Origin of the sequence: Citrobacter sp. Cf132, from assembly GCF_030333885.1 — a bacterium.
In the GTDB taxonomy this organism is placed as follows: Bacteria; Pseudomonadota; Gammaproteobacteria; order Enterobacterales; family Enterobacteriaceae; genus Citrobacter; species Citrobacter freundii.
Map to the genome: position 1 here is coordinate 115344 of NZ_JAOWFA010000049.1, position 57671 is coordinate 173014.

At 53.1% G+C, this 57671-nt stretch carries 50 protein-coding genes and 1 pseudogene (2 of these 51 cut by a window edge); 31 read left to right on the forward strand and 20 right to left on the reverse strand.

What is annotated here, in order from left to right:
* A protein-coding gene (gene lpdA / locus OGV85_RS08110) for a dihydrolipoyl dehydrogenase (RefSeq protein WP_003018686.1) crosses the window boundary here: on the forward strand, positions 1-558 show its 3' end. 867 nt of this gene lie to the left of the window's left edge; 558 of the gene's 1425 nt are visible here — the last part of the coding sequence; its start codon lies beyond the left edge, outside the window; its stop codon occupies positions 556-558.
* A gap of 193 nt (positions 559-751) precedes the next feature.
* On the forward strand, positions 752-1483 hold the full coding sequence (gene traT, locus OGV85_RS08115) for a complement resistance protein TraT (RefSeq protein ID WP_003837465.1): 732 nt from the start codon (positions 752-754) through the stop codon (positions 1481-1483).
* Positions 1484-1546: 63 nt separating this feature from the next.
* Here traT and OGV85_RS08120 read toward each other — a convergent pair whose 3' ends face one another.
* Together OGV85_RS08120 and OGV85_RS08125 are read right to left on the reverse strand one after the other, a co-directional pair.
* Positions 1547-2341, reverse strand: coding sequence for a DUF2950 family protein (locus OGV85_RS08120; protein WP_016149562.1), 795 nt, complete (start codon positions 2339-2341; stop codon positions 1547-1549).
* A gap of 10 nt (positions 2342-2351) precedes the next feature.
* Positions 2352-3956 (reverse strand): DUF3300 domain-containing protein, encoded by a 1605-nt coding sequence (locus OGV85_RS08125; protein ID WP_061547751.1) that lies wholly within the window; start codon positions 3954-3956, stop codon positions 2352-2354.
* Between the two features lie 448 nt (positions 3957-4404).
* Here OGV85_RS08125 and acnB point away from each other — a divergent pair, with 448 nt between their 5' ends.
* From acnB to OGV85_RS08155, 6 genes are all read left to right on the forward strand, one after another.
* Positions 4405-7002, forward strand: a complete 2598-nt coding sequence (gene acnB, locus OGV85_RS08130; protein WP_003845763.1) for a bifunctional aconitate hydratase 2/2-methylisocitrate dehydratase — start codon at positions 4405-4407, stop codon at positions 7000-7002.
* A 174-nt stretch (positions 7003-7176) separates the two neighbouring features.
* A complete protein-coding gene (gene yacL / locus OGV85_RS08135) occupies positions 7177-7539 on the forward strand; it encodes a protein YacL (protein ID WP_020996227.1) in 363 nt (120 codons plus the stop codon).
* Positions 7540-7720: 181 nt separating this feature from the next.
* Positions 7721-8674: a 2-keto-3-deoxygluconate permease 1 gene (locus OGV85_RS08140; protein ID WP_032937563.1), complete on the forward strand. Its 954-nt coding sequence runs from the start codon at positions 7721-7723 to the stop codon at positions 8672-8674.
* Entirely contained in the window at positions 8671-9942 is a 1272-nt protein-coding gene (gene dtnK / locus OGV85_RS08145; RefSeq protein WP_061547752.1) for a D-threonate kinase, read from the forward strand. Before OGV85_RS08140 ends, dtnK begins: the two co-directional genes overlap by 4 nt.
* Positions 9932-10915 carry a D-threonate 4-phosphate dehydrogenase gene (locus OGV85_RS08150; protein WP_032937567.1) on the forward strand — a complete coding sequence of 328 codons (984 nt, stop codon included), beginning with the start codon at positions 9932-9934 and terminating at the stop codon, positions 10913-10915. The genes dtnK and OGV85_RS08150 overlap by 11 nt, the downstream gene beginning before the upstream one ends.
* A gap of 9 nt (positions 10916-10924) precedes the next feature.
* Complete coding sequence (locus tag OGV85_RS08155) at positions 10925-11692, forward strand: DeoR/GlpR family DNA-binding transcription regulator (protein ID WP_008786221.1); 768 nt, start codon at positions 10925-10927, stop codon at positions 11690-11692.
* Between the two features lie 30 nt (positions 11693-11722).
* Here OGV85_RS08155 and OGV85_RS08160 read toward each other — a convergent pair whose 3' ends face one another.
* Positions 11723-12070 (reverse strand): YacC family pilotin-like protein, encoded by a 348-nt coding sequence (locus tag OGV85_RS08160; RefSeq protein WP_003018667.1) that lies wholly within the window; start codon positions 12068-12070, stop codon positions 11723-11725.
* A gap of 153 nt (positions 12071-12223) precedes the next feature.
* Between OGV85_RS08160 and cueO the strand changes: the two genes are divergently transcribed.
* From cueO to hpt, 3 genes are all read left to right on the forward strand, one after another.
* Positions 12224-13843, forward strand: a complete 1620-nt coding sequence (gene cueO, locus OGV85_RS08165; protein ID WP_061547753.1) for a multicopper oxidase CueO — start codon at positions 12224-12226, stop codon at positions 13841-13843.
* 184 nt (positions 13844-14027) lie between these two features.
* Positions 14028-15683: a methyl-accepting chemotaxis citrate transducer gene (tcp, locus tag OGV85_RS08170; RefSeq protein WP_061547754.1), complete on the forward strand. Its 1656-nt coding sequence runs from the start codon at positions 14028-14030 to the stop codon at positions 15681-15683.
* Between the two features lie 251 nt (positions 15684-15934).
* The gene (hpt, locus tag OGV85_RS08175) at positions 15935-16471 is read left to right on the forward strand and encodes a hypoxanthine phosphoribosyltransferase (RefSeq protein WP_003018658.1); all 537 of its coding nucleotides are present in this window, start codon (positions 15935-15937) and stop codon (positions 16469-16471) included.
* Positions 16472-16540: 69 nt separating this feature from the next.
* Here the strand turns inward: hpt and can are convergent, their stop codons facing one another.
* The gene (gene can / locus OGV85_RS08180; protein ID WP_032948539.1) at positions 16541-17230 is read right to left on the reverse strand and encodes a carbonate dehydratase; all 690 of its coding nucleotides are present in this window, start codon (positions 17228-17230) and stop codon (positions 16541-16543) included.
* 107 nt (positions 17231-17337) lie between these two features.
* Here can and OGV85_RS08185 point away from each other — a divergent pair, with 107 nt between their 5' ends.
* The 4 genes from OGV85_RS08185 (at position 17338) to OGV85_RS08200 (ending at position 20866) form a co-directional block, all read left to right on the forward strand.
* On the forward strand, positions 17338-18264 hold the full coding sequence (locus tag OGV85_RS08185) for an ABC transporter ATP-binding protein (RefSeq protein WP_061547755.1): 927 nt from the start codon (positions 17338-17340) through the stop codon (positions 18262-18264).
* A complete protein-coding gene (locus tag OGV85_RS08190; protein WP_003829467.1) occupies positions 18261-19031 on the forward strand; it encodes an ABC transporter permease in 771 nt (256 codons plus the stop codon). Before OGV85_RS08185 ends, OGV85_RS08190 begins: the two co-directional genes overlap by 4 nt.
* Positions 19032-19134: 103 nt before the next feature.
* A complete protein-coding gene (locus tag OGV85_RS08195; RefSeq protein ID WP_003018644.1) occupies positions 19135-19575 on the forward strand; it encodes a PTS sugar transporter subunit IIA in 441 nt (146 codons plus the stop codon).
* A 61-nt stretch (positions 19576-19636) separates the two neighbouring features.
* Positions 19637-20866: a polysaccharide deacetylase family protein gene (locus tag OGV85_RS08200; protein WP_032937603.1), complete on the forward strand. Its 1230-nt coding sequence runs from the start codon at positions 19637-19639 to the stop codon at positions 20864-20866.
* Positions 20867-20872: 6 nt separating this feature from the next.
* On the opposite strand, the gene panD is transcribed toward OGV85_RS08200, so the two are convergent.
* From panD to thpR, 9 genes are all read right to left on the reverse strand, one after another.
* A complete protein-coding gene (gene panD / locus OGV85_RS08205) occupies positions 20873-21253 on the reverse strand; it encodes an aspartate 1-decarboxylase (RefSeq protein WP_003018640.1) in 381 nt (126 codons plus the stop codon).
* 95 nt (positions 21254-21348) lie between these two features.
* Positions 21349-22203 (reverse strand): pantoate--beta-alanine ligase, encoded by an 855-nt coding sequence (gene panC / locus OGV85_RS08210; protein ID WP_286553407.1) that lies wholly within the window; start codon positions 22201-22203, stop codon positions 21349-21351.
* A 121-nt stretch (positions 22204-22324) separates the two neighbouring features.
* On the reverse strand, positions 22325-23116 hold the full coding sequence (panB, locus tag OGV85_RS08215) for a 3-methyl-2-oxobutanoate hydroxymethyltransferase (RefSeq protein ID WP_003018636.1): 792 nt from the start codon (positions 23114-23116) through the stop codon (positions 22325-22327).
* A 120-nt stretch (positions 23117-23236) separates the two neighbouring features.
* Positions 23237-23716, reverse strand: coding sequence for a 2-amino-4-hydroxy-6-hydroxymethyldihydropteridine diphosphokinase (folK, locus tag OGV85_RS08220; RefSeq protein WP_003018634.1), 480 nt, complete (start codon positions 23714-23716; stop codon positions 23237-23239).
* The gene (gene pcnB, locus OGV85_RS08225) at positions 23713-25110 is read right to left on the reverse strand and encodes a polynucleotide adenylyltransferase PcnB (RefSeq protein ID WP_203237415.1); all 1398 of its coding nucleotides are present in this window, start codon (positions 25108-25110) and stop codon (positions 23713-23715) included. Before pcnB ends, folK begins: the two co-directional genes overlap by 4 nt.
* 71 nt (positions 25111-25181) lie before the next feature.
* Positions 25182-26078 carry a tRNA glutamyl-Q(34) synthetase GluQRS gene (gene gluQRS, locus OGV85_RS08230; protein WP_016149569.1) on the reverse strand — a complete coding sequence of 299 codons (897 nt, stop codon included), beginning with the start codon at positions 26076-26078 and terminating at the stop codon, positions 25182-25184.
* A gap of 70 nt (positions 26079-26148) precedes the next feature.
* Positions 26149-26604, reverse strand: coding sequence for an RNA polymerase-binding protein DksA (dksA, locus tag OGV85_RS08235; protein WP_003018625.1), 456 nt, complete (start codon positions 26602-26604; stop codon positions 26149-26151).
* A gap of 177 nt (positions 26605-26781) precedes the next feature.
* Complete coding sequence (gene sfsA, locus OGV85_RS08240) at positions 26782-27486, reverse strand: DNA/RNA nuclease SfsA (RefSeq protein ID WP_061547756.1); 705 nt, start codon at positions 27484-27486, stop codon at positions 26782-26784.
* Between the two features lie 15 nt (positions 27487-27501).
* Positions 27502-28032, reverse strand: a complete 531-nt coding sequence (gene thpR, locus OGV85_RS08245) for an RNA 2',3'-cyclic phosphodiesterase (RefSeq protein WP_003018620.1) — start codon at positions 28030-28032, stop codon at positions 27502-27504.
* A gap of 73 nt (positions 28033-28105) precedes the next feature.
* On the opposite strand from thpR, the gene hrpB reads away from it, so the two are divergent.
* From hrpB to fhuB, 10 genes are all read left to right on the forward strand, one after another.
* A complete protein-coding gene (gene hrpB / locus OGV85_RS08250) occupies positions 28106-30535 on the forward strand; it encodes an ATP-dependent helicase HrpB (protein ID WP_048219692.1) in 2430 nt (809 codons plus the stop codon).
* A gap of 177 nt (positions 30536-30712) precedes the next feature.
* Positions 30713-33250, forward strand: a complete 2538-nt coding sequence (mrcB, locus tag OGV85_RS08255) for a bifunctional glycosyl transferase/transpeptidase (RefSeq protein WP_061547757.1) — start codon at positions 30713-30715, stop codon at positions 33248-33250.
* A gap of 564 nt (positions 33251-33814) precedes the next feature.
* Positions 33815-34357: a fimbrial protein gene (locus tag OGV85_RS08260; protein ID WP_061547758.1), complete on the forward strand. Its 543-nt coding sequence runs from the start codon at positions 33815-33817 to the stop codon at positions 34355-34357.
* Between the two features lie 50 nt (positions 34358-34407).
* Positions 34408-35121, forward strand: coding sequence for a fimbrial biogenesis chaperone (locus tag OGV85_RS08265; protein ID WP_165488874.1), 714 nt, complete (start codon positions 34408-34410; stop codon positions 35119-35121).
* Between the two features lie 32 nt (positions 35122-35153).
* On the forward strand, positions 35154-37637 hold the full coding sequence (locus OGV85_RS08270) for a fimbria/pilus outer membrane usher protein (protein ID WP_061547759.1): 2484 nt from the start codon (positions 35154-35156) through the stop codon (positions 37635-37637).
* A 35-nt stretch (positions 37638-37672) separates the two neighbouring features.
* On the forward strand, positions 37673-38674 hold the full coding sequence (locus OGV85_RS08275) for a fimbrial protein (RefSeq protein ID WP_231877182.1): 1002 nt from the start codon (positions 37673-37675) through the stop codon (positions 38672-38674).
* A 210-nt stretch (positions 38675-38884) separates the two neighbouring features.
* Positions 38885-41134: a ferrichrome porin FhuA gene (fhuA, locus tag OGV85_RS08280; protein WP_044714923.1), complete on the forward strand. Its 2250-nt coding sequence runs from the start codon at positions 38885-38887 to the stop codon at positions 41132-41134.
* 46 nt (positions 41135-41180) lie between these two features.
* Positions 41181-41978, forward strand: a complete 798-nt coding sequence (gene fhuC / locus OGV85_RS08285; protein WP_061547761.1) for a Fe3+-hydroxamate ABC transporter ATP-binding protein FhuC — start codon at positions 41181-41183, stop codon at positions 41976-41978.
* Positions 41978-42868, forward strand: a complete 891-nt coding sequence (gene fhuD / locus OGV85_RS08290) for a Fe(3+)-hydroxamate ABC transporter substrate-binding protein FhuD (RefSeq protein ID WP_061547762.1) — start codon at positions 41978-41980, stop codon at positions 42866-42868. The genes fhuC and fhuD overlap by 1 nt, the downstream gene beginning before the upstream one ends.
* The gene (fhuB, locus tag OGV85_RS08295; RefSeq protein ID WP_061547763.1) at positions 42865-44847 is read left to right on the forward strand and encodes a Fe(3+)-hydroxamate ABC transporter permease FhuB; all 1983 of its coding nucleotides are present in this window, start codon (positions 42865-42867) and stop codon (positions 44845-44847) included. The genes fhuD and fhuB overlap by 4 nt, the downstream gene beginning before the upstream one ends.
* A gap of 73 nt (positions 44848-44920) precedes the next feature.
* Here fhuB and hemL read toward each other — a convergent pair whose 3' ends face one another.
* Complete coding sequence (hemL, locus tag OGV85_RS08300; protein ID WP_003837523.1) at positions 44921-46201, reverse strand: glutamate-1-semialdehyde 2,1-aminomutase; 1281 nt, start codon at positions 46199-46201, stop codon at positions 44921-44923.
* Positions 46202-46369: 168 nt separating this feature from the next.
* Here hemL and clcA point away from each other — a divergent pair, with 168 nt between their 5' ends.
* From clcA to erpA, 3 genes and pseudogenes are all read left to right on the forward strand, one after another.
* Complete coding sequence (gene clcA / locus OGV85_RS08305) at positions 46370-47791, forward strand: H(+)/Cl(-) exchange transporter ClcA (RefSeq protein ID WP_048219683.1); 1422 nt, start codon at positions 46370-46372, stop codon at positions 47789-47791.
* A gap of 23 nt (positions 47792-47814) precedes the next feature.
* Positions 47815-47880 (forward strand): annotated as a pseudogene (yadW, locus tag OGV85_RS08310) (small protein YadW).
* A complete protein-coding gene (gene erpA, locus OGV85_RS08315; RefSeq protein WP_003018581.1) occupies positions 47873-48217 on the forward strand; it encodes an iron-sulfur cluster insertion protein ErpA in 345 nt (114 codons plus the stop codon). The pseudogene yadW and the gene erpA overlap by 8 nt, the downstream one beginning before the upstream one ends.
* Positions 48218-48336: 119 nt before the next feature.
* Here the strand turns inward: erpA and OGV85_RS08320 are convergent, their stop codons facing one another.
* Genes OGV85_RS08320 through mtnN form a run of 3 tightly spaced genes read right to left on the reverse strand, consistent with a single transcriptional unit; the run spans position 48337 to position 50489 of the window.
* Positions 48337-48960, reverse strand: a complete 624-nt coding sequence (locus tag OGV85_RS08320) for a TRIC cation channel family protein (RefSeq protein WP_003018578.1) — start codon at positions 48958-48960, stop codon at positions 48337-48339.
* 37 nt (positions 48961-48997) lie between these two features.
* A complete protein-coding gene (gene btuF, locus OGV85_RS08325) occupies positions 48998-49798 on the reverse strand; it encodes a vitamin B12 ABC transporter substrate-binding protein BtuF (protein ID WP_032948552.1) in 801 nt (266 codons plus the stop codon).
* Complete coding sequence (mtnN, locus tag OGV85_RS08330) at positions 49791-50489, reverse strand: 5'-methylthioadenosine/S-adenosylhomocysteine nucleosidase (protein ID WP_003018572.1); 699 nt, start codon at positions 50487-50489, stop codon at positions 49791-49793. Before mtnN ends, btuF begins: the two co-directional genes overlap by 8 nt.
* Before the next feature lie 83 nt (positions 50490-50572).
* Here mtnN and dgt point away from each other — a divergent pair, with 83 nt between their 5' ends.
* The 3 genes from dgt (at position 50573) to cdaR (ending at position 54958) form a co-directional block, all read left to right on the forward strand.
* A complete protein-coding gene (gene dgt, locus OGV85_RS08335) occupies positions 50573-52090 on the forward strand; it encodes a dGTPase (RefSeq protein ID WP_003845805.1) in 1518 nt (505 codons plus the stop codon).
* Positions 52091-52219: 129 nt separating this feature from the next.
* Complete coding sequence (degP, locus tag OGV85_RS08340) at positions 52220-53653, forward strand: serine endoprotease DegP (RefSeq protein WP_003018567.1); 1434 nt, start codon at positions 52220-52222, stop codon at positions 53651-53653.
* 147 nt (positions 53654-53800) lie between these two features.
* Entirely contained in the window at positions 53801-54958 is a 1158-nt protein-coding gene (gene cdaR / locus OGV85_RS08345) for a DNA-binding transcriptional regulator CdaR (protein WP_003018564.1), read from the forward strand.
* A gap of 87 nt (positions 54959-55045) precedes the next feature.
* Here cdaR and OGV85_RS08350 read toward each other — a convergent pair whose 3' ends face one another.
* The 3 genes from OGV85_RS08350 to glnD all read right to left on the reverse strand — a co-directional run.
* Complete coding sequence (locus OGV85_RS08350; RefSeq protein WP_003018562.1) at positions 55046-55432, reverse strand: DUF3461 family protein; 387 nt, start codon at positions 55430-55432, stop codon at positions 55046-55048.
* A 109-nt stretch (positions 55433-55541) separates the two neighbouring features.
* Positions 55542-56366 carry a 2,3,4,5-tetrahydropyridine-2,6-dicarboxylate N-succinyltransferase gene (dapD, locus tag OGV85_RS08355; protein WP_003837532.1) on the reverse strand — a complete coding sequence of 275 codons (825 nt, stop codon included), beginning with the start codon at positions 56364-56366 and terminating at the stop codon, positions 55542-55544.
* Between the two features lie 31 nt (positions 56367-56397).
* Positions 56398-57671, reverse strand: the final stretch of a protein-coding gene (gene glnD / locus OGV85_RS08360; protein WP_003837534.1) for a bifunctional uridylyltransferase/uridylyl-removing protein GlnD. 1399 nt of this gene lie beyond the right edge of the window; only the last 1274 of its 2673 coding nucleotides appear in the window; the start codon falls outside the window, past its right edge; the stop codon is at positions 56398-56400.

Sequence of the window (57671 nt, forward strand, 5' to 3'; positions counted from 1 at the left end):
GATGACCGTGGCTTCATCCGCGTTGACAAACAGCTGCGCACCAACGTGCCGCACATCTTTGCTATCGGCGATATCGTCGGTCAGCCGATGCTGGCGCACAAAGGTGTTCACGAAGGTCACGTTGCCGCTGAAGTTATCGCCGGTAAGAAACACTACTTCGATCCGAAAGTTATTCCATCCATCGCGTACACTGAACCAGAAGTTGCATGGGTTGGCCTGACTGAGAAAGAAGCGAAAGAAAAAGGCATCAGCTACGAAACCGCCACCTTCCCGTGGGCTGCTTCTGGCCGTGCTATCGCTTCTGACTGCGCAGACGGTATGACCAAACTGATTTTCGACAAAGAATCTCACCGTGTGATCGGTGGTGCGATTGTCGGTACCAACGGCGGCGAGCTGCTGGGTGAAATCGGTCTGGCGATCGAAATGGGCTGTGACGCTGAAGACATCGCGCTGACCATCCACGCTCACCCGACTCTGCACGAGTCTGTTGGTCTGGCAGCTGAAGTGTTCGAAGGTAGCATCACCGACCTGCCGAACCCGAAAGCGAAGAAAAAGTAATCTTCCCGCTTTTGTGAAAACGCCTCTTCGGAGGCGTTTTTTTCCCGAAAGCTACCAGTTCTGGTAGTCATCTTATTGATATCTCCACTAAAAAAAATTGCACAACTGCCGATACTTTTTTCGCCATTGTGTGGCTACTGGCCGCGCGGTTAAGAGGCTCTGGACTCTCTATTACACGAAAAAAGGAAAATACATGTCTTTAAAAAAAATCGCGGTTGTTGGCATGATTGTCGCGACAATGACGCTGACCGGTTGTGGCGCGATGACCACCGCCGTTAAAAAACGTAACCTTGAAGTGAAAACGCAGATGAGTGAAACCATCTGGCTGGAGCCTTCCAGCGAGAAGACCGTCTACATTCAGGTAAAAAATACCTCTGACAAAGACATGAGTAACCTGCAAACCCTGCTGGCAAATGACCTGTCCGCGAAAGGTTATAAAGTGACCAGTTCACCAGACAGCGCTTATTACTGGGTACAGGCGAACGTATTGAAAGCGGACAAAATGGATCTGCGTGAAGCTCAGGGCTTCCTGAAAACGGGTTATGAAGGTGCCGCGATGGGCGCAGCGTTGGGTGCGGGGATTACCGCCTATAATAGCAACTCCTCTGGTGCGGCGCTGGGTGTTGGTATCGCGGCGGGGCTGATCGGCATGGCTGCGGATGCGATGGTGGAAGACGTAAACTACACCATGGTCACTGACCTGCAGATCTCTGAACGCAGCAAAGCGAAAGTGACAACGGATAACGTTGCGGCGTTGCGTCAAGGGACATCCGGTATCAAGTTGCAAACCAGCAGCGCGCAAGGCGATCGTGCAAAATATCAGACTCGCGTCGTGTCTAATGCTAACAAAGTGAATCTGAAGTTCGAAGAAGCGAAGCCGGTTCTGGAAGCTCAGTTGGCGAAATCTGTCGCTAACATCCTGTAATTTGCTGTGGGTTGCCGGGGGGCGGCTACGCCTTACCCGGCCAACTAATCTTTCGAATTGGTATCAGGGCGCTACGGGCTGCCAGGTTTTATCCGGATGGAATGTGGTTAACGCCTGTGCTTTTTGCTGAGAATCAACGCCGAGATCGGCCTGATAGACTTTATCATCACCGTTAATCATAAAACTCATCACGCCGGTGTGATCATAGCTAACAGGCCAGGCCACCATGGCAAAACCGCTGGTTTTGTCGGGAAGGATACGAAAATGATAGCCGTGATAGCCCGTGCCAGGTTCCTGTGGACTAAAGGCCGGGCCGAGCGGGCTTGGCGCTTCGCCGGGTGAAACAGGCCAGTACAGACCATCTTTTTTCCCTTCAGAACTGACAATCTTTTGCGCGTATTTCTGGTTCATCGCAAAATAGCTCTGCTGGGCATCTACATAAGCGTGTAACGCCTCGATAGCCGCGAGTTCGTTTCGTCCAATCTCACGGGTCAGGATCTCTTCGGCCGCTTCCTTGATATCAAATTGCCAGCCTGAAGCGTTTTTGACGACCGGGATTGGCAATTGCCAGTCGCTATCCCCGACCACCAAATGCGCGGTATTGCCGTCGACAACGGTATTATGGCGAACCTTCCAGTCGCGCAGGAAACGATCAACCGCATCAGGATCGACGCCTTCTGGCGGTAGAAAATCACGCCAGTTTTCCCCGAGCAGGTTGCTCATTGCACTTTCATTTTGCTCACTAATCGCGTTTGCCAGCGCATCGGTCGCCTGGTCTGGTGTGCTGAAGGATTGTTGTGCCATCGCGGCAGCCGAAACCATGAACAACACCATTCCACTGAGTAGTTTATTTTTCATGTCGGCTCCCTTAACGATGACGGAATTCACGGTGTTCAGCACGCCCGCCAGAAGGCTGGCGTGCTGGCTGATTACGGGCGACCTGCCGGCTCTGTGCCCCTCGCTGTTGCTGCGCCTGCCAGTTGGCGGAGCGACTGTCGTTCCCGCTCAGCGCATTGGCGCGTGGCTGGCTGGTCCGTTGTTGAAGATTGCGCTGTTGCACATTGCGTTGCTGCGCCGGTTGCGTGACCCGTTTCTCCTGTCGCTGGGTGACTGCCTGACGATTTTCACGTTGCTGTGTGCTTGTCCGTTTCGCGGTTTGCGGTTTGGTATCGTAACCACGGTAGTTATTACGTTGGGAAATTTGCTTCAGCTGTTGGCTGGATGCCTGACGCTGGGCGTCTTTCGTGCCCGTACGCGCCGTCTGCGGGAATGTTTTTCCCGTTGATTTTTCCATTTGGCTCATCGCAGCCTGGCGTTGGCTATCACGGTTGACCGGTCTTTGCTGGGTTGAACTTAAGCCTGTAGCCGTGTTAGTGGAGTGGAAGCGGTTATTGAGCTGGTTATTTGGGTATGGCACACCCTCACGATAGGCCGGGTTGTGCTGCCAGGTACGGTTGGCGTCTGTCAGTCGTTGTCCACTGATTTTATTAAAGTTATCAACGTTAATATTGATGTTGTTATCACCATTACGGTTATAGCCGCCATGGTTATCCCAGTCATCATTATGATGGTGATCGTCGTCGTCATCCCAGTCGATGTTGCTGAAGATGGCATAGGTTGTTGCAACACCGAGGCTGAAGCCTAAACCATTAACGAAGCTGTTACCAAACTGCTCGCCGGGCGTTGGCGGCAGATAGGTTGGCGGATAGGCGGTGTTCGGCCAGGTACCGTAAACCGTATTCGGGTTATAGGTAGGAACGTACACCACCTGCGGATCGGCGGATTCAATTTTGATTACCGTTGGGCTTGTTGAGGTGGTCGTGGCTGTTATGGCCGCTGAACTGGTCGTCGACTCGCTGGCGACGGTTTTAGCCGGCGCCGCTTTGGTCACGGTGGTGACTGTCTGCTGCGGTGTCGATTGCAACGCACCGGTCTGTTGCGCCAGTGCACGCAGGCGTTGAACGGAATCCATAACATCTTTTGGCTGCGCAAGGAAAGCATCGCCCAGACTTTGTACCCACGGCGGATTTTCACCCATCAGCGACATCAACTGAGGAAAGGCGACCAGCGATTTCACGCTGGGATCCCAGGGCTGGCTGGCAACGGCCTGAATGGCGGCGTCGCCCTGCATTTTGGGATTGTCTTTTGACCACTGTGCGGCCTGGATGACGTTAGCCGGATAGGTTGAGGCCATCAAAATTTGCGACAGCAGCGAGTCTGGATAGAGTGCGATAGGTGCAACCCACTGATCGATTTGTGCTGCCGAGTAGGTTGGTGCCACGACGGGCGCTGTTTGGTCGGCCGGGGCAGGGGCCGCTATGGGCGCTGGAGCCGGTGCTGACGGTTGCTGTGCAACGGGGGCCGGAACTGCAGGCTCCGTAGCACGACTTTTAACGAACATCACGCCTGAGGCGGCAAACAGCCCGACACTGCACAAAAGGACAAGCAGATGTGGCTTAAGGGGCAACTTCATAAAATGACTCCAACGAGACAAGCGCTGTGCCGTGAGGCGTTCCTGTTGCCGCGAGTATTATTCACCCGTGTTAGACAGTTTTGACTTTTATTGGGGATTCACCCGGTAGGTCCGGAAAAAGAGTGTGAGGATTTATTACACAATTATATCTGATGGCTGAAAAGTCGCTGGAAAATTCAGCATCTCGCGCTTGAAAATCAACCGTTTCAGGGTGGTTTTAGGTAGCCTGAATTGCGTTCCGTCTTGCCGCTACACCATTCTTAACGATTCAGCCAATTTTTTATGTTGCTTTTTTGTAAACGGATTAACACTTAATGAAAATCCTGTTATTGTGCCTTATGCGGTACCGGGCATTTACCCTACTAACTACTGTCTCACAGGAGCGTGAAGAGAATCGCCCATCTACAAAAGCGCCGCATTATGACAATGAGAGCGAGGAGATATCGTCGTGCTAGAAGAATACCGTAAGCACGTAGCTGAGCGTGCTGCCCAGGGGATTGTGCCAAAACCTTTAGACGCAACCCAAATGGCCGCACTTGTCGAGCTGCTGAAGACCCCGCCTGTGGGCGAAGAAGAATTCCTGTTAGACCTGTTGATCAACCGTGTTCCTCCTGGCGTAGATGAAGCCGCTTATGTTAAAGCTGGTTTTCTCGCTGCCGTCGCGAAAGGCGACACCACCTCCCCGCTGGTTACCCCAGAAAAAGCCATTGAACTGCTGGGCACCATGCAGGGTGGTTACAACATTCATCCGCTGATCGACGCGCTGGATGACGCCAAACTGGCACCGATTGCCGCCAAAGCGCTCTCTTCAACGCTGCTGATGTTCGATAACTTCTACGATGTGGAAGAAAAAGCCAAAGCGGGCAACGAATATGCGAAGCAGGTCATGCAGTCCTGGGCTGATGCCGAATGGTTCCTGAACCGTCCGGCTCTGGCTGAAAAAATCACCGTTACCGTCTTTAAAGTGACCGGTGAAACCAACACCGATGACCTCTCTCCGGCACCGGACGCATGGTCCCGCCCGGATATCCCGCTGCACGCGCTGGCGATGTTGAAAAACGCCCGTGAAGGTATCGAACCGGATCAGCCGGGGGTAGTTGGCCCGATCAAACAGATCGAAGAATTGCAGAAAAAAGGTTACCCGCTGGCTTATGTGGGTGATGTTGTCGGTACCGGTTCTTCGCGTAAATCCGCGACCAACTCCGTGCTGTGGTTCATGGGTGACGACATTCCTCATGTGCCGAACAAGCGCGGCGGCGGCCTGTGCCTCGGCGGCAAAATTGCACCTATATTCTTCAACACCATGGAAGATGCGGGCGCACTGCCGATTGAAGTGGACGTGTCGAACATGAACATGGGCGACGTGATTGACGTTTACCCGTTCAAAGGCGAAGTACGCAACCACGAAACAGGCGAACTGCTGGCCAGCTTTGAGCTGAAAACCGATGTCCTGATCGACGAAGTACGTGCCGGTGGTCGTATTCCGTTGATCATCGGTCGTGGCCTGACCACCAAAGCGCGCGAAGCACTGGGTCTGCCGCACTCAGACGTCTTCCGTCAGGCGAAAGACGTGGCGGAAAGCAGCCGTGGCTTCTCCCTGGCACAGAAAATGGTTGGCCGCGCCTGCGGCGTGAAAGGTATCCGTCCGGGCGCGTACTGCGAACCGAAGATGACCTCCGTGGGATCTCAGGATACCACCGGTCCAATGACCCGTGACGAACTGAAAGACCTGGCATGCCTGGGCTTCTCAGCTGACCTGGTGATGCAGTCCTTCTGTCACACCGCTGCCTATCCGAAGCCGGTTGACGTGACCACGCACCACACGCTGCCAGACTTCATCATGAACCGTGGTGGTGTTTCCCTGCGTCCGGGCGATGGTGTTATCCACTCCTGGCTGAACCGTATGCTGCTGCCGGATACCGTAGGTACCGGTGGTGACTCCCATACCCGTTTCCCTATTGGGATCTCCTTCCCGGCAGGTTCTGGCCTGGTGGCGTTTGCTGCAGCGACCGGCGTGATGCCGCTGGATATGCCGGAATCGGTACTGGTGCGCTTCAAGGGTAAAATGCAGCCGGGTATCACTCTGCGTGACTTGGTTCACGCCATTCCGCTGTACGCGATCAAACAGGGTCTGCTGACGGTTGAGAAGAAAGGTAAGAAGAACATCTTCTCTGGCCGCATCCTTGAAATCGAAGGTCTGCCGGATCTCAAAGTGGAGCAGGCGTTCGAACTGACCGATGCTTCCGCAGAGCGTTCTGCTGCGGGCTGTACCATCAAGCTGAACAAAGAGCCGATCGTTGAGTATCTGAACTCTAACATCGTTCTGCTGAAGTGGATGATCGCGGAAGGTTACGGCGATCGCCGTACGCTGGAACGTCGTGTGCAGGGCATGGAAAAATGGCTGGCGGATCCGCAGTTGCTGGAAGCCGACGCTGACGCAGAATACGCGGCGGTGATCGACATTGACCTGGCTGACATCAAAGAACCAATCCTGTGTGCACCGAACGATCCGGACGACGCGCGTCTGCTGTCTGACGTACAGGGTGAGAAGATCGACGAAGTGTTCATCGGCTCCTGTATGACTAACATAGGCCACTTCCGTGCCGCTGGTAAGCTGCTGGATGCGCACAAAGGCCAACTGCCGACTCGTCTGTGGGTGGCTCCGCCAACCCGTATGGATGCGGCACAGCTGACCGAAGAAGGTTATTACAGCGTGTTCGGTAAGAGCGGTGCGCGTATCGAAATTCCAGGCTGCTCTCTGTGCATGGGTAACCAGGCGCGTGTCGCCGACGGCGCAACGGTTGTCTCGACCTCTACTCGTAACTTCCCGAACCGTTTAGGTACCGGGGCAAACGTCTACCTGGCTTCTGCGGAGCTGGCGGCGGTTGCGGCGCTGATCGGCAAACTGCCGACGGCGGAAGAGTACCAGACCTATGTGGCGCAGGTGGATAAAACTGCCGTGGATACTTACCGTTATCTGAACTTCGACCAGCTGTCTCAGTATACGGAGAAAGCCGATGGTGTGATTTTCCAGACCGCGGTGTAATGCGCTAACGCGTTTTGTGTAAAAACGCATCAATGCCCGGGGAAGTCTGCTTCTCCGGGCATTTTTATTTCTATTCCTTATACCCACTACGCTTTTTTTCTACCGCGCTGCTGCGATAATTACAACAAGGCGCGATGCGGTATTGGCGCATTGCCGGGAGTAGAGGAAGACATTATGGATTACGAATTTCTGCGCGATATTACCGGGGTGGTAAAAGTGCGTATGTCCATGGGCCACGAGGTGGTGGGGCACTGGTTTAATGAAGAAGTGAAAGAAAACCTGGCCTTACTTGATGAAGTGGAACAGGCGGCGCGTGCGGTTAAGGGCAGTGAGCGCTCCTGGCAGCGAGCAGGGCATGAATACACGCTCTGGCTGGATGGCGAAGAAGTGATGGTTCGCGCTAATCAGTTGGAGTTCTCTGGAGATGAGATGGAAGAGGGGATGAGCTATTACGACGAAGAAAGTTTTTCGCTTTGTGGTGTAGAGGACTTTCTTCAGGTTGTGGCGGCATACCGCGAATTTGTGCATCAATCCTGAGATATTTCAGATATCAATGAAGCCGGGTGAGACAACCCCGGCTTTTTTTTCGCCTGGAATGATTATTTGATTTTTATTAATCATTTTAAAACTGTGATCTGGCGCGTTTGTGATCTTATTTTGATTAAATATAATCGTTATGATTTTATTTAATCACAACATAACAACAGGCGGGAAGACCATGAACATCAAGAAGGCAATAGAACGCGTACCCGGCGGCATGATGGTTGTGCCGTTGGTTATCGGTGCCATTATCAACACTTTTGCCCCGCAGGCGTTGCAGATCGGTGGATTCACCACTGCTTTATTTAAAAATGGCGCGGCTCCCTTGATTGGCGCGTTCCTGCTCTGTATGGGCGCGGGAATTAGTGTAAAGGCCGCGCCCCAAGCTTTGCTACAAGGCGGCACGATTACGCTGACCAAGTTACTGGTCGCGATTGCGATTGGTCTCGGGGTTGAACACCTGTTTGGCGCGGAAGGCATCTTTGGCTTAAGTGGTGTCGCCATTATTGCGGCAATGAGTAACTCCAATGGTGGGCTTTACGCGGCGTTGGTTGGCGAGTTTGGCAATGAACGCGATGTCGGCGCGATCTCCATTTTGTCTCTGAATGACGGACCTTTCTTTACCATGATAGCGCTGGGCGCGGCGGGTATGGCAAATATTCCTATCATGGCGCTGGTGGCGGTTCTTGTTCCGCTGGTGGTTGGCATGATCCTTGGTAACCTCGACGCCAACATGCGTGACTTCCTGACGAAAGGCGGCCCGCTGCTCATTCCTTTCTTTGCGTTTGCCCTTGGAGCCGGTATTAACCTGGAAATGCTGCTGCAAGGCGGTTTGGCGGGCATTCTGCTGGGCGTGCTGACCACCTTTGTGGGCGGCTTCTTTAACATTCGTGCCGATCGTCTGGTTGGCGGGAGTGGTATTGCTGGTGCTGCGGCATCAAGTACGGCGGGGAACGCCGTCGCAACGCCTCTGGCCATCGCACAGGCCGATCCCTCGCTGGCAGAGGTTGCCGCTGCGGCAGCGCCGCTGATCGCTGCATCAGTCATTACAACCGCCATTCTGACGCCAATTCTTACGTCGTGGGTCGCGAAAAAACAGGCGCGTCAGACCGTGCAGGAGAAGAAAGCATGAAAATGATCGTTATCGCCGATGACTTTACGGGCTCTAACGATACCGGCGTACAACTGGCGAAAAAAGGGGCGCGTACCGAAGTAATGCTGACCCCAGCGCAGAAACCGTCGCGCCGCGCCGATGTTCTGGTCATCAATACGGAAAGCCGGGCGATGCCGGCAATGCAGGCCGCTACGGCTGTACAACAAGCGTTAGCGCCATGGTGTGGGGACGTAACAACACCACTGGTATACAAAAAAATTGACTCGACATTCCGTGGCAATGTGGGAGCTGAAGTCACTGCAGCCATGCGTATAGCCGGTCGGACGCTGGCCGTGATTGCGGCAGCGATTCCTGCTGCCGGGCGCACCACGCAGGATGGCTTGTGCCTGGTCCATGGTGTACCGCTGCTGGAAACGGAATTCGCCAGCGATCCAAAAACGCCTATTCACTCTTCGCGTATTGCTGAACTGGTCGCGCTGCAAAGCGATATCCCTGTACATGAGGTGTCGCTGGTGGATGTGCGTCGGGGAAGTTTGAGTGCGCTGCTGAGCGCTTTTGCAAAAGCCGGCGAATGTATGGTGGTGGTGGATGCTGTGGAAGAGCGAGATCTCGCGCTCATTGCACAGGCAGTTTGTGAGCAAAAAAAGATGCCGCTGCTCGTAGGGGCGGCAGGGCTGGCCAATGCTTTACCGGCCGGAACGTTTATGCAAGAGAAGCAGGAATTACCGGTGTTGGTTGTGGCTGGCTCAATGAGTGAGGCAACGCGACGTCAGGTGGAAAAAGCAGTGTGTCAGGGCCGGGCAAAAGTTGTTGATATCGATGCCGCGCGATTGGTTGCATCGTCATTTGCACCGGAAATGGACTCTGTTATTGAACAGGCTTGCGCGCAGTTGAGCCAGCAGCAACACACAATCCTGCGTACCAGTCGGTGTGCAGAAGACCGGGACATGATCGACACGCTGTGTTTCAACGTGGGGATGAGTCGCCAGCAGTTGGGAGAACTGCTGAGTCAGCGTCTTGGGGAGACAACGCTGCGCATTATTGAACAAGCACGTATCGGCGGTTTGTTCCTGACCGGAGGCGATATTGCCACGGCGGTCGCCAGTGCGTTGGGTGCTGAAGGGTATCGCATCCACAGTGAGGTTGCCCCCTGTATTCCGTGCGGAACGTTTGTGAATAGCGAGATTGACGACTTGCCGGTAATTACCAAAGCGGGTGGATTCGGTTCTGATACGACCCTTTGCGATGCGCTGTATTTTATTGAGGAGATGTACCGTGGTAACTAAAACAATTGCGATTACGATGGGAGATCCGGCGGGGATTGGTCCGGAAATTATTGTTAAAGCGCTACGCGAAGATGAACTTAATGGTGCACCGCTGGTGGTGGTCGGGTGCCTGAAAACGCTGCAGCGATTGCAGGCTCAGGGGCTGGCTGACGGAGTAACATTTCGCGCAATCGAACAGGTTGCTGATGCCCGATTTACGCCAGATACGATTCATGTGATTGATGAGCCGTTGGCACAACCCGAAGAACTTGTTCCCGGAAAAGTGCAGGCCCAGGCGGGCGATCTGGCCTATCGCTGTGTGAAACGGGCGACTGAACTGGCGATGAAGGGGGATGTGCATGCCATCGCGACCGCGCCGTTGAACAAAGAGGCGCTGCATCTCGGCGGACACAATTATCCGGGACATACCGAACTGCTGGCAACGCTGACCGAAAGCCGTGACTACGCGATGGTGCTGTACACCGATAAGCTGAAAGTTATCCATGTTTCGACGCATATCGCACTGCGCAAATTCCTTGATACGCTCAATGGGCAACGTGTCGAAACGGTGATTGGTATCGCGGATACCTTCCTGAAGCGCGTAGGCTTTGCACATCCGCGTATTGCCGTTGCGGGGGTGAATCCACATGCCGGAGAGAATGGTTTGTTTGGCGATGAGGAAATTCGTATTGTCGGACCCGCGATTGAGAATATGAAAGCAAAGGGGATGGATGTTTACGGTCCGTGCCCGCCGGATACCGTGTTTTTACAGGCTTATGAAGGTCAGTATGACATGGTGGTGGCGATGTACCACGATCAGGGACATATCCCGCTGAAATTGCTTGGTTTCTATGACGGTGTAAATATCACAGCAGGTTTGCCGTTTATTCGTACCTCTGCCGATCACGGTACGGCATTTGATATCGCCTGGACGGGAAAAGCAAAATCTGAGAGCATGGCCGTATCGATCAAACTGGCAATGCAACTGGCGTAATTTACTGTTATGAAAGGGCAACATCGTCTGGATAAGATTGTGGCGTATTTGAAAAATCATACGCTGGTTACCGTGGAACAGTTGGTTGACGCGGTTGACGCCTCTCCAGCAACGATCAGGCGCGATCTCATCAAGCTGGATGAGCAGGGCGTGATCAGCCGCAGCCACGGCGGTGTTGCGTTACGGCGCTTTGAAGCGGCGCAGCCGACCACGAACGAAAAGCAACTGCGATCGCCTGCTGAGAAACGGGCGATTGCGCGTTTTGCCGCCTCAATGGTGCGTGCGGGCGATGCCGTGGTGCTTGATGCCGGTACCACAATGCTGGAGCTGGCAAAATGTCTGACGCATTTGCCGCTGCGAGTAATTACCGTTGATCTGCACATTGCCCTGTTTTTGTCAGAATTCCGTCAGATAGAGGTGACGATTGTCGGTGGGCGCATCGATGACAGCAGCCAGTCCTGTATTGGTGAGTTTGGCCGGAAAATGTTGCGTAGTGTCTATCCCGATATCGCTTTTATGAGTTGTAACACCTGGAGTATGGAAAAGGGTGTAACCACGCCAACGGAAGACAAAGCGGGATTAAAGCAGGAAATTATTGCGAATGCCCAACGGAAGGTATTACTGGCGGATAGCAGTAAGTACGGTGCACATTCGTTATTTAACGTCGCGCCGCTTAGTTGCTTTACCGATGTTGTTACCGATGTGAATCTACCGCCAAACGCGCAGACTGAATTAAAAGCGCAATCCGTTGCCCTGACGCTGGTACAGCCAGAGTAACGGCTCTCTCAATACTGATTGCGCCGGAGATTATTTAACGTAGGCCAACAGGCTCAGAGAATCACGCGCCAGTGCTTTGCATTTCTTTGCCGTGGGGATGCCGATACCGCTGAGATCGCGGTAGCTGTCTTCACCCAGCGCTTTCATATTGAAGGTATCGTAATTACTCAGGTCCCACTGGTTTTGCTGGGCAAAAAAGACCAGTGCGCGACGGATCTGCCCATTAGGCAAATTCTGGTATCCACAGTCATTTTTCAGAAAAACAAAAACTGCCGTTAAATCGGCCATATCTTCGGCTTCGGACTCGCTGAGCGCGTAGCTGTTTGCGCATACGGCCATCAGGCTGCCGAACAAAACTGTTCTGAAAAACGTCTTCATTGCTTCTACCACTGCATCACGGAATTTAAACGTTAGCATACTGCGAGCGAAGCGACGACCTTTATTATTAGCCGTTCACTTGACCTTCCCGTAAGGGGAAGGCTTATGCTTAAAAGATAGCCTGCTTAAGCTGCTGAATATAAGGAAGTGATTATGCAACGTCGTGACTTTTTAAAGTACTCCGTGGCGCTGGGCGTAGCGTCAGCGTTACCTCTGTGGAGCCGGAGCGTATTTGCCGCAGACCGCCCTGTATTGCCCATTCCTGATCTGCTAACCGCGGATGCATCTAATCGCATGCAGTTGGTGGTGCAAGCCGGACAGTCGAGTTTTGCTGGTAAAACAGCGACGACCTGGGGATATAACGGCAATTTACTCGGACCTGCGGTCAAGCTGAACAAAGGGCAATCGGTGACCGTGGATATCCATAACCAGCTTGCCGAAGAGACGACGTTGCACTGGCACGGGCTGGAAATCCCTGGTGAAGTCGACGGTGGGCCGCAAGGCATAATCCCGGCGGGCGGGAAACGTTCAGTGACCTTCACGCCGGATCAGCGCGCGGCAACCTGCTGGTTCCACCCTCATCAGCATGGAAAGACCGGTCATCAGGTAGCGATGGGGCTGGCCGGACTGGTGCTGATTGAAGACGAAGAGATTCGCAAGCTGATGCTGCCTAAGCAGTGGGGAATTGATGATGTGCCGGTAATTATTCAGGACAAACAGTTCTCTGCTGATGGGCAGGTTGATTATCAACTGGACATCATGACCGCCGCAGTCGGCTGGTTTGGCGATACGCTGCTGACCAACGGGGCGATTTATCCTCAGCATGCCGCACCGCGCGGCTGGCTGCGCCTGCGTCTGTTGAATGGTTGTAACGCGCGCTCGCTGAACATTGCGGCCAGCGACAATCGTCCTTTGTACGTCATTGCCAGCGACGGTGGACTGTTGGCGGAACCGGTAAAAGTGACCGAGCTTCCTATGCTGATGGGCGAGCGCTTTGAAGTGCTGGTGGATGTCAGTGACGGCAAAGCTTTTGATCTGGTAACTCTGCCAGTCAGCCAGATGGGGATGGCAATTGCGCCATTTGATAAGCCGCACCCGGTGATGCGTGTTCAGCCGCTGCTGATTACCGCTTCCGGCACGCTGCCGGATACGCTGACATCCATGCCATCGCTGCCGTCACTTGAAGGTCTGACGGTGCGCAAGCTGCAGCTGTCGATGGATCCGATGCTCGATATGATGGGCATGCAAATGTTGATGAAGAAATTCGGCGGTCAGGCCATGGCGGGTATGGATCATGGAAAGATGATGGGCCATATGAATAATGACAATATGGACCACGGCAATATGAATCATGGCAATATGAACCACGGTGAGATGGGGAATATGCAGCATGGCAACATGGGCAACATGAAGCATGGCGGATCGTTTGATTTCCATAATGCCAACCGGATTAATGGTCAGGCGTTTGATATGAATAAACCGATGTTTGCCGCGGCAAAAGGGCAGCATGAACGCTGGGTTATTTCCGGTCAGGGCGACATGATGCTGCATCCGTTCCACATTCACGGCACGCAGTTCCGCATTCTGTCTGAGAATGGCAAAGCGCCTGCCGCACACCGTGCGGGATGGAAGGACACGGTGCGGGTAGAAGGCGGCGTGAGCGAGGTATTGGTTAAGTTTGACCATGACGCGCCAAAGGAGCATGCCTATATGGCGCACTGCCATCTGTTAGAGCATGAAGATACCGGGATGATGCTCGGCTTCACCGTCTAAACAAATCGCGCTGTGCTTATCCGGCCTGCAGAAATCTCTCGTAAGCCGGATGAGACACAGTCTCTTTACAGTGTTTCATCGCACGACTCCCACCTCCTGCAAATTCTGCTATTGCACATAAAGTAATCGCCTTTAGAGCCGATAATCATTGGGTACCCAATGTGAGTTCAATGGATGAAATACTATGATTAAAAATGTGCGTGTTATTACCGGCATTCTTCTGGTTCTCGCCATTTTCTGTTTGCTACAGGCCGTGACAGGAAGTTTTTTTTATTCTGCAGTAAGCAATGATCGCCATAATTTCCAGAACTCAGGCACCCTGAATGCCCAACAGGAAAATCTGAGTGATAGCGTCAATACGCTGATTAAAACCCGGGTAACGGTAACCCGCGTAGCAATTCGTTTCTTAAAGAACCAACGCGATCCGGCCTCACTGGCGGCAATTGATACTTTGCTAAAAACGGCGAGTGAGTCGATGAAGAAGGCTGAGGGATACTTCGCGCATTATCAGTCATTGCCGCAGGTGTCGTGGCAGAATCCGCAAATTGCATCTGAAATGGAAAAACAGTATCGGCAGATGCACGACGTGATGGCGTTATCGATAGAGTATCTGCGCGCAAATAACTATCAGGCCTATGGCGATCTTGATGCTCAGAAGGCGCAAGATGAAATGGAAGCCAGCTATGACCAGTGGCGTAACGAAAATAACGCATTGCTTCAGCACGCGGCGGCGGAGAATCAGCACAGCTTTACCCGCATGCAATGGACATTAGGGGCGATTGTCGTCGCTGTGCTCATCGTTTTGGGCATGATCTGGAGTGGGTTGCAGCATATGCTGCTTAAACCCCTGGCGCAGATTATGGAGCATATCCGCATTATTACCCGTGGTGATTTGACCCATCAACTCGACGTCCAGGGACGTAATGAAATGGGGCGTTTGGCGACGGGGTTAGATGAAATGCGACAGTCTCTGATTTCGACAGTCACGTCGGTGCGTAACAGCTCAGAAACGATTCATAGCGGTGCAGCGGAAATCTCGTCAGGTAACAACGATCTGTCTTCGCGTACCGAGCAGCAGGCTGCTTCACTTGAAGAGACTGCCGCCAGCATGGAACAGCTTACTGCAACCGTGAAGCAAAATACGGACAATGCGAAACAGGCTACTCAACTGGCTAAGAATGCGTCTGATACTGCCGCGCGTGGTGGACGGGTTGTTGATACTGTCGTGCACACGATGAGTGAAATTGCCGGTAGTTCACAGCAAATTGCGCAGATCACCAGCGTCATCGACAGTATTGCTTTCCAGACCAATATCCTGGCGCTCAACGCGGCGGTTGAGGCAGCCAGAGCAGGAGAGCAGGGACGCGGATTTGCTGTTGTGGCGGGTGAAGTCCGTACTCTGGCAAGCCGTAGCGCTCAGGCAGCCAAAGAGATCAAAGCGTTGATTGATAACTCAACTCACAGCGTGGGGATGGGATCTCAGCAGGTGTCGGACGCGGGTAAAACGATGAAAGAGATTGTCGCTGCGGTCACCCGCGTGACGGACATCATGGGAGAAATCGCCTCAGCCTCAGAGGAACAGAGTCGGGGGATTGAGCAGGTGAGTCTCGCGGTCTCGCAGATGGACAGTGTCACACAACAAAACGCCGCGCTGGTAGAAGAGTCTGCCGCCGCCGCCGCTTCGTTGGAACAACAAGCTGAACAGTTACGCCTGGCCGTGGCTGCATTTCGCATCACACGCGATACCTCCAACAGTGAGCATCGGAAACCGCCTAAGGATGCTCCGCAAGCAACCTCTGCGGGGAGTACGACACAAGACCCGCATTGGGAAACGTTTTAGCCACATGCTGTCGTGCGAACCAGGTTTTGCTTAATAAGCATACAAAAAACGACGCAAACGGGTTCTCCTGTGAACTATCAGAGGAACCCGCTCTCTTTACTGGTATACTTCATCAACTGAATTGCTTGTATGCTGTCGCAAGTTTTGTGGTTAGAGCGGGTCGCCGCCTGTCAGTCGGTGTATCAACGTAAGCGCTTTCTTTCGATCTGCATGATGTGTCAACTGATAAAAATCAGTGAGTTATAGGGTTTATGAAACATACTGTTGAAGTGATGATCCCGGAAGCGGAGATCAAAGCGCGTATTGCTGAACTGGGACGCCAGATTAACGAACGTTACAAAGACAGCGGCAGCGATATGGTGCTGGTTGGTCTGTTACGTGGCTCATTTATGTTTATGGCGGATCTTTGCCGTGAAGTGCATGTCTCCCACGAAGTCGATTTCATGACGGCATCCAGCTATGGCAGCGGAATGTCTACTACGCGTGATGTTAAAATCCTGAAAGACCTGGATGAAGACATTCGTGGCAAAGACGTGCTGATTGTCGAAGACATCATCGACTCCGGCAATACGCTGTCCAAAGTGCGTGAAATTCTGAGCCTGCGCGAGCCGAAATCCCTGGCTATCTGCACGCTGCTGGACAAACCTTCTCGTCGTGAAGTGAATGTTCCGGTCGAGTTTATCGGATTCTCTATTCCAGATGAGTTTGTGGTCGGTTACGGCATTGACTATGCCCAGCGTTATCGCCATCTGCCGTATGTTGGCAAAGTGGTGCTGCTGGACGAGTAATTGGCGGGAGCGCCTGATGGCGCTTCGCTTATTCGGCCTGCGCGTTACTTCCGCAGGCCGAAAAGTCGTTTACGCGTCGCTGCCGCTTGTTGGTATCTGCTTGTGATTGGTATGTTTCTGGCTGAGGTTGGACAACCCCTGGCGATAGCGCTGCTCCAGCGTTTCGCGGCTGGTGGCGGTAACGTCGAGATCGCGCAACAGGCCATCATGAATACCGTAAGCCCAGCCGTGAATGGTAACTTTCTGACCGCGCTTCCAGGCTGAACGCATAATGGTTGAGTGGCCGAGGTTGTAGACCTGCTCCATGACATTCAGTTCGCACAGGGTGTCCATGCGACGTTCCTGCGGCATTTCGCCCAGCAGTGAGCTGTGTTTAAACCAGATATCGCGAATATGCAGTAACCAGTTATCAATCAGCCCCTGTTCTTTATTTTCAATCGCCGCCTGGACGCCGCCGCAACCATAGTGACCACAAATAATAATATGTTCCACTTCCAGCACATCCACCGCATACTGCACCACTGAGAGACAGTTCAGGTCGGTGTGAATAACCAGGTTGGCAACATTACGGTGGACAAATAATTCGCCCGGCTCAAGACCGGTTAATCGTTCGGCGGGAACGCGGCTATCGGAACATCCAATCCATAGAAAACGCGGATTCTGCGCATGTGTCAGCGTTTCAAAAAATCCGGGATCCTCTTCGACCAGCATCTTTGACCATAGTGCATTGTTGCTGATGAGTGTATCTATGTCTTTCATGGAGTTGTACGACCCGAAGCCAGATAAATTCGATGGGCTAATATAGGGTAACTCCAGCATTAATTAAACTATATATAAAATGTCAGAACGTAAGGTAAGTAAAAAACATGACCATTGCTCTGGAACTTCAACAACTTAAGAAAACCTATCCCGGTGGTGTTCAGGCGCTACGCGGTATAGATTTGCAAGTCGAAGCGGGCGATTTCTATGCGCTCTTAGGTCCTAACGGCGCAGGGAAGTCCACCACCATCGGGATAATCAGCTCGCTGGTGAATAAAACCTCCGGGCGGGTTAGCGTTTTCGGCTACGATCTCGATAAAGACACAGTTAACGCCAAACGCCAGCTTGGGCTGGTCCCACAGGAGTTTAACTTTAACCCGTTTGAAACCGTGCAGCAGATCGTGGTCAACCAGGCCGGTTACTACGGCGTTGAGCATAAAGAAGCGGTTAAACGCAGCGAAATTTACCTCAAACAGCTCGATCTGTGGGAAAAACGCAACGAACGCGCGCGCATGCTTTCCGGTGGGATGAAACGCCGTCTGATGATTGCCCGTGCGCTGATGCATGAGCCAAAATTACTCATCCTTGATGAACCGACGGCGGGCGTGGATATTGAGCTGCGCCGTTCAATGTGGGGCTTTTTAAAAGATTTAAACGACAAAGGCACCACCATTATTCTGACCACTCACTACCTCGAAGAAGCAGAAATGCTGTGTCGCAATATCGGCATTATTCAGCACGGCGAGCTGGTGGAAAACACCTCGATGAAGGGTCTGCTCTCCAAGCTGAAATCCGAGACCTTTATCCTCGATCTGGCGCCGAAAAGCCCGCTGCCAAAACTGGAAGGCTACCAATACCGGCTGGTGGATACCTCCACGCTGGAAGTGGAAGTTCTGCGTGAACAAGGGGTCAACAGCGTGTTCTCACAGCTGAGCGCCCAGGGCATTCAGGTATTGAGTATGCGAAACAAAGCGAACCGACTGGAAGAACTGTTTGTTTCTCTGGTGCATGAAAAACAAGGAGATCGCGCATGATGCAGCTTTATTGGGTGGCGCTGAAAAGCATCTGGGCGAAAGAGATCCACCGCTTTATGCGCATCTGGGTCCAGACACTGGTTCCCCCCGTCATCACCATGACGCTCTATTTTATTATCTTTGGTAACCTGATCGGCTCGCGGATCGGCGAAATGCATGGTTTTAGCTACATGCAGTTTATCGTGCCGGGGCTGATTATGATGGCGGTGATCACCAACTCATACGCTAACGTGGCATCGTCATTCTTCAGCGCCAAGTTTCAACGCAATATTGAAGAGCTGCTGGTCGCTCCCGTACCAACGCACGTGATTATCGCTGGGTTTGTCGGCGGCGGCGTGGCGCGTGGCCTGTGCGTAGGCATTCTGGTCACGGCGATTTCACTGTTCTTCGTGCCGTTCCAGGTGCATTCCTGGGTCTTTGTCGCGCTCACGCTGGTGTTAACGGCGGTGCTGTTTTCGCTGGCCGGTTTGTTGAACGCAGTTTTCGCCAAAACCTTTGACGATATCAGCTTGATCCCAACTTTCGTGCTGACGCCTCTGACCTATCTGGGTGGCGTGTTCTATTCGTTAACGCTGCTGCCGCCGTTCTGGCAGGGACTGTCGCATCTGAACCCGATTGTCTACATGATTAGCGGTTTCCGCTACGGCTTCCTGGGGATTCATGATGTTCCGCTAGTCACCACGTTTGGTGTGCTGGTGGTGTTTATCGCTGCGTTTTATTTGCTGTGCTGGTACCTGATTCAGCGCGGACGCGGCCTGCGCAGCTAATTCTTTCTTCCTCTCCTTGCCTGGGAGAGGAAGACTTTTGATGCTTGTCACCATTACGGATTTATCACACTGATAAACTACTTGCCTGCTAAGGAGGTAGGCAATGTTAGGTTGGGTAATTACCTGTCATGACGATAAGGCACAGGATATGCTGCATCGTCTGGAGAAAAAGTACGGCCCGTTGGCCCAATGTCAGGCGGTAAGTTTCTGGCGTGGACTCAGCTCGAATATGCTAAGCCGCATGATGTGCCACGCCCTGCATGCCACAGACTCAGGCGAGGGCGTGATATTCCTGACGGATATGGCCGGGGCCGCGCCTTACCGCGTGGCTTCGTTAATGAGCCATAAACATCCCCAGTGTGAAGTGATTTCTGGCATCAGCTATCCATTACTTGAGCGAATGATTTCGTCTCGGGAATCTATGAGCAGTTCAGCGTTTCGCGATTGCATCGTCGCACTTGGCGGCCCCGAAGTCTCCAGTCTCTGGCATCAGCAACAAAAAAATCCCCCCTTCGTGTTGAAGCATGATTTGTATGAGTATTAATCATTGGTATTGATGGCGCTTTTGCTACAATAGCCGAGGTTTCTCGCCTCGGTTATCTCATATGGTTATGCGCGTTCTGCTTGTTTTATTGCTCCTGTTTTCTGGCAGCGTCGCTGCGGCTTTGCCTGCTCGTTATATGCAAACCACCGAAGCCGCCGCCGTATGGGCGCAGATTGGCAATAAAATGGTGACGGTTGGGAATATTCGCGCCGGGCAGATCCTCGCCGTTGAGCCAATTGCCGCAGACTATTACGAATTTACCTTCGGCTTTGGCACCGGGTTTATTGATAAGGGGCATCTGGAGCCCGTTCAGGGGCGGCAGAAAGTCGATGATGGTCTGGGCGATCTCAATAAACCGCTCAGCAACCAAAGCCTGGTAACCTGGAAAGATACGCCAGTTTATAACGCTCCGGATGTCGGTAGCGCCCCGTTTGGCGTGCTGGCGGATAATCTGCGTTATCCGGTCATCAGCAAGCTTAAAGACCGACTCAACCAGACCTGGTACCAGATCCGCATTGGTGGCCGACTGGCCTATGTTAGCGCGCTGGATGCGCAGGAAGACAACGGCATCCCGGTGTTAACCTATCATCATATTTTGCGCGATGAAGAGAATACCCGCTTTCGCCATACCTCCACCACAACCTCCGTACGCGCTTTCAGCAACCAGATGGCCTGGCTTCAGGATCGCGGCTACACCACGTTGACGATGTATCAACTGGAAGGCTACGTGCAGAATAAAATGAATCTCCCGGCGCGGGCGGTGGTGCTGACTTTTGATGATGGTCTCAAGTCAGTGAGCCGTTATGCTTACCCCATTTTGAAGCAGCACGGCATGAAGGCCACGGCGTTTATCATCTCCTCACGCATCAAGCGCCACCCGCAGAAGTGGGATCCGAAATCGCTGCAGTTTATGAGTCTCTCTGAACTGAACGAGATCCGGGACGTGTTCGACTTCCAGTCGCATACCCATTTTTTGCATCGGGTTGATGCGAATCGCCGGCCGATCCTACTGAGTCGCAGCTATCATAATATTCTGTTCGATTTCGCCCGTTCGCGCCGGGCATTGTCCCAGTTTAATCCTCACGTTCTGTATCTTTCGTACCCGTTTGGCGGTTATAACGCCACGGCGGTAAAAGCAGCAGGCGACGCGGGATTCCACATGGCGGTCACCACGGTGAGAGGGAAGGTTAAGCCGGGAGATAATCGGTTCTTATTGAAAAGGCTTTATATTTTAAGGACGGATTCGCTGGAGACGATGTCGCGGCTGATAGTCAATCAGCCGCAGGGGTAAGTACTGTCAGGCAACCTGTACCGGAATAGCTTTCGCGGTGCGCTTCATCTCGTTGTCGCCTTCAAAATAGGCCACTTTCGGACGCCAGGTGCGGGCTTCTTCGTCAGACATGGTGACGAAGCTGGCGATAATTACAATATCGCCAACATCAGCGCAATGCGCCGCAGCTCCGTTCACCGAGATGATTCTGGAGCCGCGTTCAGCCGCAATTGCATAGGTTGAGAAACGTTTACCGTTGGTTACGTTCCAGATATCAATAGCTTCGTTTTCCAGAATACCTGAGGCATCGAGAAAATCCTGGTCGATGGCGCAGGAGCCTTCGTAATGCAGGTCCGCCTGCGTGACTTTTACGCGGTGGAGCTTGCCTTGCAGCATGGTGCGAATCATAACTTCTATACCCTGTCGTTTACCTTGGCTAAGCAGACGAAACTGGCCTGCTTTGAGAAATTCTCAGGCAGTATTGCCCGATTTTTAACCCCTGTCTACTGGGCTAATGTAACGCTTTGATTATCGATCAGACGCGCCTGACCCAGCCAGGCGGCAGCCAGAATCACCGCGCGTTTGCTGGTTTCCGTCAGCTCCAGCAGCGTGTCGGCATCACGAATCTGAATATCGTCGGCGCGGAAGCCTTTTTCATTCAGCTCCTGCTCGGCAATAGCAATAATCTCCTGTAACTCACGATTACCCGCAATCAGTTTTTCTGCGATGCTAGTCATCACTTTGTGCAGACCCGGCGCAATTTTACGCTGTTCTGCGGTCAGATAACCGTTACGTGAGCTAAGCGCCAGGCCGTCTTTGGCGCGAATAATCGGCACGCCAACGATCTCAATGTCATAACCCATATCCGCCACCATTTTGCGGATCAGCGCCAACTGTTGGAAATCTTTCTCGCCGAAGCAGGCGAGGTCAGGCTGGATAAGGTTGAACAGCTTGCTGACGATAGTGGAAATGCCGCGGAAATGGCCCGGACGGCTGGCGCCTTCCAGCATGGTGGAGAGACCGGGAACCTCAACGAAAGTCTGGCCTTCCAGACCCTGTGGATAGATTTCCTCAACGGCTGGTGCAAAAACATAATCGACTTTGCGCTTGTTCAGCTTTTCACAATCTTCCTGCAGTGTGCGCGGATAACGCACCAGATCGTCCGGTCGGTCAAACTGCATCGGGTTGACGAAAATGCTGGCGATTACCACATCAGCCCGGGCTTTTGCCTCATCGACCAGCTTCATATGGCCGTCGTGCAGATTTCCCATGGTGGGAACCAGTGCGATGCGTTTACCTTCCTGACGCAGACGACGAATATGCTGGCGCAGCAGCGGCAGGGTTTCAATAATTAACACAACAAGACTCCTTAAATACGATGCCTGATGGCGCTTCGCTTATCAGGCCTACGCGTGAAATTGTAGGCCGGATAAGGCGCGTAGCGTCGCCATCCGGCGTAATGGCGTGCTGGCAGATAAATTAATGGAAGCTGTGTTCTTCGCCCGGGTAAACGCCGGACTCCACTTCAGTCATATACTGCCGCACTGCGGCGCGCATGTCGCCTGCTTCATTGAGGAAATTCTTCGCAAATTTCGGGATATGACCACCGGTAATGCCAAACGCATCGTGCATGACGAGAATTTGCCCGTCGGTGACGTTACCTGCGCCAATACCGATAACCGGAATAGAAAGTGCTTCAGTGACGCGCTTAGCCAACTCAACCGGCACGCACTCCAGCACCAACAGCTGAGCGCCAGCGGCTTCTAAGGCCAGCGCGTCATCCAGCAGCACTTGTCCGGCATCGCCGCGGCCCTGAATTTTATAGCCGCCAAACACGTTCACCGACTGCGGGGTTAACCCCAGATGGCCGCAAACCGGTACGGCGCGTTCGGTGAGCATTTTCACCGTATCAACCAGCCACGCGCCGCCTTCAATTTTGACCATGTTGGCGCCCGCACGCATAACCACCGCGGCGTTTTCAAACGCCTGTTCCGGCGTGGCGTACGTCATAAATGGGAGATCGGAAAGCAGTAGACAGTTAGGGGCGCCGCGACGCACAGCGCGAGTGTGGTAGGCGATATCGTCAACGGTGACAGGCAGAGTGGAGTCATGCCCCTGGATCGTCATGCCCAGCGAGTCGCCAACCAGCATCACGTTAATGCCCTCGTCAGCAAATAGTTTGGCAAAGCTGTAGTCGTAGGCGGTAATTGTCGCGAAGCGTTTTTTCTCTTGCTTGCATTTCTGCAGCAGTGAAATGGTAGTGGGTTTCATAACATTTCCTGATGATGAAAGTCATATTTATCGGCATTCTAACAGTCACATTCAGGGGGGCAATTGTTTTAAGCAATCGTTTGGCGCTAAAGCAGTAAACGCTAAAGGGGAGGAGATACTTTACCAGTGTGCAGGTTTTGCAATACCAAGATGGGTGAGGTGCTGATGCAGTCTGATACCATCCGGAAAAATAAGCTCAGGCGCAATTTCGAATAACGGCCACAGCATAAAACCACGGTTTTTCATGTCGTAGTGCGGCACGGTCAGGCGTTCGGTGTTAATCACTTCATCGCCAAACAGCATAATATCGAGGTCCAGCGTTCGCGGTCCCCAACGTTCAGCTTTGCGCACCCGGCCCTGTTGCAGTTCAATTCGCTGGGTATGATCCAGCAACGCTTCGGGGGCGAGAGCGGTATCCAGCGCCACGGCGGCGTTCAGATAGTCGGGCTGATCCTGTGGACCCAACGGGGGGGTGCGATAAAACGAAGAAACCGCAACGATACGGCTGTCAGGGATTTCGCCGATCGCTTGCACGGCAGCATTCACCTGCTCCAGGGGAGAAGCTAAATTACTGCCGATGGCGATATAAACGACGGTCACGCGCTACCTTCGCGACGCGGCGCACGCTTACGCGGGCGGCGATGGCGACGGCGTACGTCAGGCTCTTCATCCAGTTCGTTCAGCATGCCTTTTTGTTCCGGCGGCGCGGAAACCTGGAATTCACCCCACCATTTCGCCAGTCGTTGCAGTTCAGCGTTGTGTTCTACTTCGGCACGCAGTGCTAACAGGTCGTAAGCTGCGCGGAACTTTGGATGTTCCATCAGCTTCCAGGCGCGTTTACCCTGACGACGGGACATACGTAATTGCAACTGCCAGATATCGCGGGTTAGCGAGGTCAGACGTTTCGGGATCGCCAGCGAGCGGCAGGCTTCGTCCAGCACGTCGTTCATTGCCAGCGCGAAAGCGTCGTAGTAAGCCAAACCGCTTTCTTGCGCAATTTTCTGCGCGGCTTCCAGTAACGGATACCAGAACATCGCGGCGAACAAGAACGCCGGGTTAACGCGCATATCATTGTTAATGCGGTTATCGGTATTCTTCAGCACCTGAGCGATAATGCGTTCCATCGGGCTGTCACCGTCTTCGGTGAAGTAGCGTGTAATGGTTGGGAACAGCGGCTGGAACAGGCTGTACTCACGCAGTTTTTTATAGGTTTCATACCCATAGCCCGCCTGTAACAGCTTAAGTGCTTCTTCAAACAGGCGTGCGGGAGGAATGTCGTTCAGCAGCGTTGCCAGACGCGGGATCGGCTCTGCGGTTTCCGGGCTGATACGCATGTCGAGCTTGGCGGCAAAGCGCACGGCGCGCAGCATACGCACGGGATCTTCGCGATAGCGCGTTTCCGGATTACCGATCAGGCGAATGATGCCCTCTTCGAGGTCCTGCATACCGCCGACGTAATCACGTACGGTGAAATCGGCCACGCTGTAATACAGGCTGTTTATCGTGAAATCGCGACGTTGGGCATCTTCTTCAATGGAGCCGAAGATGTTGTCGCGCAGCAACATACCGTTTTGCCCGCGTTGCGACGTGGTGCGATCGGCTTCGCTGCCTTCATGATGGCCGCGGAATGTCGCCACTTCGATAATTTCTGGGCCGAACATGACATGAGCCAGACGGAAACGGCGACCGACCAGGCGACAGTTACGAAACAGTTTGCGCACCTGATCCGGCGTTGCGTTAGTGGTGACATCAAAATCTTTCGGCTTTTTGCCCAGCAAAAGATCGCGTACACCACCGCCAACCAGCCATGCCTCGTATCCGGCCTTATTGAGCCTGTACATTACCTTCAGGGCATTTTCACTGATATCTTTGCGGGAGATAGAGTGCTGCTCACGCGGAATTACCGTCATATGTGGACGGGCGACGGCGAGCTCAGCCTCGCGCTCCTCGCGGCTTAGCACCTTGCGGCAAAAATTAGCGACTCGGGTAAAAATAGTGCACCTCGGTAGTGTCAAACTTCAATCAGAACAAGTGTTGCTGTGTAAAAATAGCGGCTAATCATAGCTCAGCGTGGCGCATTTGAGAATGCCGGATTTAAGATCACTGATTCAGGCACTGTTGTCAGACGCCAGTTCTCAACGGCAAACGCCAGGATCTGGTCCACACGCATCTCCTGCCACGGGATATCGGCACGCTGGCCGAGAAAGCGTAGCGCGGCAATAATCACCGGGCGCGGATCGCCTTGTGGTAGCGCAGGTGCATGATTTTGTTTTGAAAGTTTAGCGCCTTGTTCGTTGAGCGCCAGCGGAAGATGAATATAGTCAGGCGCTTGCCAGCCAAACTGCTGATACAAAGAGATTTGCCGCACCGTGGGTTCGATGAGATCGGCGCCGCGAACAATCTCCGTTACGCCCTGAAAGTGGTCATCAACTACCACGGCGAGGTTATAGGCAAACAGCCCGTCGCGGCGGTGGATGATAAAATCTTCACCAGCAAGTTGCGGGTCAGCCTGAATCACACCGCGTAGCCGGTCAGTAAACTGCATCACGGGATGGCGTTGTTTAATACGGACGGCCGCCTGTTCTGGCCCGAGGCGTAACTCACGGCAGTGACCGTCGTAAATACCGCCGACGCTTTGAATACGCGCTCGTGTGCAGGTGCAGTAATAGCTCAGATCCTGCTGATGCAGCCAGGTAAGCGCTTCGCGGTAGGCTTCATGGCGTTGGGATTGCCATAAAATATCGCCATCCCAGTGCAGACCGTAATGTTCCAGCTGACGCAGGATCGTATCTGCAGCACCGGGAACTTCACGAGGGGGATCAATATCTTCAATGCGTACTCGCCAGATTCCGCGCCGGGCACGAGCCTGCAGGTAACTGCCGAGGGCGGCAATCAGTGAACCGAAATGCAGTTCGCCGGAGGGGGAAGGGGCGAAGCGGCCAATATAGTGTGAATCGCTCATTTTGCGGACTGACAAATAATAAGGCGGGAGAAACTCCCGCCTGTAGTAAATGTGGTAAAAATGACCGGAATTAACCTGCCATCTGTTTTTCGCGGATTTCTGCCAGCGTTTTGCAGTCGATACACAGATCGGCTGTCGGACGCGCTTCCAGACGGCGAATACCAATTTCTACGCCGCACGATTCGCAGTAGCCGAAATCTTCGTCTTCTACTTTCTTCAGCGTCTTCTCGATCTTTTTGATCAGTTTGCGCTCACGGTCACGGTTACGCAGCTCAAGGCTGAATTCTTCTTCCTGCGCGGCGCGGTCCACCGGATCAGGGAAGTTAGCCGCTTCGTCTTGCATATGAGATACGGTGCGATCAACTTCATCCCTAAGTTGATTACGCCATGCCTCAAGAATACGCCTGAAGTGCGACAGCTGGGCTTCGTTCATATACTCTTCGCCCGGTTTCTCCTGGTACGGCTCCACCCCAGCGATGGCGAGAATACTCAGGGACGATGTTTTACGGTTTTGCCCTTCTTGCATGTTGCTTCTCCTTAACACGCACTATCGATCCCCATGTTCGGGGGAAAAATCAGGTCGCTATAAATAGCAGATGCTTTTCCGGATAGCAATTATCTAAACGTAACACTTGACAACCCTGTGAGGAAAAGCGTATTTGCCCACGCGCCCAGAATACTAATTAACCAAATGTTTACACCATTACAAGGTAATGGGCAACGGCTCTTTAAGAGTCATGCCATGGGCAGAAAGTTCCGCTTTATAAACCAGAATTTCTACCCCCTTAAGCTGTGCCTCAACTAATAATTGCGCATATTTTGCATCGATATGGTGCGCGGGTGAAAACCGTGTAATAGCTGAATGCAGCACGGCGAAAAATATCACTGCCCGCTTGCCTTCAGCCGCTACGCTCATCAATTCCCGAAGATGCTTCTGACCTCGTTCAGTGATGGCATCGGGAAAATAACCCTGCTCTTTTTCCGCCAACGTGACTGATTTCACTTCAATATAGCAGTCAGGTCGGGAATCCGCCTGCAACAAAAAGTCGATACGGCTCCCTTCTGCGCCGTATTTTACTTCACTTTTCAAGGCACTGTAGCCTGAAACTTCCGAAATAAGCTCATTCTGAATAGCCTCTTTCGTTAATCTATTGGCCCACAGCGTGTTAACACAAATAAATGCCCCGGATTGGGTTTGCGTTAATTCCCAGGTATGTGGATATTTCCGTTTAGTATTTTCTGATGTCGAATACCAGACGGTGTCACCCGGGGTGGCGCATCCGGTCATCGCGCCAGTATTTGGGCAGTGTAACGTTAACGTTGAGCCATCCGGTGTGATCACATCCGCTAAAAAACGCTTGTAGCGCTGGATGAGCGTTGCGGGTTGTAAAGGTGGAGAAAATTGCATAAACAGTCCCTTTAATTATTCAGTCAGCGTCCAGCGTTGCAGCTGCGTATAACGCGTGCGTCCTCGTGCGAATGAAGAGGAGTAAAGTGCGAACTCCGTGACCGGAAATGACCAGCCAAAGCCCGGTGGGGGGATGGGAACCGCGTGTCCGGCATCGCGCAGCAGCGTGATATGTGGGTGAAACGGCTGCGGGCTTTGATAACACCCGCTGCGCGCGGCCTGCGCCCGCAGCATATTCGCCAGTTGTAACAGTCCGCGCGGTGGCTGACGCATCCCCAGCCACACGACCCGCGAGCGCAGCCATTGCCCGGCATCATCCAGTTTGAGCGTAAAACCTGGCTGGCGAATGCGTCCGGCTAGTTGCGACAACGCCTGTTGCTTCTCTGCGCTGACATCACCTAAAAAGGCCAGCGTCAGATGCAGGTTTTCTGCCGCAACGGGACGCCCGGCTTCTGCGGGGAACTGCTCCGCACGCCAGTGAACAATTGGCTCACGGATTGCGCCAGGCAATTCAATCGCAAAGAACAGCCTTTTTGGCTCAGACATGATGGATACTCGGTTATGAATTAACGCGATGCTACAATGCAGCGCGAAGAATGTTAACCCTCTGGAGCTATTTGTGACGTCGTTGCCCGTTGCCGCCGTAGTGCCTGAACTGCTTACTGCCCTTGATGCCTCGCCGCAGGTGCTGCTGACCGCGCCGACCGGTGCCGGGAAATCGACCTGGCTGCCGTTGCGACTGCTTGAACATGGTGGCATCAAGGGGCGGATTATTTTGCTGGAGCCGCGCCGTCTGGCGGCACGCAACGTGGCGCAGCGGTTGGCGGAGTTGCTGAACGAAAAGCCCGGTGAGACCGTGGGTTATCGCATGCGCGCGCAAAGCTGCGTGGGGTCGCAGACCCGGCTGGAAGTGGTGACGGAAGGCGTCCTGACGCGCATGATCCAACGCGATCCCGAACTCACTGGCGTCGGGTTAGTGATCCTCGATGAATTTCACGAACGGAGCTTGCAGGCCGACCTGGCGCTGGCGCTGTTGCTGGATGTACAGCAAGGTCTTCGTGACGATCTGAAACTATTGATCATGTCCGCAACGCTCGATAACGGGCGCTTGCAGCAGTTATTGCCCGATGCGCCCATGATTATCTCTGAAGGCCGCACATTCCCCGTCGAGCGACGGTATCAGCCGCTGGCGGCACATCTGCGTTTTGACGAAGCGGTGGCGATAGCGACGGCGGAGCTACTGCGCCATGAAAGCGGGTCGCTGCTGCTGTTTTTACCGGGCGTTGGGGAAATCCTGCGCGTGCAGGAACAACTGGCAACGCGTGTGGGCGGCGATGTTGTGTTATGTCCATTGTACGGCGCGTTGACGCTGGCTGAGCAGCGTCAGGCGATTTTGCCCGCGCCGCAAGGTAAGCGCAAAGTGGTGCTGGCGACCAATATTGCCGAAACCAGCTTAACGATTGAAGGTATCCGGCTGGTGGTGGACTGCGCCCAGGAGCGCGTGGCGCGCTATGACGCGCGTACCGGTTTAACGCGGTTGATTACCCAGCGCATTAGCCAGGCATCGATGACCCAGCGAGCCGGGCGTGCAGGTCGTCTGGAGCCAGGTATCTGCCTACATTTGCTTGCCAAAGAGCAGGCGGAAAGAGCGGCGGCGCAGGGAGAGCCTGAGATATTACAGAGCGATCTGTCCGGACTACTGATGGAGCTGCTGCAATGGGGATGTACCGATCCTGAGCAACTGAACTGGTTAGATACGCCGCCCGCTATTAACCTGCAGGCGGCAAAACGGCTGTTGCAGATGCTGGGCGCGCTTGAGGGCGACAGGCTCAGTGCCCGTGGGCAAAAAATGGCGGCATTGGGTAACGATCCCCGTTTAGCGGCTATGCTGGTTAGCACCAAAAATGACGATGAAGCGGCATCGGCCGCAAAACTGGCCGCAATTCTGGAAGAGCCGCCGCGCGGGGGCAGCACCGATTTGGCTGTGGCGTTTTCACGAAATCAGCCCGCCTGGCAGCAGCGCAGTCAACAATTATTGAAACGGCTTAACGTACGCAGCGGGCAGCCTGACGGCGCGTTGCTCCCTTTGTTGCTGGCGCAAGCGTTTGCCGATCGGATCGCCCGTCGACGTGGACAAGAAGGGCGCTATCAACTGGCCAACGGCATGGGCGCGATGCTGGATGCCGATGACGCCCAGGGGCGCCATGAGTGGCTGATAGCGCCGCTGTTACTGCAGGGTAGCTCATCGCCAGATGCGCGTATTTTGTTAGCGTTGCCGCTGGATATTGAAGCGTTGATGCAGGCATGTCCTGAGCTGCTGCAACAGTCCGATACTATCGAATGGGATGAAACCCAGGGAACATTAAAGGCACTGCGTCGGTCGCGTATCGGCCAGTTGACGGTAAAAGTACAGCCGCTGGCCAAGCCCTCGGAAGAGGAACTACACCAGGCCATGCTGAATGGTATTCGCGATAAAGGGTTAAGTGTGCTCAACTGGACGTCGGAGGCCGAGCAGTTTCGGCTGCGTTTGCAATGTGCGGCAAACTGGTTACCGGAGTACGACTGGCCTGCGGTAGATGAGGATTCTCTGCTGAAGACGCTGGAGCGCTGGCTGTTGCCACACATGAGCGGTGTGCACTCTTTACGCGCGTTAAAAGCACTCAATGTGGGTCAGGCATTGCGCGGTTTGCTGGACTGGTCAATGCTGCAACGTCTGGATAGTGAACTGCCGGCGCATTACACTGTGCCGACGGGAAGCCGGATTGCTATTCGCTATCATGAGGATAATCCTCCGGTATTGGCCGTTCGGATGCAGGAAATGTTTGGTGAAGCAAACACCCCGACTATCGCCCAGGGACGCGTGCCGCTGGTACTTGAGCTGCTGTCTCCGGCCCAAAGACCGCTACAGGTGACGAGTGATTTGAGTGCGTTCTGGCAGGGATCGTACCGCGAGGTGCAAAAAGAGATGAAAGGGCGTTATCCCAAACATGTCTGGCCGGACGATCCGGCGAATACCGCGCCAACGCGGCGCACCAAAAAGTATTCATAGCTGTATGCGTGGTTGCCTGATGGCGCTGCGCTTATCAGGGCGAACGTAGGCCGGATAAGGCGTTTTACGCCGCCATCCGGCATAAATACAGCTGAAAATTGAGAGATTTCTTCTTCTGTCGCAGGACGGAAGAACAGAGAATCGGGCCTTTGCGCCTGAATGTTGCGGAGAAAAAGCATGGCGGGGAATGACCGCGAGCCAATTGGACGTAAAGGGAAACCCTCACGTCCAGTGAAACAAAAGGTGAGCCGTCGTCAACTCAGAGATGAAGAGTATGACGACGATTATGATGATGATGACTATGAGGATGAAGAACCGATGCCGCGTAAGGGTAAAGGCAAAGGGCGTAAGCCTCGTGGTAAACGCGGCTGGTTCTGGCTGCTGGTAAAACTGTCGATTGTTTTTTTGGTGCTGATCGCCATTTACGGCGTCTATCTGGACCAAAAAATCCGTAGCCGTATCGACGGTAAAGTCTGGCAGCTTCCGGCGGCAGTATATGGCCGCATGGTTAACCTTGAGCCAGAAATGCCCATCGGCAAGAACGAGATGGTGAAGCTGCTGGAGGCCACGCAGTATCGTCAGGTCTCGAAGATGACGCGTCCGGGCGAATTCACCGTACAGGCGAAGAGCATTGAGATGATTCGTCGTCCGTTTGACTTCCCGGACAGTAAAGAAGGGCAGGTGCGCGCACGTCTGACCTTTGATGGCGATCATCTGGACACTATCGAGAATATGGATAACAACCGCCAGTTCGGTTTCTTCCGTCTCGATCCACGCCTGATTACCATGCTCTCTTCACCTAACGGCGAGCAGCGCCTGTTTGTCCCGCGCAGTGGATTCCCGGATCTGCTGGTAGATACATTGCTGGCAACCGAAGACCGTCACTTCTATGAGCATGATGGCGTCAGTCTCTACTCGATAGGTCGTGCGGTGCTGGCCAACCTGACGGCCGGTCGCACGGTGCAGGGGGCGAGTACGCTGACTCAGCAACTGGTGAAGAACCTGTTCCTGTCCAGCGAACGTTCTTACTGGCGTAAGGCCAACGAAGCTTACATGGCGCTGCTGATGGATGCGCGTTACAGCAAAGATCGCATTCTTGAGCTGTACATGAACGAAGTCTATCTCGGTCAAAGCGGCGATAATGAAATTCGCGGCTTCCCGCTGGCGAGCCTCTATTATTTCGGTCGTCCGGTGGAAGAACTGAGTCTCGACCAGCAGGCGTTGCTGGTGGGGATGGTTAAAGGGGCGTCAATCTATAACCCATGGCGTAACCCGAAGCTGGCGCTGGAGCGTCGTAACCTCGTGCTGCGTTTGCTGCAACAGCAGCAGATCATCGATCAGGATCTGTATGACATGCTGAGCGCGCGTCCGTTAGGCGTACAGCCGCGTGGTGGAGTGATCTCGCCACAGCCAGCCTTTATGCAGATGTTGCGTCAGGAGCTTCAGGCGAAGCTGGGCGATAAAGTTAAAGATCTCTCCGGCGTGAAAATTTTCACCACCTTTGATTCCGTGGCGCAGGACGCTGCGGAAAAAGCAGCGGTGGAAGGCATTCCGGTGCTGAAGAAACAGCGTAAGCTGAGCGATCTGGAAACCGCGATTGTGGTGGTTGACCGATTCAGTGGCGAAGTTCGCGCCATGGTTGGCGGGGCAGAGCCGCAGTTCGCGGGCTATAACCGTGCGATGCAGGCGCGTCGTTCGATTGGTTCTCTGGCGAAGCCGGCGACCTATCTGACTGCGCTCAGCCAGCCGAAGCTTTACCGCCTGAATACCTGGATTGCTGATGCGCCGATTGCGCTACGTCAGCCGAACGGTCAGGTCTGGTCGCCACAGAACGATGATCGTCGCTATAGCGAAAGCGGAAAAGTGATGCTGGTGGATGCGTTAACCCGCTCCATGAACGTACCGACGGTAAATCTGGGGATGGCGCTGGGCTTGCCTGCCGTGACTGATACCTGGTTGAAGCTGGGCGCGCCGAAAGATCAGCTTAACCCGGTTCCGGCCATGCTGCTCGGGGCGTTGAACCTGACGCCAATCGAAGTAGCACAGGCGTTCCAGACTATCGCCAGCGGCGGGAACCGTGCGCCGTTGTCGGCGCTGCGTTCGGTGATTGCCGAAGATGGTACCGTGCTGTACCAGAGCTTCCCGCAGGCTGAGCGTGCCGTTCCGGCGCAGGCGGCGTATATGACGCTGTGGACCATGCAGCAGGTGGTTCAGCGTGGTACGGGTCGTCAGCTTGGCGCGAAATATCCTGGCTTGCATCTGGCAGGGAAAACCGGGACCACCAACAACAACGTGGATACCTGGTTTGCCGGGATCGACGGCAGCCAGGTGACCATCACCTGGGTGGGCCGCGATAACAACCAGCCAACCAAGCTGTACGGTGCCAGCGGCGCGATGTCGATTTACCAGCGCTATCTGGCAAACCAGACGCCAACACCTCTGGTGCTGACGCCACCGGAAGATGTGGTGGATATGGGCGTGGACTACGACGGTAACTTCGTTTGTAGCGGCGGGATGCGCACGCTTCCGGTATGGACCACCGATCCTGATTCGCTGTGTCAGCAGGGTGAAATGCTGCAGCAGTCGGGGAATCCGTTCGATCAATCTTCTCAACAGCCGCAGCAGCAGCCTCAACAGCAGCAACCGCCGCAGCAAGAGAAGAAAGACAGCGATGGCGTGGCTGGTTGGATAAAAGATATGTTTGGCGGTAACTGATTTTTTAGCTGTCCTCCCCCGCATCGGTGCCTGTTGATGTGGGGGAATTCTCCCTCTTGTTGTATTCGCATTTCGGTCTGTATAGCAAGCTCAGGATAGGGTGAACAGTGATGGTGTTTCCTGCCTATATTTTCCGTTTAATCATAAATTCAATATATTATTTTTTTGTATATATCATCGGTTGGTTGATTTTATTCTATTTTTTCTGCGTTTTTTTATTATCTGCCCGTATGCATATGTGGGCAATATTGTTTTTATGAATATATTCATGCTGGCTAAAATCACCATTAAGAAAATATTATTTTCATAAATTGTTCTGCTAAAACAAGATGTTGTGTGTTGTTTTTTTAGTTTTGGTGAATGTGTTGATTAGCTTTTATTCATCATGGTACGTAGAATAGATGACACAAGGGAATGTTTTAAACTGAATGAGTTGATAAAGATATATTATATCTATGATGTTGTTGGATTTATATTCCAGCACTTCTCCAGCCATTGTCTATTTCCCCTCTGTGTTAACTTTTCTCTTCATTGATTTTTGTGAACATATGTAAGGAATACGTTATGTGCAAAAAAATTATCATCTCGTTGCTTGTCAGTAGTGCAATGGCAACTGTAGCAACATCTGCTTTTGCCGTTGATACCGGGACGGTAACGTTTAATGGGAAAATTCTTCCCGATAGTTGCAAAGTGGATGTAAACGGTACAGCGACAAACGGTACTGTGACGTTTAACAACCTTTCTCAAACTGCGTTTGGCGAAGATAAAAAAGTCGGCGACACGCAATCTTTTGCGATTACGCTGACAGAATGTGATGCTGCGGTTGCCAACCTCAATATCAAATTTGATGGGACGCGTATTGCCGGATACGACGATGAAGTCTTGCAGGCGACAGGGACTGCGCAGAACCTCGGGGTACGTATGCTTCCAGAAGGGAGCAGCAACTACGTGAAATTTGATGGCTCAGATCCTGAAGCGGCACTGAATAAGACTAACGGCGAGAGCGTGGTTTTTAATTATAAAGCTGAGGTTATCCAGGTTGGTAGCACTTTACCAACTACCGGTGATTATACCGCACAAGCGACCTATACTCTGCTTTATCGTTAATCATCATAAACCTGGCCCAGGCAGGGCCAGTATTTCAATGGAATGGAAAGATGAAACGACTTATCACAGCATTAATACTTATATTAACCTCGGGATTAAATTCGGTTCAAGCTGGCGTAGTAGTGGGTGGCACACGAATTATATATCCGGCTAACCAATCTGAAGTACAGATTGCTTTAAAAAATAAAGATAATGATAAACGTTATCTGGTGCAGAGCTGGGTCAGTAATATTGATGACAGCAAAGCGCCATTTATTATGACACCGCCAATTTACAAATTGGACGAAAACCGCCAGACGCTGCTACACGTGGTTTATACCGGAAATAAATCGGCGCTACCTCAGGATCGTGAGTCATTATTTATGGCGAACATCAAATCTGTTGCAGCGATCCCAGAAGAATTGCATGACAAGAACACGTTACAATTTGCCATTAAAACTAAATTAAAACTGTTTTATCGACCGGCCTCATTGACAGAAGACGAGGCAAAAATGGCCTGGCAATCGTTGCAATTTAGCCGCCATCAAAATCAACTGGTGGTGAAAAACCCCACACCCTTCTATGTCACCTTCGGACAGATCTCTGTGGCGGGAAAAGCGATTAAACCGGCTACAAACCAGTCCTCTCCGACGGCATTAACGATGATGGTTGCTCCATTTGGTGAGCAGCGTTTTCCGCTGCCATCGGCAGTAAAAGGCAACGTTGTCTGGACCGCAATTAATGATTTTGGCTCAGAAACCGAACAGCGTAAACAGTCGCTGTAAATCAGCTATCGATGAGTTATGGGGTGACATTTATGCCTTCACATCGTACTGCCCGGCTTTTTGCTCTCAATACGCTGACATTCGCTATATTGACTGCGAGTGGTTCCGTTTGTGCTGATGATTATTTCAATCTCAGTGTACTTGAAACGGGAACCCCACTTGAGAATACCGGGGCGCTTGAAGCTTTTTTACAGCATAATGGTTTATCCCCCGGACGTTATTTAACGTCGATTGTTTGGGATCAGGATCGCATTGATAAACGAAATTTAAATTACTTCCTTTCAAAAGATAACAGCAAACTGATTCCGCAATTTACTAAAGCGGAGCTGCGCGAACTGGGCGTTAAAGTTGATACGGTTCCGGCATTAAATAATGTTAACGAAGATACGTTGCTGGGTGATATTAGCGAATATATCGCGGATGGACACTATGACTTCAATCCGGAAACACAGGTGCTGCAATTACGTATTCCGCAGATCTACCGCGACCGCAAAATTTCGGGCGAAAGCAATCCCACTTTCTGGGATGACGGCATTCCGGCTCTGTGGACCAGTTACTATATTTCGGGATCGCACCAACAATCCAGAGGTCAAAATAATGCTTCGAACTGGGCAAGTTTGAATTCAGGGATGAATATCGGCCCCTGGCGTTTGCGTAACACCAGCAATTGGGGGAATGATAATGGTTGGCAATCTATTAATACGACGCTTGGACGCGATGTCAAAGCATTGCGTAGCCAGCTTCAGATAGGGCAAACCTACACTAACGGCGAACTGTTCGATAGCGTGCAGATGACGGGCGTTAAGCTGGAGACCGATACCAGTATGCAGCCCAGTGGATTACAGGGCTTTGCCCCGGTCGTTCGTGGGATTGCTAATAGCGATGCCAAAGTCACCATTAAGCAAAACGGTTACACCATCTACCAGACCAACGTCTCGCCTGGCCCGTTTGAAATTCGTGATTTAACGCAGGTTACGGCAGGAGCGGATCTGGAAGTCACCGTGACGGAGGCCGACGGTACAGAGCGCAGCTTTATTCAGGCCAGCTCCTCGGTGCCGATTATGCAACGTGAAGGCGCGCTGAAGTACAGCCTGGCGGCTGGGAAATATCGCGATGTTGATAACGGCGAGGAGCCGGAATTCAGCCAGGCTACGGCAATTTATGGCTTACCTTTCGGAATTACCGCTTACGGCGGTCTGCAGGGCGCGTCGATGTATCGTGCCGGACTGGTCGGCATCGGAGCTGATTTACGCGATTTTGGTTCGCTGTCGATGGATCTGACGGCGGCGAGAACCGCGTTTGACGACGAACGCGCGGATGCGAATGGCCAGTCGTGGCGCGCGCAGTACGCAAAAGATTTTCCGTTAACCAATACCACGGTCACGCTGGCCAGCTATCGTTATTCCACCTCCGGGTTTTATACCTTTCAGGAGGCTCTCGATCAGCGTAATAACAGCTACGACGATGACAGCATCTATAGCTATCGCGATAGCTATAACCGTCGCAGCCGCCTGCAACTTAATCTTTCTCAGTCGTTACAGAGCTGGGGATCGGTATACGCCAACGCTTATCAGCAAGATTACTGGGGAATGGAAGGCCATGAACGAAGCGTGAGTCTCGGTTACAGCAGCAGTTGGCAGGGCGTTAACTGGTCGCTGAATTACAGCCTGACAAAAACGCCATCAACCACTAACGATCAGCAGTTTTCTATCTCAATGAATGTCCCTCTTTCGCGTTGGCTGGCTAATGCCTGGGGAACATATACTCTGACAAGTTCAAAAAATGGTAATAGTGCACATCAGGTTGGCGTCAGTGGAACGTTACTGGAAGATAACAATTTAAATTATAACCTTCAGCAAACCTACACCGATAACGATGTCGGTTATGGTGCCTATCTCTCTTCCCGGTATCGGACATCGGTTGGCGAGTTCAGCGCCAATTACAGTTATCAAAAAGACAGTAAACAGTGGGGCTATGGCGCCCAGGGTTCCGTTGTTGCGCATTCGCAGGGAATAACGCTTGGACAATCCATTCAGGATGCTTTTGCCATTGTGCACATTACCGATGGCGATAATGTAAAAATACAAAATTCCCGGGGGGTTTACACCGATTATTGGGGCAATGCCATTGTGCCAACTTTAACCAATTATCGCCGTAATACTATTACTGTGAATACTCAGGGACGTGATGATATTGATATTCAGGATGCTTCTCTGGATGTGGTTCCGACAAAAGGGGCCGTCCTGAAGGCTGACTTCACGGCGCGTTCAGGTAAGCGTGCATTACTTACCTTAAAACATGGTCAGAGCGTGGTTCCTTTTGGTGCTCTGTTAAGTATGGACGGTACGACATCGATCGTGGGTGACGACGGTGAAGTGTATGTCACTGGGCTAAAAGGAACACAGCGCATTGAGGTGCAATGGGGAAATACCGCACAGACGAAATGTACGGGCAGCGTAAGCGTGCCTGAGAACATGGGTACGGGAATTCTCTCAGCTACGGTTAATTGCCAATAATGGAAGATGGCTTATGAATACGGAAATTGTCAGATATGAGTAAAAGGAACATAAACATTTTCAGGGCTATGTTGATCATATTGATTTTAGCTGGATCTGCGGCACCTGTTTATGCCGCCACATGTACCGGAAATTACCCGGAAAATGGCGCAATGACCTTTCAGCTACCGGCAAGCATCACTGTGGAGCCTGACGTATCAGTTGGTACGGTTATTTATGAGGGAAGCATTGAGAGCGGCCAAATCGATATGGATTGCCAGGATACTAGCAACAAATACAAAGGTTACGCAGTGTTAACGGATGCCGATGCCCGCAATGGAGTGCTGGAAGGCGTTTATCAGACTAGCGTTCCAGGTATAGGTATCCGCATGGCTGAAGCGGAAGAACGAACACCTACCTTTACCTCTGAGGATATCGTCACACCCATGCATTTTTATAGCTATGGAGCAAGCGGATGGAACAGTATTCATACAAAGTACCATGCGTCAATGCAGTTGGTTGTGACGGGCGACGTCGAGGATGGTTATCTTGATACCTCCCGGCTGACAGCGCAAGAGAAGTGGGGTAATGATGTGATAGCTCAGATATTGGTATCTCCCACCAGCATTCATATCCAGACTAATACCTGTAACCTGGAGGATAAAAATATCTACGTGCCGCTGAAGACGATTAATGTCGATAACTTTGACAGTCAATTTTCAGAAGTACTCACCGATAACAGTTTCAAAATCGAGATTTCTGATTGTCGGGCAGGTACCCAAATCGATTATAAGTTCAACAGTGCTGGTTCGACAGGCGTTACGGATGGCAATATTTTGGCTATCGCCAGTGGAGACAGCTCTGCCAGCGGTGTCGGTATCCAGATTCTGGACACGAACAATAATGTGCTGAGTTTTGATCAAACCTATACAGCTGTGAGCAGCACCAGCGCTAACGAAGTGGCAGAAATTCCGCTGAAGGCACGCTATGCCAAAACCGGCAATGTCAAAGCCGGGAAAGTGGACGCCGTCGCGACTTTTGAGGTCTTTTACCGCTAACGCCTTGTGACCCGCTGCGGCGGGTTGTCAGCGCTCTAACATTCCAGCCTAATTTATTAACCCTTTCTTTTCATCTGGTTATTTCTTAACCCCTCAGTTTTAGTAGGGGCGCGTATTGCTTGCTATCTCGCCAGAGTTTCGAATATTATGCTGCCGTTATAATAATAATTCTCGTTTACGTTATCATTCACTTTCATCAGAGAAATACCAATGGCGCGTCTTAAAACTGCTCAGCCAAGTTCATCACTGCGTAAAATCGCAGTAGTGGTAGCCACAGCGGTTAGCGGCATGTCTGTCTATGCACAGGCGGCGGTTGACCCGAAAGAAGAAACCATCACCGTAACTGCAGCTCCTGCTCCGCAGGAAAGCGCATGGGGGCCAGCGGCAACCATCGCCGCACGACAGTCTGCTACGGCGACCAAAACCGACACTCCGATTCAAAAAGTTCCTCAGTCTATTTCAGTGGTCACCGCCGAAGAGATGGCGTTGCATCAGCCAAAATCGGTCAAAGAGGCGCTTAGCTACACCCCGGGCGTTGCCGTGGGTACGCGTGGTGCGTCCAATACCTATGATTACCTGATCATCCGTGGCTTCGCTGCCGATGGCCAAAGTCAGAATAACTATCTGAATGGCCTGAAGATGCAGGGTAACTTCTACAATGATGCGGTGATCGACCCTTATATGCTGGAACGCGCCGAAGTGATGCGTGGTCCGGTTTCCGTTCTGTACGGAAAGAGCAACCCAGGTGGGTTGTTGAATATGGTCAGCAAACGCCCGACCACAGAACCGTTGAAAGAAATTCAGTTCAAGATGGGCACTGACAGCCTGTTCCAGACCGGTTTTGATTTCAGCGATGCGCTGGATGATGACGGCGTATACTCTTACCGCTTAACTGGCCTGGCGCGTTCCGCCAATGCGCAGCAGCAGGGCGCAGAAGAACAACGCTATGCCATCGCGCCATCTTTCTCATGGCGTCCGGACGATAAGACAAACTTCACCTTCCTCTCCTACTTCCAGAACGAGCCGGAAACCGGTTATTACGGCTGGTTGCCGAAAGAAGGGACGGTGACTGAGTTGCCGAATGGCAAGCGTCTGCCTACCGATTTCAACGAAGGGGCGAACAACAATACCTATTCTCGTAACGAGAAGATGGTGGGCTACAGCTTCGATCACGAATTTAACGACACCTTTACCGTGCGTCAGAACCTGCGTTACGCGCAAAATAAAGTCTCGCAGAACAGCGTGTATGGCTACGGTATGTGCTCCGATCCGCTCTATACCAAGGATCCGGCTAACAGCCCTTGTGCCAGCGTTCCTCAGGCCGACTGGGATCATACGCTGACGCGTCAGTATGTTATCGATAATGAGAAATTGCAGAACTTCTCCGTCGATACTCAGCTGCAAAGCAAGTTCGCTACTGCCGACGTAGATCACACGCTGCTGACCGGCGTTGACTTTATGCGTATGCGGAACGATATCAACTCCTGGTTTGGCTATGCGGGCTCTGTTGCGCCGTCCGATATCTATAACCTCGACCGTAGCGACTTCGATTTTGGCTCACACCCAGGCCCTTCAGGTCCTTACAAAGTGCTGAACAAACAGAAGCAGACTGGCTTGTATGTTCAGGATCAGGCGCAATGGGATAAGGTGCTGGTTACTCTGGGCGGTCGTTACGACTGGGCTAAACAGGACTCTCTGAACCGTGTTTCTGGTGTAACGGATTCCCGCGATGATAAGCAATTCACCTGGCGTGGCGGTGTTAACTACCTGTTCGACAACGGCGTAACCCCGTATTTCAGCTACAGCGAGTCGTTTGAACCGGCTTCTCAGACGGGTGCAAGCGGTAATATCTTTGCGCCGTCCAAAGGTAAGCAGTACGAAGCTGGCGTGAAGTACGTGCCGAACGATCGTCCAATCGTGATCACCGGTGCTGTCTATCAGTTGACTAAAACCAACAATCTGATGGCCGATCCGAACGGATCGTTCTGGTCAGTTGAAGGCGGTGAAATTCGTTCTCGCGGAGTGGAAATTGAAGCGAAAGCGGCGCTGTCTGCCAGCGTCAACGTAGTGGGTTCTTATACCTACACCGACGCGGAATACACCACCGACACCAACTACAAGGGCAATACGCCTGCGCAGGTGCCAAAACATATGGCATCATTGTGGGGCGATTACACCCTTTATGACGGCGCGCTTTCCGGGCTGACGTTGGGTACTGGCGTTCGTTATACTGGTTCCAGTTATGGCGATCCGGCAAACTCCTTTAAAGTGGGGAGCTATACGCTGGTGGATGCGTTAGTACGTTACGATCTGGCGCGCGTCGGCATGGCGGGCTCCAACGTGGCGCTGCATGTGAACAACCTGTTTGACCGTGAATACGTCGCCAGCTGCTTCAATACCTATGGCTGCTTCTGGGGCGCAGAACGTCAGGTCGTTGCAACCGCAACCTTCCGTTTCTAATTTCTATTGGGCACGCTTTGCGTGCCCGTTTTACAAGTTGGCTGCTATGCAGGAAAACAGATCCCATCCCGACACTACTTTTGCGTTGCGTAATGTCTCCTTTCGTGTGCCTGGCCGCACGCTTTTGCATCCTCTCTCATTAACTTTTCCTGCGGGGAAAGTGACTGGTCTTATCGGCCACAACGGCTCCGGAAAATCGACGTTATTGAAAATGCTGGGACGTCATCAGCCGCCGTCAGAAGGTGAAATTCTGCTCGACGAACAGCCGCTGGAGAACTGGAGCAGTAAAGCGTTTGCCCGCAAGGTCGCCTATCTGCCGCAGCAGCTGCCACAGGCCGAAGGGATGACGGTGCGCGAACTGGTGGCGATTGGTCGTTATCCGTGGCACGGGGCGCTGGGACGTTTTGGCGTTGCCGACAGAGAGAAAGTAGAAGAAGCGATTTCGCTGGTTGGCTTAAAACCGCTGGCGCACCGTTTGGTTGATAGTCTGTCCGGCGGAGAACGCCAGCGCGCGTGGATTGCCATGCTGGTAGCGCAGGACAGCCGCTGTCTGCTGCTTGATGAACCGACTTCCGCGCTGGATATCGCTCATCAGGTTGACGTACTGGCGCTGGTGCATCGCTTAAGTCAGCAGCGCGGGCTGACGGTGATTGCGGTGCTGCATGATATCAACATGGCGGCCCGCTACTGTGATTACTTAGTTGCGCTGCGCGGTGGTGAAATGATTGCACAAGGGACGCCTGCTGAACTGATGCGCAGTGAAACTCTGGAACAGATTTACGGTATCCCGATGGGCATTTTGCCGCATCCGGCCGGTGCCGCACCCGTGAGTTTTGTCTATTAATGATTGAATTACATCATATTACCCGTCGGCGGCTGCTTGCGGCGATGGCGCTGTCGCCGCTGTTGTGGCGGATGAATACGGCGCACGCTGCGGCGGTTGATACGCAGCGCATTGTGGCGCTGGAATGGCTACCGGTAGAGCTACTGCTGGCGCTGGGTATTACGCCGTATGGTATCGCGGATATCCCTAACTACAAGCTGTGGGTCAGTGAGCCCCCGTTGCCGGATTCGGTGATTGACGTCGGGCTACGTACGGAGCCCAATCTCGAACTGTTGACCGAAATGAAACCCTCATTTTTGCTGTGGTCAGCAGGCTATGGTCCTTCCCCTGAAAAGCTGGCGCGGATTGCGCCTGGCCGGGGATTTAACTTCAGTGACGGTAAAAAGCCGCTGGCCGTTGCGCGACAATCGCTGCAGGAAATGGCGCAATTGTTCAATCTGCAAGCCTCTGCTGAACGCCATCTGACCGAGTACGATCGTTTTATCGCCAGCCTGAAACCGCGCTTCATTCAACGCGGCGCACGCCCTGTACTTCTCACTTCCCTGCTTGATTCACGACATATGCTGGTGTTTGGCCCAAACAGCCTGTTTCAGGACGTGCTGGATGATTATGGGACCCCCAACGCCTGGCAGGGCGAGACAAACTTTTGGGGCAGCACTGCCGTGAGTATTGACCGTCTGGCTGCTTATAAGGATGTCGATGTGCTGTGTTTTGACCACGGCAACGATAAAGAGATGACTGCACTGATGTCTACGCCATTATGGCAGGCGATGCCGTTTGTCCGCAGCGGACGTTTTCAGCGTGTGCCTGCCGTCTGGTTCTATGGCGCCACGCTCTCGGCGATGCATTTTGCCCGCATTCTGGATAATGCGCTGGGAGGCAAAGCGTGAGTAAACGAATTGCGCTGTTCCCAACGCTTCTTCTGGCGGTTCTGTTTGTCGCTGCCTGTTGGCTGACCTGGGTTAACTTCTCTGTTGCGCTACCGCGCAGTCAGTGGCAACAAGCTATCTGGTCACCGGATATCAATGCTATTGAGCAGATGGTTTTCCACTACAGTCTGCTGCCGAGGCTGGCGATTTCGCTGTTGGTCGGTGCCGGGCTGGGGCTGGTCGGTGTCTTGTTTCAGCAGGTGCTGCGTAACCCACTGGCAGAACCCACTACGTTAGGTGTTGCAACCGGGGCGCAGTTGGGCATTACGGTTACCACGCTGTGGGCTATTCCCGGTGCGCTGACCACGCAATTTGCGGCGCTGGCGGGAGCATGTGTTGTTGGGGCTCTGGTGTTTGGCGTTGCCTGGGGCAAACGTCTTTCTCCGGTGACGTTAATCCTTGCCGGGCTGGTGGTCAGCCTGTACTGCGGGGCAATTAACCAGTTGATGGTTATCTTCCATCACGATCAACTGCAAAGCATGTTTTTATGGAGCAGCGGTACGCTAACGCAGACCGACTGGAGCGGCGTACAGCGTCTGTGGCCGCAACTGCTGGGCGGTGTGATGCTGACGCTGTTGTTATTACGCCCAATGACGCTGATGGGACTGGATGACGGCGTGGCGCGTAACCTCGGTCTGGCGCTGTCGCTGGCACGTCTGGCGGCGTTATCGCTGGCCATTGTTATCAGCGCCTTACTGGTTAACGCGGTTGGGATTATCGGCTTTATTGGCCTGTTTGCACCGCTGCTGGCGAAAATGCTCGGCGCGCGTCGTCTGCTGGCGCGTCTGATGCTGGCCCCGCTGATTGGTGCGTTGATCCTCTGGCTCTCCGACCAAATTATTCTGTGGCTGACCCGCGTATGGATGGAAGTCTCCACTGGTTCGGTGACGGCGCTGATTGGCGCGCCATTGCTGCTGTGGCTGTTGCCGCGCCTTAGAAGTATGAGCGCGCCGGATATGAATGCCAGTAACCGCATCGCTGCTGAGCGCCAGAATGTACTGATGTTTGCCCTGGCGGGCGGGGCGATATTGCTGCTTACCGTTATTGTGGCGCTCGCGTTTGGCCGCGATGCGCACGGCTGGACATGGGCCAGCAGCGCGATGCTGGATGAGCTCATGCCCTGGCGCTGGCCACGTGTTCTGGCAGCGCTGATTGCCGGGGTAATGTTAGCGGTAGCTGGCTGTATTATTCAGCGTCTGACCGGAAATCCAATGGCCAGTCCGGAAGTATTAGGAATTAGCTCCGGGGCGGCATTTGGCGTGGTGCTAATGTTATTTCTGGTCCCTGGCAATGCCTTTGGCTGGCTGCTGCCGGCCGGGAGCCTCGGTGCGGCAGCCACCTTGCTTATCATTATGATTGCCGCCGGGCGCGGGGGCTTTTCACCGCACCGCATGTTGCTGGCAGGGATGGCGCTCAGCACGGCGTTTACAATGCTGCTGATGATGCTGCAGGCCAGCGGCGATCCGCGTATGGCGGGGGTGCTAACCTGGATCTCCGGCTCAACCTATAACGCGAGTGGCGAACAGGTGCTGCGCACCGGGATTGTAATGGTTATCCTGCTGGCGATGACGCCGCTGTGCCGCCGTTGGCTGACAATTTTACCGCTCGGCGGCGATACGGCACGGGCTGTCGGTATGGCTATTACGCCATCACGCGTGGGATTACTGCTGCTGGCGGCAGGGCTGACGGCGACAGCCACCATGACTATTGGACCGTTGAGCTTTGTCGGGCTGATGGCGCCGCATATTGCCCGGATGATGGGTTTTCGTCGGGCGATGCCGCATATGCTGATTTCGGCGCTGGCGGGTGGCGTGTTGCTGGTCTTTGCTGACTGGTGCGGCAGGATGGTGTTGTTTCCGTATCAGATCCCGGCGGGATTACTGTCGACGTTTATTGGCGCGCCGTACTTTATCTATCTGCTACGTAAGCAGAGCCGGTAAGTTATGCCGCCATCCGGCCTACGGCGTAGAATGTAGGCCGGGTAAGCGTAAGCGCCACCCGGCAATTCATCCTTTACAGTTTCGCAAACACCCGGCGCGCGGCGTCGATGGTGTTATTGATATCTTCTTCACTGTGCGCCACGGACATAAAGCCTGCTTCGAACGCGGACGGCGCCAGATAAATTCCTTCATCCAGCATCATGTGGAAGAAACGCTTGAAGCGTTCAACGTCGCATGCCATCACATCCTGATAGCAGGTTACGGTTTCTGCATCAGTGAAGAAAATCCCGAACATCCCGCCTACATGGTTAACTACCAGCGGAATATTCGCTTCTTCGGCAGCTTCCAGCAGACCTTCCGCCAGACGCGTCGTCAGTTCGTTCAGCGTTTCATGAATACCCGGCTGGGCGACTTCGGTCAGACAGGCATAACCTGCCGCCATCGCGATTGGGTTACCGGAAAGCGTCCCCGCCTGGTAAACCGGTCCAGTCGGCGCCAGTGCGTCCATCACATCGCGACGCCCACCGAATGCGCCAACGGGCATTCCGCCACCGATGATTTTGCCAAGACAAGTCAGATCCGGCACGACGCCGTAATAATCCTGTGCACCGGCCAGCGCCACGCGGAAACCGGTCATCACTTCATCGATGATCAATAGCGCGCCAAACTCATCGCACAGTGCACGCAGGCCCGGCAGGAATTCCGGCAGCGGCGGGATGCAGTTCATGTTGCCTGCGACCGGCTCAACGATGATGCAGGCGATCTCCTGCGGATATTGTTCAAATGCCGCACGTACTGAAGCGAGATCGTTATAGGTGCAGGTCAGAGTGTGTTTCGCGAAATCAGCCGGAACGCCCGGGGAGTTCGGCTGACCCAGCGTTAACGCGCCCGAACCCGCTTTGACCAGCAGACAGTCGGCATGACCGTGGTAGCAGCCTTCAAATTTGATGATCTTATCGCGACCGGTGAAACCGCGCGCCAGACGGATTGCGCTCATCGTCGCTTCCGTGCCGGAGTTCACCATGCGCACCATGTCCATGGTCGGCACGAGTTCAGTGACCAGCTCCGCCATTTTCACTTCCATTTCGGTCGGTGCGCCAAAGCTTAAACCGCGCTCCGCAGCTTCAATCACCGCATTACGGATTGCCGGGTGATTATGGCCCAGCACCATCGGTCCCCAGGAACCGACGTAGTCAACATAGGCTTTACCATCGACATCGTACAGATACGCGCCGTCGGCTTTTTCGATAAACAGCGGAGTACCACCCACGCCAGTAAAGGCGCGAACGGGGGAGTTAACGCCGCCTGGGATAAGTTCGCGTGCTGCGCTGTAGAGATTTTCAGACTTACTCATGGATGGGGTCCTGGTTCGTAGAAAAAGTAAATGCCCGCTATTCTAGTTATTCAGAGAAGGTTATGAAAGTTTTACGCATTTGAAACAATACGATTTGCAGGGGATTTTCGTGAAATGTGCGAGTAGAATGCCGATTCCGTATTTGTATTACCAATTAATGATCATCTGATGAAGACAGACACTCCCTCTTTTGAAGCACAACAAATTGTGCGTTTACGCCGCAGGGATCAAATCCGTCGACTCCTGGAACGAGACAAAACGCCGTTGGCGATCCTGTTGATGGCTGCCGTAGTGGGTACAGTGACAGGGTTTGTTGGCGTGGCATTTGAGAAAGCGGTGACCTGGGTGCAGAATCAGCGCATTGGCGCGCTGGCTCAGGTTGCGGACCATGCCATTCTGCTGTGGCCGCTGGCATTTATTCTCTCTGCGTTGCTGGCGATGGTCGGCTATTTCCTGGTGCGTAAGTTTGCGCCGGAAGCCGGTGGTTCGGGGATCCCAGAGATTGAAGGCGCGCTGGAAGAGCTGCGGCCTGTGCGCTGGTGGCGCGTACTGCCGGTGAAATTTTTCGGCGGTATGGGTACGCTGGGTGCCGGTATGGTGCTCGGGCGAGAAGGACCGACCGTGCAGATCGGTGGTAACCTCGGGCGCATGGTGCTGGATATTTTCCGCATGCGTAGCGCAGAAGCGCGACATACCTTATTGGCGACCGGTGCGGCAGCGGGCCTTTCGGCGGCGTTTAACGCTCCGCTGGCGGGGATCCTGTTCATTATTGAAGAGATGCGCCCGCAGTTTCGCTATAACCTTGTCTCGATCAAAGCCGTGTTTACCGGCGTCATCATGTCGAGCATTGTGTTTCGTGTTTTCAACGGCGAGGCACCGCTTATTGAAGTTGGGAAGCTCTCCAATGCACCGGTGAACACGCTGTGGTTGTATCTGGTCCTGGGGATTATTTTTGGCTGTGTCGGACCGTTGTTCAACACCATGGTGTTACGGACTCAGGATATGTTCCAGCGTTTCCACGGCGGCGATCTCAAAAAATGGGTGCTGATGGGCGGTGCGATCGGCGGTCTGTGCGGGATTCTTGGCTTAATTACACCAGAAGCGGCTGGAGGCGGGTTTAACCTGATACCTATCGCTGCGGCAGGGAATTTCAGCGTTGGTTTACTTCTGTTTATCTTTATTGCCCGCGTCATTACCACGCTGCTGTGCTTCTCGTCCGGCGCGCCCGGCGGGATATTTGCCCCGATGCTGGCATTGGGCACGTTGCTTGGCACCGCGTTCGGTATGGCGGCAGCGGCCTCTTTTCCGCATTATCATCTGGAGGCCGGGACCTTTGCCATCGCCGGAATGGGGGCATTGTTGGCGGCGTCGGTAAGGGCGCCGCTCACCGGTATTGTGCTGGTGCTGGAGATGACCGATAACTATCAGCTCATTTTGCCAATGATTATTACCTGTCTTGGCGCAACACTATTAGCCCAATTTATGGGCGGAAAGCCGCTATACTCGACTATCCTTGCCCGTACGCTGGCAAAACAGGAAGCGGAGCAGGCGGCTAAAAGCCAGGGTACAGCCGCTGGCGAGAATACTTGAACGAAATACCAGGGTATTAGATAATGGCCTTAACCATTGGGTTATAATTTGCCCAATTGCCAATGTCGTTTGGAGCAAAATATGAGTGATGACGTAGCGCTGCCACTGCAATTTACTGAAGCAGCAGCCAATAAAGTAAAAAGCCTGATCGCTGACGAAGATAACCCGAATCTGAAATTACGTGTGTATATCACCGGCGGTGGTTGCAGCGGTTTCCAGTACGGTTTCACCTTTGACGATCAGGTGAACGATGGTGATATGACCATTGAGAAACAAGGTGTTGGTCTGGTGGTTGACCCGATGAGCCTGCAATATCTGGTGGGCGGCGCGGTTGACTATACCGAAGGTCTGGAAGGTTCCCGCTTCGTTGTGACTAACCCGAATGCGAAAAGCACCTGCGGGTGTGGTTCTTCTTTCAGCATCTGATTGCTGTCTGTAATACCAGTGGTCTGATGGTGTAGGCCCGGTAAGCGTAGCGCCACCGGGCAATGTGCCGGATGGCGGCGTAAACGCCTTATCCGGCCTACATATTCTGCATCATCATGTTAACGTCCGTTATCATCCAGCGCAAACGTCGGCAATTTCAAATGCCAGCGAATGGCGGCAAGCCGAATCAGCAGGGTGACAATCATCCCCATCATACTGGCGTTTTCCAATGAAACATCAAAGGTATAAAACGCCGTCGCATGCACGATCCCGCCGATAATACAGGCTGTGGCGTAGATCTCGGTACGCAAAATCATCGGGACTTCACGTGCTAATACATCGCGAATGATCCCACCGCCGACGCCGGTAATCACCCCCATACAAATCGCCACCAAGGGGCCTGTTCCTGCGAGAAAGGCCTTGTTGACGCCAATACCCACGAACACCGCCAGGCCAACGGCATCAAGCACCGGAAGGATCCATTTCGGCAGGCGTCTTGGCTGCCGTACCAACAGGATCGTCAGCATGCTGGTGATCATCGCCACGACCAGATCTGTTGGATCTTTAACCCAAAAAACCGGTCCATTATCCAGCGCCATATCGCGGATCGTACCACCACCGACGGCGGTAACCACGCCGAGGACCAGGACGCCAAACGGATCCATACGTAATTTTCCGGCCAGTAATACGCCAGAGATTGCAAATACCGCGGTGCCGACAATATCAAGCCAATAGACGAGCATTTTTAAATCCTCACAACAGACCTGGTGGGGGCAGGCGCTAATTTATCTGTGAAAGCGCATTACAGAGTTGTTTTGCGGCGAGGATAATACGCGGGCTCGCGCGTTCGAACCAGTCACTATTAAGTGTAATAACGGGTATTTTTAGCTGGTTTCCCCAGTATTGCTCAATTTTCAGAGTTTCGCCCGGACCGCCGGTTGCAACAATAGCCTGGGGGGCTCGTGCCAGGACCTGCTCACGGCTAACCTGCGGCCAGGGAACCCGACTACCGGCAAAGATGTTTTCTCCGCCGCATACCTCAAGAACTTCGTGCTGAATAGAACCTTTTCCACTGGTAAACAGAGGATTGGCACCAAACTGGAGAAACACGCGTTTTTTCGGTTTGTTGGCATACTGAGATTTAAGTAAAGCATAGTCATCAAGCATGGTTTGCGCCGCCTGTTTAGCTTGTTCAGGCTTGGGGCTCCACGCAGCCAACTGGCGTAGCGCATCGGCAACCTGCTCAATGGTAACGGCGTCCACCCAGATGACCTTAATTCCCAGGGAGGTCAGTTGATTCACCTGCCGCTCAGCATTTCCCCCGCGCCAGGCGACGACCAAATCAGGTTTCAGCGCCACAATACGCTCAAGATTCATACCTTGCCATGTTGAGACCTCTTCAATATTTTTGGCTTCTGGCGGGTAGTTTGAGTAGCTGCTGACGCCAACGGGGGTAATGCCTGCGGCAAAAGCGAGTTCGGTATTGGCAGGAGAAAGCGTTACAACACGCGGTGCGGCGTAAAGGAACGCCGGGAGAGTGAAAAGCAGGGCGACCAGCGCCCTGGAGAATAATTTAGCCATGCGCCAGTTTCTGCACCAGCGTTTCAACCATCAGGCTTGACTGCTTCGCGGCAACCACCAGGAATTCGTCAAAGCTGAGATGGGACTGCTGATCGGCAACGTCAGAGATAGCGCGAACCACGACAAATGGCACCTTAAAGTTGTGGCAAACGTGCGCAATTGCGGTCGCTTCCATCTCAACGGCAATCGCCTGCGGGAAGTTATGCTTAATTTTAGCCAGCCCCACGGAACCATTAATGAATGCATCGCCGCTGACGATAAGTCCGCGAACAGCGTTCAGATTGAGTTCGGCGATGCAAGATTCTGCGGCTGCAATCAACGCAGGATCGGCTTTAAAACCAGCCGGGCAACCCGGTAGCTGACCAAATTCATAACCAAAGGCAGTGACGTCGGCGTCGTGATAGCGCGCTTCATCAGAAACTACGATATCGCCGACTTTCAGCGTAGAGGCCAGGCCGCCCGCGGAACCGGTATTAATGATGGCATCCGGCTTGCAGCGTTCAAGCAGCAGCGTAGCGCCGAGCGCCGCAGCCACTTTACCGATACCTGATTTCAGAAGCGCAACCTCAGTACCGTTCAGTTGGCCGGTGTAAATTTCACAACCGCCGAGCGTGATGGTCTGACGGTTTTCGATTTTGTCACGCAGCAGCGTAACTTCTTCTTCCATTGCACCAATGATGCCGATTTTCATAGATTTACTCGCGATAAGCCAGATTTGAGGGCATAGTCTATCATGCGCTTAAGGGGTAGCGCATTTCTCAGGCGGGAGAGGATATGGTACAGATCGATTTCCGAAAAAAAATAAACTGGCATCGCCGTTACCGTTCGCCGCAGGGCGTGAAGACGGAGCATGAGATCCTGCGAATTTTTGAAAGCGATCGTGGACGTATTATCAATTCTCCGGCTATTCGCCGGCTGCAACAAAAAACCCAGGTCTTTCCGCTGGAGCGTAATGCAGCGGTGCGTACGCGTCTGACGCACTCGATGGAAGTGCAGCAGGTTGGGCGCTATATCGCGAAAGAGATCCTCAGCCGACTGAAAGAGCTAAAGCTGCTGGAGCAGTATGGTCTGGATGAACTGACGGGACCGTTTGAGAGTATTGTCGAAATGTCGTGCCTGATGCATGACATCGGTAATCCGCCGTTTGGTCATTTTGGCGAAGCGGCGATTAATGACTGGTTTCGCCAGCGGTTGTATCCCGCCGACGCGGAAAGTCAGCCACTGAGTGATGACCGCTGCCAGGTGACGGCATTACGTTTGCGTGAAGGTGAAGAGTCGCTGAATGATATTCGCCGCAAGGTACGCCAGGACTTGTGTCATTTTGAAGGCAATGCGCAGGGTATTCGTCTGGTGCATACTTTGATGCGTATGAACCTTACCTGGGCGCAGGTTGGCGGTATTTTAAAATATACCCGTCCGGCATGGTGGCGCGGCAGTGCACCCGAGACGCACAACTATTTAATGAAGAAGCCTGGTTATTACCTTTCCGAGGAACCGTATATTGAGCGGTTACGTAAAGAATTATCATTAGCACCTTACAGTCGTTTTCCATTAACCTGGATTATGGAAGCTGCCGATGATATCTCATATTGCGTGGCCGACCTGGAAGATGCCGTTGAGAAAAGAATCTTTAGCGTCGAGCAACTTTACCATCATCTGCATGAAGCGTGGGGGCATCACGAAAAAGGCTCTCTGTTTAGTCAGGTTGTTGAGAACGCCTGGGAAAAATCACGTTCAAATACATTAAGCCGCAGCACCGAAGATCAGTTCTTTATGTATTTACGCGTCAATACGCTGAATAAACTGGTTCCGTATGCGGCCCAGCGGTTTATTGATAATTTGCCGCAGATTTATGAAGGCAGCTTTAATCATGCGCTGTTAGAAGATGCCAGTAGCTTCAGCCAGTTACTGGGCGTTTATAAGAATGTGGCGGTAAAACATGTGTTTAGCCATCCGGATGTTGAGCAACTGGAATTACAGGGCTATCGGGTGATCAGCGGGTTGCTGGAGATCTATCAACCGTTATTGAAAATGTCTCAGTCAGATTTTACTGAACTGGTCGACAATGAAAGAGTAAAACGTTTTCCTATCGAGTCCCGTTTATTTCAGAAGTTGTCTACCCGCCATCGTCTTGCGTATGTTGAGGCGGTTAGTAAAATATCGACGGAGTGCGCTGAGTATTCGGTTCTGGAATATTATTATCGCTGCCGGTTGATCCAGGATTATATCAGCGGGATGACAGATTTGTATGCCTGGGATGAATATCGTCGCTTGATGGCCGTAGAACAATAAATACTCATTTGTAAAGACGGCCAATAAAATTTTACTTTTTCCTTAAACTCAATTCTGGAACTTAGCGTTATAAAACGACTCTGACGTATACAGCAATTTTGCGTTACCTGTTAATCGAGAACGAAACACATGAAAAAAACCACATTAGCAATGAGTGCACTGGCTCTGAGTTTAGGTTTGGCGTTGTCCCCCCTGTCTGCAACTGCGGCTGAGACGTCGTCTTCAGCAATGACCGCCCAACAGATGCCAAGCCTGGCCCCGATGCTCGAAAAAGTGATGCCATCGGTGGTAAGTATTAACGTCGAGGGGAGCACGACGGTGAATACGCCGCGTATGCCGCGTAATTTCCAGCAGTTCTTTGGTGATAATTCACCGTTCTGCCAGGACGGATCTCCGTTCCAGAGTTCACCGTTCTGCCAGGGCGGCGCACCGGGCGCTGGTAACGGCGGCGGCCAGCAGCAGAAATTTATGGCGCTGGGTTCAGGCGTAATTATTGATGCTGCGAAAGGGTATGTCGTGACCAACAACCACGTGGTGGATAACGCTACGGTAATTAAGGTTCAGTTGAGCGATGGCCGTAAATTTGACGCGAAGATCGTGGGCAAAGATCCACGCTCCGATATCGCGCTGATCCAAATTCAGGATCCGAAAAACCTGACGGCGATTAAGCTGGCAGACTCCGACGCGCTGCGCGTGGGGGATTACACCGTAGCAATCGGTAACCCGTTTGGCCTCGGTGAGACCGTGACCTCCGGCATCGTTTCTGCTCTGGGCCGTAGCGGCCTGAATGCGGAGAACTATGAAAACTTTATTCAGACGGATGCTGCGATCAACCGGGGTAACTCCGGTGGCGCGCTGGTCAATCTGAACGGTGAGCTGATCGGCATTAACACCGCGATCCTCGCGCCGGACGGCGGTAACATCGGTATCGGTTTTGCAATCCCAAGCAACATGGTGAAAAACCTGACTTCGCAGATGGTTGAGTTTGGTCAGGTTAAACGTGGTGAGCTGGGTATTATGGGGACCGAACTGAGCTCCGAGCTGGCGAAAGCGATGAAAGTTGACGCTCAGCGTGGCGCATTCGTCAGCCAGGTAATGCCGAACTCTTCCGCAGCGAAAGCCGGTATTAAAGCCGGGGATGTGATTACCTCCCTGAACGGCAAACCTATCAGCAGCTTCGCCGCCCTGCGTGCGCAGGTGGGTACGATGCCGGTCGGCAGCAAAATCACCCTGGGTCTGCTGCGTGACGGTAAGCCGGTCACCGTGAACCTGGAATTGCAGCAGAGCAGCCAGACTCAGGTTGATTCCAGCTCTATCTTCAAAGGCATTGAAGGTGCCGATATGAGCAACAAAGGCCAGGATAAAGGTGTCGTGGTAAGCGACGTGAAACCGAATTCTCCGGCTGCACAGATCGGCCTGAAGAAAGGGGATGTGATTATCGGTGCGAATCAGCAGCCGGTGAAAAACATCGCCGAATTGCGCAAAATCCTCGACAGCAAACCCGCTGTGCTGGCGCTGAACATTCAACGTGGCGACAGCTCCATCTATCTGTTGATGCAGTAATCTCCCTCAACCCCTTCCTGTACAGGAAGGGGTTCTTTTTGTGATACCTCCCACAACTCCATATTTCACCCTTCCGCTTTGTGCATTTGCACAATGTCGCCGCTTATTATCTTCCCTATGCTTGAGCTCTGCTCACAGGAGGGGTTTATGGCTGGCTGGCATCTTGATACCAAAATGGCGCAAGATATCGTGGCGCGAACCATGCGCATCATTGATACCAATATCAACGTAATGGATGCCCGTGGGCGGATCATTGGCAGTGGCGATCGCGAACGCATTGGTGAATTGCACGAAGGTGCGCTGCTGGTGCTTTCGCAGGGCCGGGTGGTGGACATTGACGATGCAGTGGCGAGGCATTTGCACGGCGTGCGTCAGGGGATAAACCTGCCGTTGCGCCTGGAAGGCGAAATCGTTGGCGTTATCGGGCTTACCGGTGAACCGGAACATCTGCGTAAATACGGCGAGCTGGTGTGCATGACAGCCGAAATGATGCTGGAGCAGTCGCGCCTGATGCATCTGTTAGCGCAGGATAGCCGCCTGCGTGAAGAGCTGGTGATGAATCTGATTCAGGCGGAAGAGAATACCCCGGCGCTGATGGAGTGGGCGCAACGTTTAGGCATTGATTTGAACCAGCCGCGCGTGGTGGCAGTGGTAGAGGTTGATAGTGGCCAGCTTGGCGTTGACAGCGCGATGGCGGAGCTACAGCAATTGCAGAACGCGTTGACTACGCCTGAACGTAATAATCTGATTGCGATTGTTTCCTTGACCGAGATGGTGGTGCTGAAACCGGCGCTCAATCAGTTTGGTCGCTGGGACGCGGAAGATCACCGCAAGCGTGTTGAGCAGCTTATTGCTCGCATGAAAGAGAACGGACAGCTGCGTTTTCGCGTGTCGCTGGGCAACTATTTTACCGGGCCAGGCAGTATTGCCCGTTCGTATCGTACGGCGCGCACGACCATGATGGTCGGCAAGCAACGGATGCCGGAAAGTCGTAGCTATTTCTACCAGGATTTGATGCTGCCAGTTCTGCTGGACAGCCTGCGCGGCGGCTGGCAGGCCAACGAGCTGGCGCGTCCGCTGGTACGGCTGAAAGCAATGGATAACAACGGCTTACTGCGTCGAACATTAGCGGCTTGGTTTCGGCATAACGTTCAGCCGCTGGCGACCTCAAAAGCGTTATTTATCCACCGTAATACGCTGGAATATCGCCTGAACCGAATTTCAGAGCTGACCGGGCTGGATTTAGGGAATTTTGACGACCGATTGCTGCTGTATGTCGCGCTACAACTGGATGAGCAGCATTAATTCCTTGCCTGTTGGCGCTACGCTTATCAGGCAAAATGCCGGGGGGCGGCTTCGCCTTACCCGGCCTACGAACACATTCACTCGCGGTTATTTACGCGTTAGTTTTTCCAGATCGGCTTCAATTTCGCTGATCTTGTTGGTCACGACGCTTTCCAGATGACGTAAATCATCAAGGATCTTGCGTTTAAGATCGACTTCGCTGCGATCGCGCTGGCAGATCTGATCCAGTTCGTCGATCACATAGCGCAGGTTGGGACTGATCTCCTGCACTTCTTTGTAACCCTGGCCGACGCCATCGGCGACAACCGTTTTACGCTGACGGGGATATTTGAACTTCACGCTCTTGGCAAAAAACTCGCCTTTATCCTTCTGGAAATAGATTTTCAGGATATCGTTGTTGGCTTCTTGCCGCAGGCTGTAACGATCAATTTCTTCAGGATTAGTAATGCCCAGACTTTTCAGATTGTCATACATAGCGGTACCCTTAAGCTCACCATAACCATTGAATAATTAACGAAAAGCCTTGTTTATGCCACTCGCAGATGTAAAAAAAGCGGGCTAAGCCCGCTTTTTCAAATCACTGTTAGTCGATGGTGCGTAACAGTTCGTTGATTCCTACTTTGCCACGCGTTTTGGCATCGACTTTCTTCACAATCACCGCGCAGTACAGGCTGTATTTGCCATCTTTCGACGGCAGGTTGCCGGAGACAACCACAGAGCCCGCCGGAACGCGGCCATAATGCACTTCGCCGGTTTCACGATCGTAAATACGGGTGCTCTGACCAATGTACACGCCCATAGAGATAACAGAGCCTTCTTCGACGATCACGCCTTCAACCACTTCAGAACGTGCGCCGATGAAGCAGTTGTCTTCGATGATGGTCGGGTTAGCCTGTAACGGCTCCAGTACGCCACCGATGCCAACGCCGCCGGACAGGTGAACGTTTTTACCAATTTGCGCGCAGGAACCCACGGTCGCCCAGGTATCAACCATCGTACCTTCATCCACATAAGCGCCGATGTTCACGTAAGACGGCATCAGCACGGTGTTACGGGCGATAAACGCACCCTGGCGTACGGCCGCTGGCGGAACCACGCGGAAACCTTCTTTCTGGAAGCGTGCTTCGTCGTAGTTGGCGAATTTCATCGGCACTTTATCGAAGTAACGGCTTTCCGCACCCTCGATAACCTGATTATCGTTAATACGGAAAGAGAGCAGGACCGCCTTTTTCAGCCACTGATGCGTGACCCACTGACCCTCAATCTTTTCTGCGACGCGCAGTGCACCGGAATCCAGTAAAGCAATAACCTGATTCACCGCTTCGCGGGTTACGGTATCTACATTTGCCGGAGTAATGTCGGCACGGCGCTCGAAAGCGGACTCAATAACGTTCTGTAACTGCTGCATTGTTAAACTCTTTCCATAATAAATAAAAACATTACCCTTTATCGTTTGGATTGAGGGCCTCTGTCAACCGTTGATGCACTTCCTGCTGCAGCTCATTATTAAGGGCGCGCCGGTCGGCGGTGGCGATTATGAATAAATCTTCTACTCGCTCGCCAATGGTTGTAATTCGGGCGCCATGCAGCGAAATTCCCAGATCGGCAAAAATCTGCCCGACCCGCGCCAGCAGTCCAGGCTGGTCGAGAGCGATAAGCTCAAGGAATGATTTTCGGTCGGTGTGGGTCGGCAGGAAAGTAACCTCGGTATCGACGGTAAAGTGGCGTAATTTTGCCGGCTGACGACGTGGTTGCGGTGGCTGCCAGCTGCGCTGCGTGATGGCCTGTTCCAGTCCAAAACGGATCGCTTCGTGTCTGTCTGAAGACAGCGGGCTGCCATCCGGTTCCAGCACGATGAACGTATCCATCGCCATCCCATCGCGGGTAGTGAAAATCTGCGCATCGTGGACGCTTAGATTGCGCCTGTCCAGTTCGGCGCAGACGGCGGCAAACAGGTAAGGGCGATCGGGGCTCCAGATGAAAATTTCCGTTCCGCCGCGCGTGGCCTGCGGGCTGAGCAGGATTAGCGGCTTACTGAGATCGTGCTGCAGCAGATGACGCGCATGCCAGGCCAGTTGATTTGGGCTGTGGCGCACGAAATAGTTGGCGCGACAGCGCGACCAGATGTGGTGCAGCGCTTCTTCATCAATGTTGTCCATACGCAGTAGCGCCAGTGCCTGAAGCTGATGATGGCGAACGCGTTCGCGCATATCTGGCGTGTTTTGCATCCCTCGACGTAGCTGTTTTTCCGTCGCAAAGTACAGCTCGCGCAGCAGACTTTGCTTCCAGCTATTCCACAGCGTTTCGTTAGTAGCGCAAATATCCGCGACGGTCAGGCACACTAAAAAGCGCAGACGATGTTCCGTTTGTACTTCTTCAGCGAATTGCTTGATCACTTCCGGATCCTGAATATCACGGCGCTGAGCGGTCACCGACATCAGCAAATGCTGACGCACCAGCCAGACGATCAGCTGCGTTTCACGCGAGTTCAGACCGTGCAGCTCGGCGAATTTGAGCACGTCCTGGGCGCCGAGAACCGAGTGATCGCCGCCGCGACCTTTGGCGATATCGTGGAACAGCGCGGCAATCAGAATTAGCTCCGGCTGTCGCAAGCGCGGCCACAGATCCACGCACAGCGGATGGCGCGGACGGGTCTCTTCGTTAGCAAAACTCTCCAGCTTGAGCATCACACGGATAGTGTGCTCATCCACCG

Bases quoted from the DNA above. Each gene is read 5' to 3' on its own strand.
- OGV85_RS08265 (WP_165488874.1), top strand. From the start codon at position 34,408: ATGAAACGACTTATCACAGCATTAATACTTATATTAACCTCGGGATTA.
- cueO (WP_061547753.1), top strand. From the start codon at position 12,224: ATGCAACGTCGTGACTTTTTAAAGTACTCCGTGGCGCTGGGCGTAGCG.
- fhuD (WP_061547762.1), top strand. From the start codon at position 41,978: ATGATTGAATTACATCATATTACCCGTCGGCGGCTGCTTGCGGCGATG.
- panB (WP_003018636.1), bottom strand. From the start codon at position 23,116: ATGAAACCCACTACCATTTCACTGCTGCAGAAATGCAAGCAAGAGAAA.
- btuF (WP_032948552.1), bottom strand. From the start codon at position 49,798: ATGGCTAAATTATTCTCCAGGGCGCTGGTCGCCCTGCTTTTCACTCTC.
- can (WP_032948539.1), bottom strand. From the start codon at position 17,230: ATGAAAGACATAGATACACTCATCAGCAACAATGCACTATGGTCAAAG.
- traT (WP_003837465.1), top strand. From the start codon at position 752: ATGTCTTTAAAAAAAATCGCGGTTGTTGGCATGATTGTCGCGACAATG.
- OGV85_RS08275 (WP_231877182.1), top strand. From the start codon at position 37,673: ATGAGTAAAAGGAACATAAACATTTTCAGGGCTATGTTGATCATATTG.
- cdaR (WP_003018564.1), top strand. From the start codon at position 53,801: ATGGCTGGCTGGCATCTTGATACCAAAATGGCGCAAGATATCGTGGCG.
- OGV85_RS08185 (WP_061547755.1), top strand. From the start codon at position 17,338: ATGACCATTGCTCTGGAACTTCAACAACTTAAGAAAACCTATCCCGGT.
- OGV85_RS08200 (WP_032937603.1), top strand. From the start codon at position 19,637: ATGGTTATGCGCGTTCTGCTTGTTTTATTGCTCCTGTTTTCTGGCAGC.
- panD (WP_003018640.1), bottom strand. From the start codon at position 21,253: ATGATTCGCACCATGCTGCAAGGCAAGCTCCACCGCGTAAAAGTCACG.
- mtnN (WP_003018572.1), bottom strand. From the start codon at position 50,489: ATGAAAATCGGCATCATTGGTGCAATGGAAGAAGAAGTTACGCTGCTG.
- hemL (WP_003837523.1), bottom strand. From the start codon at position 46,201: ATGAGTAAGTCTGAAAATCTCTACAGCGCAGCACGCGAACTTATCCCA.
- OGV85_RS08140 (WP_032937563.1), top strand. From the start codon at position 7,721: ATGAACATCAAGAAGGCAATAGAACGCGTACCCGGCGGCATGATGGTT.
- fhuC (WP_061547761.1), top strand. From the start codon at position 41,181: ATGCAGGAAAACAGATCCCATCCCGACACTACTTTTGCGTTGCGTAAT.
- OGV85_RS08120 (WP_016149562.1), bottom strand. From the start codon at position 2,341: ATGAAAAATAAACTACTCAGTGGAATGGTGTTGTTCATGGTTTCGGCT.
- tcp (WP_061547754.1), top strand. From the start codon at position 14,028: ATGATTAAAAATGTGCGTGTTATTACCGGCATTCTTCTGGTTCTCGCC.
- gluQRS (WP_016149569.1), bottom strand. From the start codon at position 26,078: ATGAGCGATTCACACTATATTGGCCGCTTCGCCCCTTCCCCCTCCGGC.
- OGV85_RS08350 (WP_003018562.1), bottom strand. From the start codon at position 55,432: ATGTATGACAATCTGAAAAGTCTGGGCATTACTAATCCTGAAGAAATT.
- OGV85_RS08270 (WP_061547759.1), top strand. From the start codon at position 35,154: ATGCCTTCACATCGTACTGCCCGGCTTTTTGCTCTCAATACGCTGACA.
- dapD (WP_003837532.1), bottom strand. From the start codon at position 56,366: ATGCAGCAGTTACAGAACGTTATTGAGTCCGCTTTCGAGCGCCGTGCC.
- OGV85_RS08320 (WP_003018578.1), bottom strand. From the start codon at position 48,960: ATGCTCGTCTATTGGCTTGATATTGTCGGCACCGCGGTATTTGCAATC.
- clcA (WP_048219683.1), top strand. From the start codon at position 46,370: ATGAAGACAGACACTCCCTCTTTTGAAGCACAACAAATTGTGCGTTTA.
- sfsA (WP_061547756.1), bottom strand. From the start codon at position 27,486: ATGCAATTTTCTCCACCTTTACAACCCGCAACGCTCATCCAGCGCTAC.
- thpR (WP_003018620.1), bottom strand. From the start codon at position 28,032: ATGTCTGAGCCAAAAAGGCTGTTCTTTGCGATTGAATTGCCTGGCGCA.
- fhuA (WP_044714923.1), top strand. From the start codon at position 38,885: ATGGCGCGTCTTAAAACTGCTCAGCCAAGTTCATCACTGCGTAAAATC.
- OGV85_RS08195 (WP_003018644.1), top strand. From the start codon at position 19,135: ATGTTAGGTTGGGTAATTACCTGTCATGACGATAAGGCACAGGATATG.
- OGV85_RS08190 (WP_003829467.1), top strand. From the start codon at position 18,261: ATGATGCAGCTTTATTGGGTGGCGCTGAAAAGCATCTGGGCGAAAGAG.
- OGV85_RS08155 (WP_008786221.1), top strand. From the start codon at position 10,925: ATGAAAGGGCAACATCGTCTGGATAAGATTGTGGCGTATTTGAAAAAT.
- mrcB (WP_061547757.1), top strand. From the start codon at position 30,713: ATGGCGGGGAATGACCGCGAGCCAATTGGACGTAAAGGGAAACCCTCA.
- OGV85_RS08260 (WP_061547758.1), top strand. From the start codon at position 33,815: ATGTGCAAAAAAATTATCATCTCGTTGCTTGTCAGTAGTGCAATGGCA.
- dtnK (WP_061547752.1), top strand. From the start codon at position 8,671: ATGAAAATGATCGTTATCGCCGATGACTTTACGGGCTCTAACGATACC.
- dgt (WP_003845805.1), top strand. From the start codon at position 50,573: ATGGTACAGATCGATTTCCGAAAAAAAATAAACTGGCATCGCCGTTAC.
- dksA (WP_003018625.1), bottom strand. From the start codon at position 26,604: ATGCAAGAAGGGCAAAACCGTAAAACATCGTCCCTGAGTATTCTCGCC.
- OGV85_RS08160 (WP_003018667.1), bottom strand. From the start codon at position 12,070: ATGAAGACGTTTTTCAGAACAGTTTTGTTCGGCAGCCTGATGGCCGTA.
- OGV85_RS08125 (WP_061547751.1), bottom strand. From the start codon at position 3,956: ATGAAGTTGCCCCTTAAGCCACATCTGCTTGTCCTTTTGTGCAGTGTC.
- yacL (WP_020996227.1), top strand. From the start codon at position 7,177: ATGGATTACGAATTTCTGCGCGATATTACCGGGGTGGTAAAAGTGCGT.
- degP (WP_003018567.1), top strand. From the start codon at position 52,220: ATGAAAAAAACCACATTAGCAATGAGTGCACTGGCTCTGAGTTTAGGT.
- hpt (WP_003018658.1), top strand. From the start codon at position 15,935: ATGAAACATACTGTTGAAGTGATGATCCCGGAAGCGGAGATCAAAGCG.
- erpA (WP_003018581.1), top strand. From the start codon at position 47,873: ATGAGTGATGACGTAGCGCTGCCACTGCAATTTACTGAAGCAGCAGCC.